Below are 56,480 nucleotides of genomic sequence, written 5' to 3'. Positions count from 1 at the left end.
CGCGTTGATCTTGGCGCCCTTGTGATCATGCCAGAATTTGTTCGGCTCCGCCCCCAGAATGGCAACACCGCAATCGTCGCTGGCGTCATGATCGGTCACGGGGCTGCTGAACTGCACATCCAGATCCTTGGCCCCGGCGATGATCTGATCGCGCCAATCGGTGTGAATTTCACCTGAGAGATATATGCTCAACGTCACGAAATGTCCTTTCCTGCGCCAGCAACGGGCAGGCGCGGCCACGCCGTCGAATCCGCCTCACTGCTAAGGTCGCTCATTGATGGATGCCATTGAACCGGACAGAAAACCCGGTCGGCAAGCAGGCGGAGTATTCACCAGCCGAGGACCTTCGTCCAGCGCCGGGATTAACGACGCCTTGCCACCAAGTAGCGACCGGGGGTGGACGCCGGATAATTTCCGGTCTCAACGATCTCGAACCCTGCCTGTTCAACCGCGCCCTCCAGATCTGCCACGCTGAGGAAACGCACGTTGCTCGGGGCCTGTCCAACCAGCCGCATAAGCGGGATCACGGTCAGGAACATCCAATATTTGAAGCTGCCCCGTGCCTCACCCAGACAGGGCGTCTTGGAGATGAATAACTTGCCACTGGGCAGGCGCTCTGCAACCGACGAAAGCGCAGCGTCCAAATCCGGCACCAGATGCAACAGGTTGAAGGCCATCACGGCGTCAAACGGTCCAGCGGGCAACCCATCATCGGCGCATTGCTCAAACCGAATATTATCGGCTCCCGCCTCGGCAGCCCTGTCGCGGCCAATATCAAGCATGGCATCCGACAGATCGGTTGCGGTGATCCTTCCAACTGCATCTGACAGTGCGATTGCCGTCGACCCGGTCCCACAGCCGATTTCCAACGCATGATCCGCCGCCGTGAGATAGGATCTGGTCCGCTCCAATGTGTATTGATAGGCGGCTTCGTCCCTGATCTTTGATTTGGCGTATCTTGGGGCTATCCGGTTCCAGAAGCGCGCGTCGGCTGTCATCAGTCTTCTCCTTGAATGAGAGTGGTTTACCCATACAGGAACCAGCAATAAATTGCTGAAATTCGCAAGGGTGCTATACATTTCCGCATGGATGATCCGGACTGGAACCACATTCGCGCCTTTTTGGCGACTGCTGAGACAGGCTCTTTGTCTGCAGGGGCGCGCAAACTGGGCCTGACCCAACCAACCCTGTCGCGACAGGTTGCAGCGCTTGAGGCAGACCTCGGAGTTCTGCTGTTCGAACGATTGGGGCGCGGTCTCGCGCTAACCTCGGCCGGACATGACCTGCTGAGCCACAGCCGCAAAATGGGAGAAGCCGCTGAGGCACTGTCGCTCGCCGCCACTGGGCAGGCGCAAGCTATTGAGGGCACGGTCCGAATAACCGCAAGCGACGTGATGTCGGCCTATGTGCTGCCACCGGTTCTCCACCAGCTGAGACAACGCGCGCCACGGCTGACGATTGATGTGGTGGCTGCAAATGACATTCGCGATCTGATGCGGCGCGAGGCGGATATCGCCATCCGCCACGTGCGCCCGGATCAGCCCGAGCTGATTGCCCGTCTGGTCAGAGAGTCACACGCCCATTTCTACGCTGCCACCAATTATCTGGAGCGCCGGGGCCGCCCGCAATCAGCCGAAGAGATGTCGCATCATGATTTTGTGGGTTTCGCCGATCTCGAGCGGTCGATTGAGTTCATGGCCCCACTCGGCATCCACCTGACAGCGCAGAACTTTCGGGTCAGTTCCACCAGCGGTCTTGCCTCCTGGGAGTTGGTCAAACAGGGGTTTGGCATCTGTCCGATGATGACAGCTGTCGCAGATCCGACCCCCGGGATCGAACGTCTGTTGCCCGGTCTGGCACCAATCACCTTCCCGATCTGGCTGACCACCCATCGGGAACTGCACACCAGCCGGAAAATCCGGCTGGTCTTCGATCTGCTCGCTGACTTCCTCGGCCATATATAAAAACGCGCCCGAAACCGGGCGCGTTTTCCAAGTCATACGGTCGGATCGGACCAATTGCCCTCAGTCGCAATTATCCGCGCAATGTACCGCCGGTCGCCTTTGTGACCTTGGCCACGATTTTGGCGCTGACCGCTTCGATGTCCTTTTCGGTCAGGGTCTTGTCGGTCGGTTGCAACCGCACGGTGATGGCCAGCGATTTGCTGCCCTCACCCAGACTGCCACCGATGAATTCGTCGAACACACGCACATCGTCAATCAGGACCTTATCCGCGCCAGCCGCTGCGTTGACCAAGGTCAGCGCCTCGACATCATCCGTCACGACAAAGGCAAAGTCACGCTCAACCGCCTGCAGATCGCTTTGGACCAATGCACCCCGGTTGGCGCCGGATTTGCGCGGCATCGGCACCTCATCGGGCCAGATGGTAAAGGCCACGGCGGACCCTTTGATGCCCATTTCGCTCAGCACCTTGGGGTGCAATTCACCAAAGACACCCAGCACCTTCTTCGGGCCGAGACAGATCTTGCCGTGCCGTCCCGGATGCCACCAGGACTGTGCCCCGCGCAGGATCTGAACCTTGGCAGGGGCGCCGATCGCCGCCAGAACCGCCTCAATATCAGCCTTGGCATCAAAGGTGTCGACCGCGCGGCTGGCACCGTGCACATCCTTGGGACCGGTCCGTCCAACCAGCAGGCCAGAAATCAGGTTATGCTGCTCACCCGGCTCGCCGCCGTGGAACGCAGGACCTGCCTCGAACAATGCCAGATCCATGAAGCCCCGCGCCTGATTGCGCGCCGCAGCCTGCAAAAGACCCGGGAGCAGCGCAGGACGCATATGCGACATCTCCGACGAAATCGGATTGGCCAGCATGGTGGCATCATCGCCACCGCCGAACAGCGCCGCAGAGGCCTTGTCGGTGAACGTGTAGCTCACCACCTCATTGTAGCCGAGGCTGGCACAGGTCCGACGTGCAATCTGCTGGCGGCGTTGTTGCGGTGTCATCACCGGCGCTGGCACACCATCGGTCAGCCGCGGCAAAGGCTTGCCTTCCAGCTTTGTCAGAGAGGCAATCCGCGCCACTTCCTCAACCAGATCGGCCTCCCCCATCACATCGGGACGCCAGCTGGGAACATGGGCCATATTGCCTTCCAAGCGGAAGCCGAGCCGCGTCAATGTCTGGCGTTGTTCGGATTCCGGGATATCCATGCCGACCAGCGACTGAACCCGCTCCGGATCCAACTTATAGGCCCGCGCATGGTCTGGCACGGCGCCGGCGGTCACCACATTCGACGGCTCACCACCGCAGAGATCAAGGATCATCCGGGTGGCATGATCCAGCCCATCACGCGTGTATTCAGGGTCAACGCCCCGTTCAAACCGGTAGCGCGCGTCAGAGTTGATCTTGAGCGCACGGCCCGTAGTCGCGATCTGAACATGGTCCCAGAAAGCACTCTCCAGAAATACATCTGTGGTGTCCTCGGTGCAGCCCGTCGCAGCCCCGCCCATGATACCGGCAATGCTTTCTGCGCCATTGTCATCAGAAATTACCATCTGACCCTCGGAGAGGGTGTAATCCTTCTCATCCAGCGCCGTCAGCGTCTCGTCACCAGCGGCGCGGTGAACCCGCAGATTGCCAGCTACTTTTGCTGCATCGAACACATGCAGTGGACGGTTCTGATCGAAGGTGAAATAGTTGGTGATATCCACCAAGGTCGAGATCGGGCGCAGGCCGATGGCGCTCAGCCGGTCCTGCAGCCACTGCGGGCTTGGGCCGTTCTTGACACCGCGGATCAGGCGGCCGGTGAACAGCGGGCATCCGTCCAATGTATCCTCGGCGATCGCCACCTTGATCGGGCTGTCATAACCGCCCTCAACCGGCTCAATCGTGAGCGGTTTCAGCGTGCCCAGACCGCGCGCGGCCAGATCGCGGGCGATGCCGCGCACACCCAATGCATCCGGGCGGTTCGGAGTGATGGCAATTTCGATAACCGGATCGACCTTGGCCGGGGCATTCTGTGCCAACCAGTCAACAAACCGATCCCCAACCTCTCCCGACGGCAGTTCGATAATACCGTCATGCTCATCCGACAGCTCCAGCTCCCGCTCGGAGGCCATCATGCCAAAGCTCTCGACACCGCGGATCTTGCCAACACCAATGGTGATATCCAGGCCCGGGATATACATGCCGGGTTTACACACCACCACGGTGATGCCCTCACGTGCGTTGGGCGCGCCGCAGATGATCTGCATCTCGCCTTCGTCAGTGTCGACCTTACACACCCGCAGCTTGTCCGCATCGGGGTGTTTCTCAGCATGTTTCACATAGCCCAGGGTAAAGTCCTTGAGCCGGTCGGCGGGGTTGGACACGCCCTCCACCTCAAGACCAAGATCGGTCAGGGTTTCTGTGATCTCCTCGACCGATGCGTCGGTCTCGAGGTGGTCTTTCAGCCAAGAAAGAGTGAATTTCATCGGTCCGGTTTCCTATGGCAAGCCATGCATGTTGCAGCAGGCAATGACAAAGATTGCCCCCATGTGCAAGCCTTGGCGCGGCTCAGGGCCTAAGGATAGCTGGGGGTGAGACCCAAAAGCTCATCCAGCTGCCGCCCGATCCAACCGTGTGGAATGAAATGCCCGCCCGGATGCAGATCAAGCGTGACATCGTGCCCCGCGCAGCTCCAGCTGGTGCGAGAGAAGGTCAGAAAGCTGCGCGCCTGCCAGTCCTTCTGCGGCGCGCCCGCGCCCTCGCAACCAAATGCCCGCCGCCACAGAGCCACCGGATAGGTCACATCCTCCCCCGGCCCCATCGGAAAATCCATAACCTGGTCGGCAAGACCATGTACATGACGCACCTCCTCAGGGGCCTGCGGACAGGTCTCAGTCTGATCGATGCTCCCCGCGACCGCCAAAAGCGCCGCCACATCCGCGCCGCTCTGGCAGACATAGCGCCAGGCCATTGCGGATCCGTAGGAGTAACCGGACACATAGACCTTCTTCTGATCGACAGGATAGCGCTTGTTCACATCGGCCAGCACCGCATCAGCAAAAGGCACATCTTCGGTGCTTGCAGCCCAGAAGTTCCAGCTCTTGCCGCGACCGTTGGGTGTCACCAGCAGGACTCCGCGCCGCTTTGCCGAGGCCCCCACCCTGTCAGAGCGTTGCGCATGTTTGCCCGTCCGGGACCATCCGTGAAAATGCAGCAAAACCGGTAGAGGCGAGACGCCGTCCCAGCCCTCCGGCTCCAGAACGTGATAAGACCGTTCGCCCAACGCACAGGCCACGTCTGCGCCGCAAGGGGCAGCATTGCCCTTCCATGGCCCCATCGCGAGGGCAGAGGTGGCAGTCAGGACGGCAGCAAGGGGCAGAACAAATCGCATCATTTCCCCGACACTAACCAACGTTAGCGCCTTGTCACGTCACATATTTGTGGGGCGGGAAGAGAGCGGGAACGTTCGCAGTCGTGCTCGCTCCCTTAGCAGGCGCGGCTGCTCCCACTTTTATTGTAGGCCCCCTTCTTTCTACCGAAAGACCGTAGGTCCTGCCCTGCCTGAGGACCGGGAGATGTACCCAAAAACGCACAACGCCCACCTACGATAGGTGGGCGATGCGCGATCTAAATTGTTTAAAACTTAGCGGCTCAAACCACCGTGTAGCGTCGGCACGTCCAGGCATTGGAACCCATAGTGGCGCAACCAGCGCAGGTCGCTGTCGAAGAAGGCGCGCAGATCCGGGATGCCGTATTTCAGCATCGCAATCCGGTCGATGCCCATGCCAAAGGCAAAGCCCTGATAGACATCGGGGTCAATCCCGCCGGCCGCAATCACCTTGGGGTGCACCATGCCGGAGCCGAGGATCTCAAGCCAGTCATCGCCCTCCCCGATCTTCAGCGTGCCATCTTTCCAGGAGCAGCGAATATCAACCTCTGCCGACGGCTCTGTGAAGGGGAAATGTGAGGCCCGGAACCGCAGGTCGACGCTGTCCACCTCGAAGTAGGATTTTACGAACTCTTCCAGCACCCACTTCAGGTTGGCCATCGAGATGTCCTTATCGAGGGCGAGGCCTTCGACCTGATGAAACATCGGCGTGTGGGTCTGGTCATAGTCGGCACGGTACACACCACCCGGACAGATGATGCGCAGCGGCGCGCCCATCTTCTCCATCGACCGGATCTGCACTGGCGACGTGTGCGTGCGCAGCACATGCGGCGGGCGGTTGTCGCCTTCCGCGCGGTGCATGTAGAAGGTGTCCATCTCGGCGCGGGCCGGATGATGGCCGGGAATGTTCAGCGCATCGAAATTGTACCAGTCGGTGTCAATGCGCGGACCTTCGGCAACGGAAAACCCCAGCTCGGCAAATATCGCTGTCAGCTCTTCGCTGGCCTGGCTGATCGGATGCAGCGTGCCGTTGCGGGTCGGGCGGGTCGGCAGCGTGACATCCAGCCATTCGGTCCGCAGACGCGCGTCCAGTGCGGCATCCGCAAGCCCTGCTTTTTTCGCAGACAGTGCCGCGTTAATCTCGTCCTTCAGCGCGTTGAGAGCCGGCCCTGCGACCTGCCGCTCTTCGGGCGTCATCTTGCCCAGCTCGCGCATCTTAAGGCTCACTTCGCCTTTTTTGCCAACAGCTGCGACCCGGATGGCCTCCAGCGCGTTCTCATCGGCAGCATCGGCGATCTGCCCGAGATATTTTGCTTTAAGATCGTCCATGACGGTCCCCTGAATAATGCTGCCGCTCTGCTATCACAGCAGAGGCTGAAAGCAAGCATTTGCACCGGCTCGCAGCCAATCTGAACGCAATCGCGGCAATCCGGTAGTCCCCCACGCGCACCCGACGCCTGCCGCGACGCCACAGACCGGACGAATAAGGGCAAATAGGGGCGCGACATGCAAAACGGGCCGCTCTTTTCAGAACGGCCCGCTTGAAATGATCCTGTGCCTGAACTTAGGCAGCCAGGGCGCTCTGTGCTTGCTTCACGATCGCACCGAAAGCTTCGGGTTCGTGGACAGCCAGATCGGCCAGCACTTTGCGGTCCACTTCGATACCGGCCAGGGTCAGGCCGTTGATGAAGCGGGAGTATGTCAGAGCCTCGTCGTGGCTACGCACAGCTGCGTTGATCCGCTGGATCCACAGTGCGCGGAAATTCCGCTTGCGGTTCTTACGGTCGCGAGTTGCGTATTGGTTTGCCTTGTCAACGGCCTGACGCGCTACCTTAAAGGTATTCTTGCGGCGGCCATAATAGCCTTTTGCGGCCTTGATGACTTTCTTGTGACGGGCGTGAGTTGTGGTACCACCTTTAACGCGGGACATATCTCAGATCTCCTCTTAGCGGTCGTAGGGCATGAAGCCCTTGACGATCTTTGCGTCGGGTGCCGACAGGGTAGTGGTGCCGCGGGCGTCGCGGATGAACTTGCGGGTCCGCTTGATCATGCCGTGGCGCTTGCCGGCCTGACCTGCGAGGACCTTGCCGGTCGCGGTCACTTTGAAGCGCTTTTTAGCGCTCGATTTTGTCTTCATTTTGGGCATTTCCGTCTCCTTCAATGCGGGTTCGGTCTATGCGCGACTCGGCATGCCACTCTGGGCCGGCCACGCGAACAGGGGTGCCGTTTACGCAAGCCGGGCCATAAGGGCAAGCGGATTCTTCATCTGAAACACCAAGATTTCATATTCAGGCCTGACGGGACCCGCTGCGACAATCACCCCGCCGCGACGGTCAGGTAAATCTGCCAATCACCCGGAAAATTGCCTTGGGGATATCATCAATCTGATAGCCCCCGGATTTGGTGCTGAACGCATATAGGAGCAGACCAACCGCCAGGACAAGAAAAACCGCCGACACCCTGGGGGTGCGGCGGTCGCTTGCGGCAGACAAAAGAGCGGGGATTGCCAAAAAGGTGAGCAAGAGCCCAAGCACCAGTGCCAGATCCGTATCCATGCTGCGCGTCCTCATCCAGGTAAGACGCGTTTAGGTTACTCCGGGTCGGTGCTGTAGATCAAACGTTCATCACAGGGCGCCACGCGCAGGATGTTGGTGGTGCCCGGAACATTGAACGGCACACCGGCGGTGACAACGATCTGATCCGTCTCGCCTGCGAACCCACCAGACCGCGCGGCGCGGGCGGCGCCAACAACAGCGCCTTTAAACCGGTCTTGATCTGTGGTCACAACACAGTTGCATCCCCAGCTCAGCGCCAGGCGGCGGGCGGTGCGCGCCAATGGTGTAAGCGCAATGATCGGCACACCAGGACGTTCCCGCGCGGTCAACAGCGCAGTCGTGCCACTCTGGGTGTAACAGCAGATGGCCTTGATCTCGGTCTTCTCCGCAATCTCGCGCGCCGCAGCCACGATGGCATCGGCAACGGTATCGCCCTTGGCAGAACGTGATGCCGCAATGATCTGTACATAGGTCGGATCGACCTCCACCTCTGTCGCGACGTTGTCCATCGTTTGCACAGCCTCGATCGGATACTGGCCCGCCGCTGATTCAGCAGAGAGCATGATGGCGTCTGCGCCTTCATAGATCGCGGTGGCCACGTCGGAGACCTCTGCACGGGTCGGCATCGGGCTTTCGATCATGCTTTCCAGCATCTGGGTGGCCACGATCACAGGTTTTGCGGCCGCACGGCAGCGGCGCACCAGACGTTTCTGGATCGGCGGCACAGCAGAGACAGGCAACTCAACACCCAGATCACCACGTGCAACCATAATCCCGTCGGAGGCATCCAGAATTTCGTCGAAGTTGTCGACGGCGGCTGGTTTTTCGATTTTCGACAGCACCGCCGCGCGGCCATCAGCCAGCCCACGGGCCTCGTAAACATCCTTCGCGCGCTGCACAAAGGAGAGCGCCAGCCAGTCCACGCCCAACCCGCAGACAAATTCCAGATCGCCGCGATCCTTCTCCGAGAGCGCCGCCAGCGGCAGCACCACATCGGGGACGTTCACGCCCTTACGATTTGAGATGGTTCCGCCGGTAGTCACAGTGCAATTGGCGAAATCATTGCCGCAGGTCTCAACCTTGAGGCGGATCTTTCCATCGTTGACCAGAAGATGAGCACCGGCCTGCAGCGCCTCGAAGATTTCAGGATGCGGCAGGCAGACCCGGTTTACGTCACCTTCGGCCTCGTCCAGGTCCAGACGGAAGGACGCGCCCTCAACCAGTTCTTCTGAACCGTTGGCAAACACACCTACCCGCAGCTTCGGCCCCTGAAGGTCGGCGAGAATGGCGATGGAGCTGTCCAGATCGGCCTCAACCTTGCGGATGATCGCATGTTTTGCCGCGATTTCCTCGTGGCTGCCATGGGACATGTTCAGGCGAAACACATCTGCGCCCGCTTCATGCAGCGCGCGAATGGTCTCATAGGTTTCGGATGCCGGCCCAAGGGTGGCAACAATCTTTACATTGCGCGATCTTCTCATGGGGTCATCCTCTTCATCGGCTGGAACGGTGTTATCGCAAACATTTCTGCGGCGCTTATCGCCTAAATCCCATTTTGCCGCAACTCCCCTAACGCTTCATCACCAAATGACGACGGACAGATGACATATGGCGCGTAGTTTTCGAGCCCCCAACGGCCCGCCGATTGATCTATTCTCCTGCCCGCCCTGTCATCAGTTGCCCAGTCCAGGCGCAGCTGTTAGTCAATCGGGTGTTTTCACAGATGGAGCCCGACATGGACAAGCAAACCCAGATCGAACTCGAAGCCGCCGCTTTTCGCAGGTTGCGACAGCATCTGATGGAAGATCGCACCGACGTTCAGAACATCGACATGATGAACCTCGCCGGTTTCTGCCGTAACTGCCTGTCGCGCTGGTATCAGGAAGCGGCCAATGAGCGCGGCATCGAGATGGGCAAATCAGAAGCCCGCGAAATCTTCTACGGCATGACCATGGATGAGTGGAAGACGACCTATCAGACCGACGCCTCTGCAGAAAAACAAGCCACCTTCAAAACCGCATTTGAAGAAAACGTCGGCAAAGAAAGCTCATAACCGGTCAGCCTACCCTCAAAGATCAGACCTGACGCCCAGACAGTGGCCCCAATCGGGGCTTCAGCGTTCTCGCAGGCGCAAAACCCGCTTGCTCAGATCACCCCGATCTCGGCAAGCGCCTGTGACAGTTCGGGCGGCAATGGCTTTTCCGCCGTTCGCCCCTTTGGCAGGTCCGGTGGCGTATCCTCGGGCTTCAGGTAGCGCCATCCCTGAAACGGACGACGCAGCGCCACCTGGGTCCGGTGAATTTCCGGCTCCAAAACAATGGCACAGCGCCGGACACCGTCGCCACCGATCACCTCATCCAATCGCAAAATCCGTTGGCGGCATTGGATTTGCCCCTTGATCACCCAGTAGATCGACCCGCCATTGAGGATCTCCGCCTCACGCTTGGGCCACATCCGCGTGACATGGCGCGGCAACCCCTCAGGCAGCTGCTTGCGGTACTCCGCCTGCCAGGCCGCCAGCCCGTCAACGGTTTCAGTCCCAACAGAAAGTTTCACAAGATTGATATAGTTATCCACAAGATGCCCACAGAGTCGTCCAGAGTATGAACCCTATATTGTAGGTCGGACTGGCAGATCGACAAGGTGTTGTGGTATGATAAGGATAAATTTACGCCTCAATGTGATTTCAGCGTTGAGGACCGCAGCGCGGCTGGTGTAGGCAGGCCGCCACCTTAGCCACGACCGACCATAGGGATTCGCCATATGAGCCGTTTTGCCGCCCCGATTGCCGAACAGATCTGGGACATGAAGTACCGTTTCAAACAGGCCGATGGCACCCCCATCGACCAGACAGTTGAGGACAGCTGGCGCCGCATCGCACGCGATCTGGCGCGGGCGGAGAGCGACCCCAAGACCTGGGAAGACAAATTCTATAGTGCGCTTGAGGATTTCCAGTATCTACCCGCTGGCCGCATCACCGCAGGTGCCGGCACCGCGCGGCAGGTAACCCTGTTCAACTGCTTCGTCATGGGCACAGTGCCGGACAGCATGTCGGGGATTTTCGACATGCTGAAAGAGGCCGCGCTGACCATGCAGCAGGGTGGTGGCATTGGTTATGATTTCTCCACCATCCGCCCGCGCGGCGCAGATGTAAAAGGCGTCGCGGCAGACGCCTCCGGGCCGCTGTCCTTCATGGACGTCTGGGACGCAATGTGCCGCACCATCATGTCCGCAGGCTCCCGCCGCGGTGCGATGATGGCGACCATGCGTTGCGATCACCCCGATATCGAAGCCTTCATTACTGCCAAATCCGACCCGGCCCGCCTGCGCATGTTCAACATGTCGGTTCTGGTCACCGATCCTTTCATGGAAGCGGTCAAGGCTGATGGCTCATGGGAATTGATCTTTGACGGCAAGATCTACCAGACCGTGCAAGCGCGCGATCTGTGGAACAAGATCATGCAGGCCACCTATGATTATGCCGAACCGGGCGTGATCTTTATCGACCGCATCAACAAGGCCAACAACCTGTCCTACGTGGAACAGATCGCGGCCACCAATCCCTGTGGTGAACAGCCCCTGCCCCCCTATGGCGCCTGCCTGCTTGGCTCCATCAACCTGGCGCGTCTGGTCAAAAACCCGTTCGAGAAGGAGTCCGAACTGGACCCCGAGGGGCTGAAGAACCTGGTCGCAACTGCCGTGCGGATGATGGACAATGTCGTCGACGTCTCCAAATTCCCGCTGGACGCACAGGCACAGGAAGCCCAGAACAAGCGCCGCATCGGCCTTGGCGTGACGGGTCTGGCGGACGCCCTGTTGATGCTTGGCCTGCGCTATGGCTCAGACGAAGCCGCGCGTCAGACCGAAGACTGGCTGCACGCGATCGCCCGCGCGGCCTATCTGGCGTCGGTGGATCTTGCCAAGGAAAAAGGCGCCTTCCCGCTGTTCGATGCGGACGCCTACCTGGCATCGGGCACCATGATGGACATGGATGAGGACGTGCGCGACGCCATCCGCGAGCATGGCATCCGCAACGCACTGCTGACCTCCATCGCCCCCACCGGCACCATCTCGCTTTACGCGGGCAATGTCTCCTCCGGTATCGAACCGGTCTTTGCCTATGCCTACACGCGTAAGGTTCTGCAAAAAGACGGCAGCCGCACCGAGGAAGAGGTCGTCGACTACGCCGTGCAGATGTGGCGCGACAAATTCGGCGACAAAGAGCTGCCCGACTATTTCGTCAACGCCCAGACGCTCTCCCCGTCGGAGCATGTCAAAATGCAGGCTGCGGCGCAGAAATGGATCGACTCATCGATTTCCAAGACCATCAACTGCCCCGAAGACATCTCCTTCGACAGTTTCAAGGATGTCTACATGCAGGCCTGGGATCTGGGCTGCAAAGGCTGCACCACCTACCGCCCGAATGACGTGACCGGCTCTGTGCTCTCCGTGAGTGAAAGCGCAGACACGGCACCAGGTGAAACCGCCGATGCCCCCCATGAGGCCGATATCAGCGAGTCCGGTGCGGCAGAAGTGGTCTATATGTCCGAGCCGCTGGATCGTCCGCAATCGCTGGAAGGTCACACCTACAAGCTGAAGTGGCCGGACAGCGAGCACGCGATCTACCTCACCATCAACGACATCATCATCAACGGCCACCGCCGCCCGTTTGAGGTGTTCATCAACTCCAAAAACATGGAGCACTACGCCTGGACGCTGGCCCTGACCCGGATGATCTCAGCCGTGTTCCGCCGTGGCGGTGATGTGTCCTTTGTCGTGGAAGAGCTGAAAGCGGTCTTTGATCCCCGCGGCGGGGCCTGGGTGCAGGGAAAATACATCCCCTCCATTCTCGCAGCGATCGGCGGCGTGATCGAAACACATATGGTTGCCACCGGTTTTCTCGAAGGCGAAGGGATGGGTCTGAAATCAGATCCAAAAGCGGAGGTTGTCTCCCTCAACGCCCCCCGCGGCAAACCCTGCCCGAGCTGTGGCCAATATGACCTGCAAATGGTCGAAGGCTGCATGACCTGCCGCAGCTGCGGCCACTCCAAATGTGGCTGAGTAAGCGGTTTCTGATGTCGTTCTGCGTGTGAATGTACCGACAGCCGATGTTTGCAATTTTTTCGGGGTTCTCAGACATTTTGTGCAAGCAAAGTGTGCACATTGGGGTCTCGGTCGGGGAATGGGCTTGATTGGTGGGTTTTTGGCTCACCTCTCACCGAAACGGCGACATAGACCTCTCTGAGGCGTCGCTCAATCCGCGGTGTAGATCCGTCCTTGAACCAAGGAACTGAACAAGGGCCGCAGCACTCCTGCGGCCCTTCTCGATGGTGCAGTCGGATCTCGCCAGGGAAGCAAGTTGGTGGCGCTAGGCTGTCCAACACTCACCGCCGTCTGGTGCCGTCGCCTGATGAGTTCCGGTGCTGTAAAGCGGAACCGCTAAATCTTACAGGCGGGAACGGAGCAGCAGAGAGCCAGTCGCTGGTTTTCTGAGCATGACAAAACATACCTTTGAGGCATTCGATTAGAATTTCAACTTTGCGGCCGTTGTCCGATCCTCCTACCCAGTAGGGCTCGCTCTCTTCAGTGTGATGCAGGACCGGGGCTCCACTGAGTTCATTCAACAAAGCCCGGAGGTGGCGGAGGACATCCTGCCCATCGTCGAGCTGTTTAGCTTGGAAGATGTCTTCCATTGTCGTCTCACTGATCTTTTCGACCGCGAAACGAAGTAAAACCGGCAAAGTCTCTTGCACGGTCGGTAGCGCATCGCGGAGTCGCCGCTGGCTTGCGATTGCCTCGACCGCTGACTTCTCGATCCCGGCGTCGATACGGGAACAAGTTCAAGGCCATGTAGGACAGCGATAAATTCGAAGCCTGAATAGGTCAGCGTATCGGTCGCGTCACCTGCATCGCCAAGCATATTAAAGATAAGATCGACAAGACCGTCGGCGGCAGTTTGTAGAACGCCGAGTGTTGGCTGCCCTCCGAGAGCGCGGGCGAATATGTCGCGACCAGCTTCGCCGATAATTGGGCCTCTTTTATCAGGCACTCTGTAAGTATTTGTTGCAGTTGCGAGGGCCACACCAGCCTGTTCCGCAGAGATCCGATGGGTCGACAGCTTAGTACCCGGAGCCAGTTACCATTCGATAGGAAGCATGTCGGCCAAACGCACGTAGTCGGGTGTCTTCATTATCACACTGTATCTAGTACAATTGAAAAATTGTCATGTTCATTTCGTCATGGCATTTCGATCTCAAGTCAATCTGCGAGGTCCACCCATGTCCAAAGTGATCCCGGTTTCTATTCTCGCCCTTGGTCTGTTTGCGGTGACATTTGCCGTGAATCTTCAGGCCCCGCTCTACGATTCCTATGCGACGGAAAGTGAGGTGGGCGCGACAGCTGTAACGGTTGCATTTGCAGCCTATGTCGGGGGTCTTATGCCAACGCTCTTGCTGCTCGGCGGCCTATCAGACCGGATCGGGCGGCGGTTTCCGATTGCCTTGGCACTGATCCTTGGCACCGTTGCGACAGCGCTTCTCGTACAAGCCCCAAGCTGGATCAGTCTGGTGATCGCACGTTTCATGCTCGGGATCGGCACCGGCGTCGCAACAACATCCGGAACCGCCTATATGACTGAAATCCTGGGCGCAGATCGCGCTAGGAACGCGGCTGTCATTGTGACCTCGGCTACGTCTCTTGGTTTTGGCGGCGGCGCTCTGGCAACCGGTATCAGTCTCGGCCTGCAAGGTCATACTCTCTTACCAGTCAGCTACATTGCGCTTTTCGTAGCGGCCCCGGTCCTGGCATTGATTGCCCTGACCCTGCCTCGTGTCGACAAGCCGAGGCCGGTTTCGCTTGTGCGTCTGCCGGTGTTCCCTACGGGAACGTGGGTCTTCGGGGCCGCGATGGCCCTGGCATGGTCCACCACTGGCATGACCATCGCTGTCGTTCCACTGGAACTGGCTGAAAACAATCTCGGAGGATGGACCGGTCTCGTCATTTTTCTGGCTATCTTCGTGGGGTTCTTGTGCCAGCCGATCGCCCGGCGTATGTCCAACGCGCGCGCCCTCGCTCTAGGTTTCATTCTGATCCCGCTTGGTTTTCTGGTTCTTCTTGCCGGTGTCTGGCTAAAGGTACTGGCATTTGTTCTTCTTGGCACCTGCATCACCAGCGCAGCGAGCTACGGTTTCACCTATCTCGCCTCATTGGCAGAGGTTTCCTTGCGTGCGCCAGATGATCGGGCGCGCGCAACGGCCGGGCTATTTATCTACGCCTACTTCGGCTTCTCACTTCCCGTAATCGCCAGCGGAGCACTTGCGGATATGCTCGGCCTTCAATCTGCGATGGTGGTATTTGCGATAGCGCAGGTCACTGTTACAGGGATCATCGTCCTGGTATGGAGCCAGCGTTCAGCCCCGTCAGGGGCTGCAATAAACGCCGGTTGAAAGCGCGATGGCGGACCAATTTACCGACATCGCCACTGACCCACAGCACTTTACCAGAAGAGATCACAACTTCAGGCGATCTTGCTCCGGAAACTCCCATGGGTCATCCAAGGTCACAAGACCATAGCGGTCTCCGTCATGCCCTGTTGCGGGGCTAAAAGTCGTTCGCTTTCTTAATAGGTGATGTTGGCACAAGAGCAGTTTGCCTCAGTGCGCGCTGCATCTTCCTGAGCTGTCGTTCTTCCTGTTCCGGCGTCGGTTTCTCGAACACAGCCACGTCAAACCCGACACCCCGCGCGATACTGCGCAGAGTTTGGACCTTCGTGAATGCCACCCACTCTCTACTTTCTGAATTGTACGGACAGTTAACCCGGCCGCATCTGCTAGGTTCTCCTGCGTTGAACCAATCATCCTACGCAAGAACCGGCATTGGCAGGCCATATATGCGGTATCTCGTTCCATAGTTTCCATCAAAACACTCCATTTTTCTGATGGAAGGACAATCTCAAAAACAACCGCGCGCGTCCCCGAACACAACCCCGAACGCTGTATGAGCTGCCACTTAGACGAATACCCGAAACATGTCTGACCAACGCGCGTCTGAACTCAGAACGGTGGCGGCCGCATTCTGACGGGGCTCGACTTTACGATCGCCGTGTTCGTTGTTGCCATCCGCCCGAAGGTTTCAAGAAGTGGATCCAGTTCTCCAATGTCTTTCAGCAGTATGCGGGCAACAAACCCGTCCTCACCCGTAACCTTGTCGCATTGCACGATCCGATCCGTATTCTGAATCTGTTGCTCCAGCACATGGCGCTTTCCCGGTAACGGTCGAAACCGCACAACAGCCTCAAGAGTATACCCCAAGGCAGCCGACGAAATATCAATCGAGAACACTTGCACAATACCTCTGTCCTGCAATCGCCGGACACGATCACGGATTGTTGGGGACGAGACCCCCACATCAGCGGCGAGGTCTTTCCAGCTAATCCGCGCATCACTCACCAAAGCTGTGAGAATGGCGCGATCAAGGTCATCTAGAGTATTTTCCATACCAATGCAAATACCCCAAAACCCCTCACTTTCCACGATTAAAATCAACTAAGTACTTTTATTTCAGCAAGCACATCTCTGCATTCACGCTCTATTTTTGCATATCAACGACCTCAAAATGTGAGAGAGACAATGAACTGGGCACTTTGGGTTTCCTTTGCAACTATCTCGGCCGTGAACATCGTCACACCAGGTCCGGCGAACCTGAATACCGTGCGGCGCGCGATACAGTTGGGCATCTACCAGGTTGCACCCACGATTCTTGGCAATGCTTTGGGCCTTGCCGTAGGTGGTGCTATCTGTGCAGCAGGCATAACGTCCTTTGTGATGGCGTCAGACTTGCTCTGGTCCTTTTTTCAGTGGGCGGGAGTAGCGTATCTGGCCTGGCTTGGCGCCAGACTATTGATTAGGACAGAAACCCTATCTCTACACTCTCAGACCGACGCAGCAGTTCCAGCTTGCACTCTATTTTTTGAGGCATTTCTACTGGCAGCCACCAATCCCAAAGCATTGCTATTTTATATGGCGCTGTTCCCTCAGATTCTGGAACCGGAGCGGGGAATGGCGTCACAAGCGAGTATTCTCATCCTGACCTATTGTGGCCTGTCCATCCTGTCGCTCACCACCTATTCGGCACTCGCACATGCTTTCAGGAGCCGGTTCATGACACCGGCGCGATATAACAGGTTCCGACAAGGCTCTGGCGTCCTTCTAATCGGGTTTGCGGCCAAACTGTTAATGAACATGCGATAGCGCAATGAAGCTTGTCTTACTTATCCTGCTCGGCTGTCTTTGGAGCGTGCGCCTCGCCGCCATGAAATCAGCCGGGCAATCGGGGCTTCCACCACTTTTGGTTGCCCCAGTTTCGATCCTTGGAATAGCCTTTTTCTATTCGGCTATAGCAACGGCATCCCGCAAATGGCCTCCACTTAGACCAGAGGCAGCAGGGTTCTACGTTCTCAGCGGATTCCTCGGATTTGTACTGCCATTTTTATTGGAGGTTTTTGTCGCACCAAAACTCCCCTTGTTCATCTTCGTCGTGATCATTTCCACAATGCCCATTTTCACAACCATCCTCGCCGTTCTTACTGGTGTGGAATCCGTGAACTTGAAGGGGGTAGCCGCTGTATTGTTGGGCTTTGGTGCTGCGATTATGATCGTTTGGGACACAGCAGAATTGTCGACTGATCCAGTTTCCTGGGATTGGTTTCTGGCTGCCTTCGCAGTCCCCACCCTCTATGCTGTCAATACGGTATTTGTTGCATCTCGTTGGCCGAAACGGGTCGACGCGATAAGCGTGGCGCATGGGCAAGCACTTGTCGTTGCGCTGGTCACATTGGCAGGAAGTATAATTTCCGGAAGTATCTTTGAGTGGCATCTTGTCACCGGCAACATTCCCGCTATCGGCTTGATCGGCGTTGGTGAAGGGCTTGCGCTACTGGTCTATCTGAATCTGACGCGAGACTATGGACCATCGCTGGTGTCCTTGGCAAACTTCATCTCACTCTTCTTTGCTGCGATAATTGGAGCCGTATTCTTCGATGATGGTCTCACCTGGCTTTCGGCTCTGGCGGGGGTTTTGCTTGTTACGGCACTGACCTTACGCAATCAGGAGAATCGAGGCGGAACCTGATCCGCTGCATTCAATCAGCCGACAGTCCCCGCATCACAATCATAGCGCCTGCAACTGTGCCGACGACGATAGGTTCAACGAGATCATGAAAAGACCGCCCGTGACGAAGCTGCTGAATTGGCTGAAAGCAGATATTAGCTAGCCCGTCGGCGCGAATAACTGCCCAGCATCGCTGTAAAGCCGATATTCAAGCAGGGCGTAGCATCGGTCAAAGCGGGCCCCCTTTCGCTGTTCGCTACAGTCTGTATTAATGACTGCCATCGCGTGCTGAGTGGTCTGGAAAAGAAGCCCGGCGAGTTATTGGTGCGTCTTTGCATCAGTCTGCGAACGTATGAAAGTCGTTGTCATGGCCAATGCTGCATCTTTGTCTTTACCAACTTGTTTCAAACAGGCTGAACCACTGAGCGACAATCTGAGGTTCATAGCTGTAGATGTCGAGACTGCCGGGTACGATATTGCGAGCATCTGTCAAATTGGCCTCGCTTGTGTTGGATTTGACAACTCAATCGCAACTTATAGTGCCTATATTGATCCCGGCACTCCCTTTGCTAAAGGCAATACGCGACTGCATGGGATTGATGCTTCAACTGTCAAAAGCGCCCCCAAATTTGCAGAAGTATTGCCAAGCCTACGTCCGGTTCTTGAGGCATACCCGCTTATTCAACACAGCCGATACGATGAGAAAGCCTTTGACGCGGCGTGTCGGCTTGCGGGATTTCAAGTGTTGAAGTCAACATGGTCAGACAGCGTTGCGATCGCTCGCCAAGCTTGGCCGGAATTACGCGGCCATGGCGGGCATGGTCTGGCCAATCTCAAAAAGGTGTTAGGGCTTCAATTCGAGCACCATGATGCTGAAGAGGATGCACGTGCTGCGGCTGAAGTTACATTGAAAGCAGAGGCATCAATGGGGCGAAAAATCAGGATGCTGAGTAGTTCACAGCAGTTGACCTTTGACTTTCAGTAATGCGGGAGGGCGACTTCACGGGTCGCAAGACAGTAAAATAGGCATTAGCGTAAGCTAAAGGCTCCATTTTCAAAAAACCGCACTCGGGTTCAACCTACATGCTATGTGTATTTTCAATCACCAAAGAGTAATCCTTGAAGATGGGCTTTGGCTAAAAATTTGATTTACATAATATGAGCAATTTTAAAATGGGAAAACTATGGTTCATTTTACTTCTATGAGGTCAGCAATAGCGCAAATCTTCGAAGGCCAATTACCCTTCTGACACGAGTTGATGACCACCGGTCGCGCTACGGCTTGTGGTTTCTTTTAAAACAATGACTTAAGTTAAAACTGCCGTTTGCCTACTGAAGCGACTGGTTCGCATGAACAAGGACCCGATGTTAAGCCAGTCTAATGGCCGTAGTTGCGCAACGCCTGACCGGCACCTTTGGGGCACCCGGCTCTAAAAGCGAGAGCCTTAACGATCGACGTGGTACAAAGAACAAGGGATTTCTGCTATCCGACGGCCTATTTATAGGCGAGTGCAAGGGTTTCCGTCGTAGCCAGGGATTGGCAGGTTAGCACCTCGCCCCTTGCAATATCCCCGTCTTCAAGTGCCTCACGTGCACGCATATGGACCCTGCCTTGTGTGAGCTTGGCACAGCACGCACCGCAGACACCTGACTGACAAGAGAATGGCGGCTTGAGCCCCGCCCCCTTGATAGCATCGAGCAGTGTTTGCCCCTTTGAGATATTGACTTGGTGGACCAAGCCACCCAGGGTTACGCTTGCTTTTGCGGCTATGCCTATGGTGCTTGTGTCGTGATCATCAATACCGCCATAGCTTTCCATGTGAATGCGGCTGACAGGGACATCGAGCGACATAAGCGCCTCTCTCACTCCATTATTCATCTCCCCAGGGCCGCAGACATAATACTGTGTATCCTGCGCATAGGGTGGGTTCTCGGCGATCATTGCTTCAATGGCCGCTTTGTTCACAATGCCCTTGCGCCAATACTGCACATTTGACCACCAGCCCGGCTTAGAAAAGACATGGTGAACGGACATACGCTCAGAATTTGCCTCCCAAAGGCGATTCAGCTCATCCTCGAGCAAAATGCTCTTTTCATTGCGATTGCCATATACCACATGCGCGAAGGAGCCAGACTCTTCAGCCATAACCGAACTCAACATCGAATACAGTGGGGTAAAACCAGATCCAGCGCCAAAAAAATAATGCGTGCGCCGCGATGTTGCGCTGGGGTCGAGGTGAAATCTGCCGAAAGGAGGCATTACGTCGATAATGTCTCCTGCTGAAACGGTGTCGTTGATGTGATTACTGACCACGCCGCCCTTGACCCGTTTGACAGTGATCCGCAAAGGATCTCCGGTGAAAGGTGAGGAGGATATCGAATAGCTTCGACGTTGCTCCTGGCCATCCACCGTGACGCGCAACGAGAGATGTTGCCCGGGTCTCCAACCGAATACTCTACGCAGAGGCGATGGCACATCAAACATCACTGTTTTGGCCATACCATCAATCTCTTCGCGTGTCTCGAGAACGGTCAGCGGATGAAAACTGCGCGCAGTCATTTGTCTCTTCCCAACCATTCAAGGACGACTTTCTGATGTTCGACAATAGGGGTTTCACCAGTGGCAACAGGACCGGTCTCAAAATAGGGAGACTTCAGTGACTTTTGCTGTTGCTCACAGGCATAGACGTCCTCGCCGGTGAAGTCTCCCGCAACCATCGGGTCATCGTCGTTCATTGCGTCATGGCTCTCATATTTGCCGCTGAGCCCAAATTTCGTCCAGAAGTTCGATGATCTCATTGACTGCTTGGTGAACTCCCAGCCAGAACTGTTGGAGACACGCCCACGGTTGATAACGCGGGTCAGCTCAGGCTCCAGTGGTTCGATAATGAAGATGTTCCAGCCATCCTCCGAACCCGCAAGCCCGATACCGGGAAACAGCATCGGCACCCAAGCACCATTGGCACCTTCAGGAATGACACGAGGCGCAATCAGTTTGCTTTCCTGATTTTCCAGGAATTCTTCAACCGGTGGTTCCCAAAACATATAGTGCGGACCCTCCCAGTGATACTTGGCCGCCTTGTGATCATACATCTGTAGCGTGTTCGAATGCAGGTGGCTCAAGTGATAGACATCAATTTAGTTCTCAACGACGGCCTTCCAGTTCGCTTTGATCTCGTAGCTACTCTTTAGCTCGCCATATTCAATCAGTTCTTCCGGCACGTGCGGGCCAATGTGCGGTTCAACCGGACCAAACCAGTCAGCAATGGAAGGCGCATTCGGATCAGGATGCACAAAGATCATCGACTTCCAGATGTCGACCTTGGCTGGTTTCAGTCCAAGGCAGGATTCATCGATCTGTCCGAATTCCTCCTGTTCTTCAGGGACTGAAATCAGGTTGCCTTCTAGATCGTAGGTCCAGTCGTGATAGGGGCAGGTAAGTGCCTTTTGTGTTTTACCTACAGCACGGATGAGTTGCGTACCGCGATGGCGGCAAATGTTGTGAAACGCCCGCAGGCGACGGTCACGCCCCATGACAATAAAGATGTTGTTCAACCCGGCTTGCACGGTGATGTATTGACCCGGCTTACTAACGTCTTCCATGAACCCCGCGTAACGCCAGGTTTTTGAGAAGATGTCGCGCATTTCACGATGGAACCAATGCTGCGATGTATAGGCTTCTACGGGCAGCAGATGAAGCATGTTGGACATGTAGGCACCTCCTCAGGGCATGTGTCAGGATTGAACCGGAAAGAGATCAAGCGCCACGAGCATCAGTCCCAATACGATCCAGGCAATCTGGGTCAACCAGAACAGCACGGGTTCCTCGTCCCGGTTCACATCCGAAAGTAAAAAGGCGCGGCCCGAATAGAAATTTTGAATTGTCCAATAGACGAACAATAGCCCCCATGGGGATTGGTAGCCCATGACCGTTGAGACCATCAGGATTACAAAGGTGATATAGTTCAGAAGGCGCATACGGGTCATGAATAGTCCTCTAACTCTCGGACCAGCTTCACAGCGAGACCGCGTGCGGTCTCAGACCAGGTCGCAGGCATCTCCAATGGGCGTAATGACGACACGTTGTAGTAGAGCGCAATAACACCGTGGGCGCACGCGTCCACCGCACCCGCCCCGGCCTGTGGATAAGCACCTCTAAGAGCGCCAGCCACGGCGGCCTCAAAATTAAGCACTGAGGCCCGACAAGCATCGCGCAATTCGACTTCCTCACTAGCTTTTGCCGTTAGCGCCGCAAGAGCAAGGACCATGTCCGGTGACGTTCCACAGGTATCGTCAAAAAGTAATTCGACCAATGCTGTGCCGGGATCGGCTTTTGGCAGTGCCTCTACCAGCGCGTCGGTTTGACTATCGAAGCTGTCCAATACATAGGCCTGCAAGGCCAGGGTCATTTCGCTACGATTACCGAGATGGTAACGGACTAAGGGGCGAGTCAGACCAGCCTCGGTTGCGACTTGGGCGAGAGATGCGCCTTCTAGACCATAACGCGCCACGCAACGCACCAATGCCTGCATAACTTGCTCATAGCGCTCATCGCGGTTCGACGGACGGCCCATCACTAGGCGCCACCTGTCTCTACACTGGAAGGAAAGATCGCGCGCCCAGAGGGGTTAGCCGAATAAGTTTTGTCTGTACTCATCGCAGTTAATTTCCTGTCACTTTTGACAATCTATGAAGCAATGAACTTAACTTGTCAATACTGACAAGTTAAGTCACGTAACGGCCATCCACACACCAATCCCTGCGCCCCATTACAGTGAGACGAAATCGATCCTCTTATAGTTGACTGGTTAACTGCCCCAAGTGGCTGCTTCCTAGGCGTCCGGGCTGTCGCAACACCTACTGCTGTGAAGCTGTCTTGTGGCCTAGGATCCAACGGGTTTTCTAGTCACTTACGGAAGCCAAGAGGCCTGCGTACATAGCTCTACGGATGATCTGGTGACGATGACCCCAGGTGGCAGACTTATCTTTTACCCTTGAACAGCTGCCAGAATTCGAGCGCAAATTGGCAGAAGAAGAGACAAGGTCGCCTCGCAAACAGCAAGAGGTAGGAGATGGCCACGGATCTTCGGTAAACACGTTCGTTGTACAACAAGGTTGTGAACAACAGAGAAATTGCATCGGCGAGATCTGGTATTCAGCTCCCTCATTCACGTGGAGAACACTTAAGATCGCTTGCGGTGTGGTCGGCAAACCGCATATCATCAACGGAACGTCGAGTGGCACTATTATTGCCAGGCATCAGCTTAGCTAGAACCGTCGCTGAATGTGCCACCCTCTCAACCAACAGGCGGCGTTCGACAGGTCTTGGATCAGCTCGGGACTGACCGCCTATACCTCCACCACCCCGCTTAGTCGCTGGGTGATCTTATTAGTCGCTGGGTGATCTTAGAACATTCAGCCGGCCTGACTCCTGACTTGGTGGCCTTCGCCAGCCGTAAACGTAGTGAACGCAGGCTCGCTCAAGCACCCTTACTCACACTGCACGAACGGGCCATTGAGGGGTTGACCCTAATGGCCCGTTGATATCCATATCCTAGGCCGCTGCGGTTGCTTCGATTTCGAACAGCAGCCCTGGTATCGCCAGTCTGCTCACCCCTAGAAGCGTCATTGGCGGGGCATTTTGATGTATGCCAAAACGCATCCCCATGACATCAAAATTCTTCAGAGCCTCGTCTACATCCGTCGCGTAGACGCCAAGACGGATGATATTGCTGAGATCCATCCCCGCCTTCTCCAGCACCGCCTCAAGGTTGTCCAATGCCAAACCAATCTGGGCGCGCATGTCGTCGAGGTGCTGCGGATTGCCTTCGCCATCTACAGCCGTCTGGCCCGCGCAGATGACTTGCCGTGTTACGCCTTCGACCACTTCAGCTTGGTTATAGCCCAACTTCAGGGACCAATCCCATGGGTTCACAGCTGTACGTTCCATCTTTCGAATCTCCTCTCATGTTGCTGGAAACTTTGTAGGCTAAAATGGTGCCAAAATTTGTCACCAATTGTGGTAGGGTCGCAGTATGAGATTTCGACTCAGACATGATGCCATCGTCCGCACCCTTCGACGCAACGGCGCTACAACCGTTGACGAACTTGCTGATGAAGTGGGAGCGTCACGCCGCACGGTGTTACGCGACATCAGCGTTCTGCGCGATGAAGGTTATGTCATTCAGTCCGATGTTGGGCGCGGCGGTGGCTTGAGGCTTGATCCGCAATCCATGCAAACCACCGCTCGACTTTCCGTTCCTGAAGTCTTTGCGCTCCTGATAAGCGTTTCCGCAATGCGTGCAGCAGGCAATTTGCCGTTCTCTGACTTAGCCGATGTCGGCCTCGCCAAAATCGAAAAGGCACTGCCATCTGACAAGGTCAGAGATCTGCGCGCTTTTTTGGACTGCCTCCACATTGGTCAGCTGTCGCCGCTGCAGGATGTCTCGGACATTGGCAAAATGGATCCTGATCTCTTGGCAGCCTTCGAAACCGGGTTCCTTCAGCGACAGTCCCTGCGCTTCCACTATAGCGACGCGAAGGGCCGCAAGACCTTACGCGAGGTAGAGCCGCAGGCCATGCTCATCCTTCAGCCACTATGGTATCTGGTGGCTTGGGATCCGATGCGTGAGGATTTTCGGCACTTTCGCATGGACCGGATCAGCCATCCGGTTGCTGTAGAAGGCACGACTTTCCGTCGCCGCCGCGTACCATTTGAAGATGACATCTGCCCATTCAACGAGCTCACCCGCTGAGGATCTTCGAAACGGCTATCAGTACCAGCAGCGACATCGGTGTTTCTGATCGAGTGCCGTGCAGATGGCGAAGAACGGTTCTGTATTGACGAGCGCTGACGCTGCTTGCCAATAGCTATCAGGAGCCTCTGCCTCCCACGTTCGACAGAACGCTTCAAACTTTCGGTTCAGATTGCAATGGGTACTCCTCACCCCCCCCTCAAACCTTGGGCCACCCAAATCTTATTGAGGTGCTCGTCTTATTGAGGTGCTCGCACTGCGCAAACCGATCTTAAGGCCAGCCTGCACTCACTGATGAACTGAAGGCTGCTAAACATACTCGTCGGCTTGAGGAGCCGATGCCGCACCTAGAAGCGAACCGCACGGCGCAAATCGCTAAAGCCGAGCGCACAAACACCTGCCCTAGTGTCAGCCTGGCCGCCAGCTTGTCATAGTACAAAATTTCAGGTTCAGTACGAGCGGCCCAGTCTTTGGCCTCTTGCTTTGGCGGCCATACCTTTGACTTTCGGACACCATTGCGGGCAACCTCGGTCCGATATTCCGATTGCAGCTTACGAGTAGACCCCGTGCATAACGCGCCGTGCGGAAGATAGGCGTAAACGACTACACATTCCAGAACCTTACGGGCAGTCACGCAGTCCTTTGAAACCCGCAACTAACTTGTTTTGTAGGAATAATTATTCAAACGCGTTCGATCCGGCTTGAATGTTGGTGCGGTCGAGAAGACTCGAACTTCCACGGGTGTTACCCCACAGCGACCTCAACGCTGCGCGTCTACCAATTCCGCCACGACCGCACTGTCTTGACTTGGTGTAGCGGCGTATAGACGAGCATGGCGCAGTTGTGAAGATGCAAAATGATCATTTTGCAGGGTTTTCTATTGCCTCCAAAATGTAACGGGGGCGAATGTGTATCCCGCCCCCGACACGCGCGGTCCTAGCGCTAAAAAAACTCAGTCAGTTGAGAAGCTTGGCAGGGCAGCGGCGGCGCTGGAGGCCGGAACCGGCTGCGCCAGCCCACCGGTCAGCCCGGCTGACGCTGCCTTGATCAGCGCCAGACGTTCCGGCTGACCTGGAGCGAAAACAGGGTCGACCCCCGCCTCCAGGGCTGCAATGGCTGTCTGGTACCAGCCCTGTGCCTGTTCCGGTGATTTTGCCACACCGAAGCCCTGAGCCAGATGGTGACCGACCAACTCAGCGTAGGGACGTTGCCCGACACCCACCATGATCAAGGCCGCGCCGAGCGCCACCTCCATGTTGTCCCGGCGATACCCGGAGAATAGGCAGATACCCGCTGTATTGGAGAGCTGTTCGATCGACATATTCGACTGCAAGACGAATTTCTGCAGATCGGAGACCAGCGCGTCGCTGCCTGTGCTCCCCAGCTTGGCCAGATAGGGCTGCACCACCGGACCAAAGGCGTCGCATTGACTGTCGACTTGCGCCTGGCTCAAATCCTGCACCTTGGCAACGAGCGCTTCGCCGGAGTTGATCGCGTAAGAGCGTGTCAGGCAGAACTGCTCACCCAGCGCCAATTCGGGATCGCGCAGATTGGACACGGTCATGTAGCCGCCGTTGGAGCTGGTGAGCAGGCTGACTTTGCTGCAATGGCTGGTCAGCGAGGCCGTATTGGCCGCTGGTGCCGGTTGCTGGAACAGCTGAAGTGCCGCGAGACCACCACCGGCAGGAGCAGGAGCAGGAGCCACGGCTTGCGGTGCGGAGGCGAGCACCGTGCCGCCCACGCCACCACCTGGTGCAGGCGCAGGTGCTGGTGCAGGCGTCGGCGCCGCTGCTTGGACAGTGCCGGACCCTGGTTCATCACTCATCCGGCACACGCCCTGATGACAGGAGAAATTCGCGGTGGTGACCCCGCGCGCCATGAAGTCATTGCGCTGATACCCCTGCGGGGTTGAGGCGAACACCATGACAGAACAATGCGACGCCCCGCACCAGAAGGAACTGCCAGACACCGAAGTGTCGATCATATAGTCGTTCTTGCCGTCCCCATTCAGATCTGCCAACTGCATAAATCCGGATCGCTGCAGCAATTGCTCGGCGCTGGGATCAGCGCTGGCAGCGATTTCATCCACCGCCTCGCTAACCTCGAAGGGCAACCCCCCATAGCTGCCATAGCCGCCAGCGTTGGCACTGCGAGTGCCGGTGGCCTCATCTCGCCAGATGCGCAGAAGACCGCGCACACCATTCGGCCCCTGCATGGCCTTGATTACCTGCGGACCACCGATTTGCGCCCGACTGTAAGACGACACCAGAAAATCGCGTTCATACTGGGTCAACTGGCCCGTCGCAGGGAATCCCATATGTCCCTGATATTGGGCCACAGCGGCGCGGGATTTCCGCCCCATCACACCGTCAGGAGAGCCCGCCGGGAAGCCGAAATAATTGAGTGCAGTCTGCGTTTCACGGTTCTGCGCGCGCGCGGGCGAATAGGTGCGCTTACGTGTAACAGGTTGTTTGCGCGCTCGGTTTTTATGGGCCTCATTGACAATGACGCCACCAATGATGCTGCCGACCAGCGCCGCACCAAGATTATCCGCGACTGCGGGTGCTGCCCCTGAGGTTGCCAGAACTGATGCGACTAATGTGGTTTTAACTGATTTTGAGAACATATTACGCGCCCCCCTATTGATGAAAACATGCAATCAAGGTAGCGCACCACCCGCAGCGCAGGCCAGAAAATTCGGCGCACAGCCCTATACTGGTTACCAAAGTCGTAACAAAGGACACCTTCGATGGTTGAATGGATCACCACCTCAGGTCTGACCGGCTATGACGAAGCCGTCACCTTTATGGAAGACCGCGCCGCCGGGATCGCCGCTGGAACTCAGGAGGAATGCATCTGGCTGGTCGAGCACCCTCCGCTTTACACTGCAGGCACCTCAGCTCAGCCCGAAGATCTGACAGACCCTGATCGCTTTCCTGTCTATCCGAGCAAGCGCGGCGGGCAATATACCTATCACGGGCCGGGGCAGCGCGTGGTCTATGTCATGCTGGATGTCGCCAAGCGTGGCCGGGATGTGCGGTGCTTCGTGCGCCAGCTGGAACGCTGGGTGATCCTGGCGCTTGATCGCTTCAATGTGACCGGTCATATCCGCGATGGTCGGGTTGGTGTCTGGGTTGAACGTGATGACAAGCCGCTGCGGCCTAATGGTGAGAAGACCGAGGACAAAATCGCTGCTATCGGCATCCGCCTGCGCAAATGGGTCAGCTTCCACGGCATCTCGATCAACGTCGAACCGGATCTCAGCCATTTTGACGGTATTGTGCCCTGTGGCATCACAGAGTTTGGCGTTACCAGCCTGGTGGATCTGGGCCTGCCAGTGACCATGACCGACGTCGATGTTGCGCTGAAACAATGTTTCGATGTGGCATTCGCGACCACTGATACCTGCTCCAAGAGCTAAAGCAGCTTTCTGGGCCGCCAAGCTTTGAACACTCATAAGGTGATGCGCTGACGCAGCTCCTCGATCGCTGCAAATACCAGCTCAGGCTGTGTATAGAGAAGCATGGTCCCTGCCCGTTTGCAGACTCGAATCTGCAAGTCTTTGCTGCCGGGACCCAACGCTGCCTGCAATCGTCCCGCAGGAGTTACCGTATCCTCACCACCATGCAGATAGATGGTCGGCGCCGCCTTGGTACAGTGACGGGTGTCGCGTGGGCGCGCCACCAACCGCAGATCGGTCTCATATCCGCCGCGACCATGTTGCATCATCATCCTGTGGCTCTGCTCCAACACAGCGCTCAGCCGTGGGTCCGCCAGCAATCTCCGGTCAGCACTATCTTTTGCAATCTGCCGTGAAACCAGAACCTGGGATCCTTTTTGGCGTACCGACCGGGACCAGCTGCGCACGACCAGCGGCAGAACGGCACTGGCATGAACCGCACTCAGCGCCATGGCACGCTGATGTCCACGCAACGCGCCCGCCTGCCCCATACTCGGCAGGGGCAGCGTCGCGCCCACCCCAACAACTCCGCCCAGACGATCCCGCAGGCGGCGCCCCGCGGCGGCCGCAAACATGCACCCACTGCGATGTCCCAGAAGGATTGGCCGCTCCAGCCCCTCAGTATCAATCAATGCTTCTAGCTGCGTTACGAATAGATCGACAGGATCAGCCTGCCACGGCAATCGATCAGAGGCCCCATATCCGCAGCGCAATGGCGCAAGGACCCGTAAACCGCGTGCACGCAGCTCCGGTTGCAGTCGTTGCAACCCCGCGATACCGTCAAATATCCCGTGAACAAACACCACTGCCTGTCCACGGGCTGCACCAAAACACAGATAATGCGAGCTCAGTCCACAAGACAGGGAGAGGCGTTTCTGCGGCGGTGAAACACTGGCCGCCGCAATTTCATAGTCTTCTACTGTCTGAGAGATCAGATAAGCCAGAAATCGTAACATGTCCGGGCAATTCGGAGCGGCCGTTTTGGTCAGCATACCTGCCAGAACAGCCAACTCAGGACTACGCTGCCCACCCGTTCCGGTCCGCAGGTCAACCCAATCGTCACCGGTCAACAGGCGCCGCAACAGCAACATGTCTTCTCGACTGAAACCAAAGCGCTCTGCCACCAAAGTCGCAGCCGGTTCGGACCAGGCGGATTGCACCTGCTCCACCAAATATGCAGGAGCGGCCACATCATCCGCCTCAACAGGTCGAGAAGGCAGGTCCGCCGCCCCCGCTCCCATCCGACCAGAAACTGCAAAGCCCTCGCTCGCCTCAGCTACCGCTGTTCGTCCACTAAGGGATTGACACATCAGCAACTGCCCCCCCGTCGCCCGCACAAATACAAGTGAGGGGCGGCGCGCGCTGACTTCAAATAGGTCCTGCCACTTACGCAGGTCAACATCCGCGATTTGCAATTTCTGTGAAATCAGCGGATCGGTCACACGACCACTTTTGGGCCACCGCCCACCAGAAGCCAGAACTTCGGATTCGCATGACACCAGAGTCCAGTTGCGACCATTGCAAGGCAATACGGTCTGCAGCTCAGGCCAAAATCCATGATTCTGCGCCGCAGCAAGTCGACTTCTGAGATAAATCGCCCTATCGAAATGACGCCCAATCAGCATCGGGCCTGAGGCCCCCCCCTCTGAAGAGGGAACCGAGCAGAGATGAATATCGCTTTCGGATGTTGCCGGGCCGCTCCAAATCCCCGTGGCAGCATTAAACCTGCTGGCCTGGCCAGCGCCAGGAACTGCCCGGGCCGCCAATTCTGAAACACCATCATAGCTTGCCCGGTTCAATCGGTCACGCCAAGCCTCAGCATTGGCCGCGCCCAGAACCGAGGCGTACACTGCGGCCGCCACCGTTTCGTCTGACAGGCCGTTTGAAGCGCCACTACCCTCTGCCGTCCTACCCACGGCCCCTCCTCAGCAACATACACAGGCAAAAACGCCCGTCACTTTGCAATCCCGCGGCAATCAAATGCACGCGGTGCGAGCCCAATCAGCCCTTACACTTACGAGGGCAGTCACCCTGCCCAGGTTCTGTCTATTTTCTCCATCGGCCTGATACTCCGACAGTGACGAGAATGGTCACGCCGCATTATTGAACGCCACCGACTTCAGGCCGCACCAGTTATGCGCCGCGCCACTCCCCTGACGCGGCCAACCCAAGTTTTTTCAAGGACTGCGTGAAAATTTCGGCGACCCTAGGATAAACGGGTCACACATATCAATCCTTTTTTCGCCTCAGGGTAGAATAAGTCACCCAAGACAGACGCAGGTCGCGCAATAACACCCACAGTCGCAAGACCGCCCGCAATCGCCTTTTCCCTTAGATAGATGCCAACGCAGCCCGCATTTTCTCGGCATGGGCTGAGAGGACGCCCGGTTCAGCCATCTGCCCCGGCGGGCGCAGAGCGTCGCCACTTCGGCGCGGAAGGATGTGAAAATGGAGATGGAAAACCTCCTGTCCGCCTTCAGCCTCATTGAACTGCTGTACCGTGACCCCTTGCGCATCGAACGCGCGCATCGCGACGTGGCTCATCTTCTGCGCCGTGGCCATCACGGCGGCCAGCTGCTCAGCCGAGGCATCCAGAAGATTGCGGCACGGCGTCTTGGGGATGACCAGCATATGACCGTCAGATCGCGGCATGATATCCATGAAGACGAAGGTCGCCTCATCCTCATACACTTTGTAGGAGGGAAGCTCTCCGCGCAGAATTTTCGCGAAGATATTGTTTGGATCGTATTGCGCCACTATCTGCACTCCGTGAGGTCGTCGGACAGACTTTCGCGCCACCGGCGATCGGGGTCAAGCATGCCACGGCATCTTGATTGACAAAACAGTATCGCTTTGCGGTATTGGCGATGAATGCCGCGGGCGCCAAAACGAAGTCCCGCCCTCGACCGTGACACCCGCCGGGAGTCCGCGCAGCCCAAAACGGGACTGCCCGCGACAATTATTCTTGATCCATATCAAACTCCGCCATTGAAGGCCTGTTGCGGGCGAACTAAAACGCAAGATGAGTCTAGGCCCACCTATACGGTTTTTTGGGCCTATCGTTATGCAACAGGAGGCACCTTAATGGCAGATGCAGCCATTCATGGTCACGGCCACGAAGACGAGCGCGGTTTCTTTACCCGCTGGTTCATGAGCACGAACCATAAGGATATCGGCATTCTCTACCTGATCGTTTCGGCGATCGTTGGTTTCATCTCCGTCGCGTTCACCGTTTACATGCGGCTTGAACTGATGGATCCCGGCGTTCAGTACATGTGCCTTGAAGGCGCACGTCTTTTTGCAGATGCGTCTGCGGAATGTACCCCCAACGGGCACCTCTGGAACGTTCTGATCACTGGCCACGGCATCCTGATGATGTTCTTCGTGGTTATTCCTGCCCTGTTCGGCGGGTTCGGCAACTACTTCATGCCGCTGCAGATCGGCGCGCCGGACATGGCGTTCCCGCGGATGAACAACCTGTCGTTCTGGATGTATGTCGCAGGCACCTCGCTGGCGGTTGCGTCGGTTCTGGCACCCGGCGGCAATGATCAGGCTGGTTCCGGTGTTGGCTGGGTGCTCTACCCGCCGCTGTCCACCAACGAAGGCGGCTTCTCCATGGACCTGGCGATCTTCGCCGTTCACGTCTCTGGTGCGTCTTCGATTCTGGGTGCGATCAACATGATCACCACCTTCTTGAACATGCGCGCGCCGGGCATGACCCTGTTCAAGGTGCCGCTGTTCAGCTGGTCGATCTTCGTCACCTCCTGGCTGATCCTCTTGTCCCTGCCGGTTCTGGCGGGCGCGATCACCATGCTGCTGATGGACCGCAACTTCGGCTTCACCTTCTTTGATCCTGCCGGCGGCGGCGACCCGATCCTGTATCAGCACATCCTGTGGTTCTTTGGCCACCCGGAAGTGTACATCGTGATCCTGCCGGGCTTTGGCATCATCTCTCACGTGATCGCGACCTTCGCGCGCAAGCCTGTCTTTGGCTACCTGCCGATGGTCTGGGCGATCATTGCGATTGGTGTTCTGGGCTTCGTCGTATGGGCACACCACATGTACACCGTTGGCATGTCGCTGAACCAACAGGCCTACTTCATGCTGGCCACAATGGTCATCGCGGTTCCCACGGGCGTGAAGGTGTTCTCCTGGATCGCCACCATGTGGGGCGGCTCCATTGAATTCAAAGCACCGATGATGTTTGCCTTCGGCTTCCTGTTCCTGTTCACCGTTGGTGGTGTAACCGGTGTGGTTCTGTCGCAGGCCTCTGTGGACCGTGCGTATCACGACACCTACTATGTGGTTGCACACTTCCACTACGTGATGAGCTTGGGCGCAGTGTTCGCGATCTTCTCCGGCATCTATTTCTACTTCGGCAAGATGACCGGCCGCCAGTACAACGAGCTGGGCGCCCAGATCCACTTCTGGATGTTCTTCATCGGTGCGAACCTGACCTTCTTCCCGCAGCACTTCCTGGGCCGTCAGGGCATGCCGCGCCGCTACATCGACTATCCGGAAGGGTTCGCCTACTGGAACAAGATCTCGTCCTATGGCGCGTTCCTCTCCTTTGCCTCCTTCCTGCTGTTCTTCGGTGTTGTGATCTACTCGCTGCTGCGTGGCGCTCGTATCACCCAGAACAACTACTGGAACGAATATGCCGACACGCTGGAGTGGACCCTGCCCTCTCCACCGCCGGAGCACACCTTCGAAATCCTGCCCAAGCAGGAAGACTGGGATCGCTCCCATTCGCACTAAGGTGCAGATGAGTTGAAACACAGACAGGCCCCGAAGCACCCGCTTCGGGGCCTTCTTCTTTGTATCAGCACGCCTTGGCACATCTGTGAATTTGTCTGCCGCCAGAGTGCTGGACAGCCCTCACCGAGACGCTAAATTCACGCCATGCCCTACCAATGGATCACCACCCGGACCGACAGTTATCAGGAGCTGCATCTTTGGCCGCATCAATCGCTGCCACCGGAGGGGTATGTGCGTTTTCTCGGCGTACTCGCCGCGCTGATCACCATTCCAATGATCCCGCTTTTGGGCAGCGCTGCACTCTGGGGGGTACTGCCCTTTGTGACGGCCACGCTCTTTGCCGTCAAATGGGCGCTGGACCGCAGCCGCCGCGACCGCCACGTGCTGGAGGTGCTGACGCTGGACCCCAGCGAAGCGCATCTGGAGCGCATAAATCCAACAGGCGCGCGCCAGAATTGGAGTTGCAATCGTTATTGGACAGAGGTCGAGCTGCACACCGATGATGGCCCGGTGCCCAACTATGTCACCCTGCGCGGCAGCGGGCGCGAGGTCGAGATTGGTGCCTTCCTGTCAGAGGATGAGCGCAAGGCGCTCTATGACGAACTACAGACCGCCTTTCGCAAGCCATGACGCCCCCCTTGACGTACTGCCCTTTGACATAGACGCCCAGCCCGGCTATGGCTGCCTTATGACCAATGCGAGCCTGATCTTTTCGACCGTCTATTATCCGCTGTTTCCATAACGGCGGACGCATTCTCATTTCTTTGATGTTTACCCCGCCGCGATCCGGCGGTCTGAGACATCATCTCCCATCCTTTCCATCGGCATCGCGGCACAGACCGGAGCCCGATTTCGATGCCCCAACCTCCTCTATTCTCCCGTGTTGGCCTCATTGGCTTTGGCGCATTTGGGCAGTTAATCGCCCGTCAGCTGTCACCCCTGGTGCCAATCTGCGTCTATGATCCGGTACAGACCGATGAGAGGCCACGCCACCCATCTCTCCGGTTTGGCTCACTTGCGGAAACCGCCGCCCGCCCCCTGGTGATCCTGGCCGTACCTGTCAGCGCGATGGAGCCGCTGTGTCACGCGCTCGCGCCGCTGGTTCGGCCCGGCACATGGGTGCTGGATGTCGGATCAGTGAAAATGGCGCCGGCCGATGTGATGCAACGGATCTTGCCGCCAGAGGTCAATCTGCTTGGCACCCATCCACTCTTTGGTCCCGAAAGCACCCGGCAGGGACTCGCGGGTCAGAAAATCGCCCTTTGCCCCCTGCGCGGCGGTCGCCCATTACGCTTGGCAGCAATGTTGCGGCATATCTTTCGGCTTGAGGTGATCTGGACCACACCCGAAGCGCATGACCGTGAATTGGCGACGGTACAGGGGCTCACCCATCTGATCGCTCAGGCCCTCAATCAGGTCGCGCCGGAGACACTTCGGATGACCACCACCAGTTTCGAGCTGATGCAGCAGGCCAGCCGCATGGTGACCGGGGATGCCCCCGGCGTGCTGGAGGCGATCCTGCGCGACAATCCGTTTGCAGCAGACATACAGGACAGCTTCCTGAAGCAAGCCGCCGATCTGTGCCGAAACCCCGTTATGCCGCGCACACAAAAAAGCCCGCCAAACGCGGCGGGCTTCTGATCTCTGCAACGTTATCCGCCCGTCAGAGGCAGGTCAGCAATCGCCCCCTTGGCACAGCTGATCCTTGACCAGCGGGCCAACCTTGCCGAAATCCATCTGGCCGGTGTATTTGCCCTTCAGCGCGCCCATCACCTTACCCATATCCCGGATCGACTGGGCGCCAGTATCGGCAACGGCGGTCTTTACCGCTTCGGCGACTTCTTCGTCGCTCAGCTGCTTGGGCAGGAATTCTTCGATGATGGCAATCTCACCTAGCTCGCGCTCTGCCAGATCCAGCCGCCCACCCTCTTCATAGGCGCGCGCACTCTCCTTGCGCTGCTTGGTCATCTTACCAAGAATGGCGAGGATTTCAGCATCACCGATCCCCCCCGCTTCGCCATCCACCCGCTCGGCAATTTCGCGGTCCTTGATCGCGGCATTGATCAGACGCAGGGTTGCCAGTCGGGCTGCTGCGCGGTCCTTCATGGCCTGTTTCAGGGCCATATTGACCCGAGTTCGCGTATCCATTTATCTGTCCATTCCCACGGAGTCGGAAACCGGATCTTTACCTAAAGTGGTAGGGCAATTCAAGTTGCGGCCCTTCGAATGACGTTGGGGCACTCCCCAGCGGCCATCAAAGGCCTTAGCCAAGCAAGAAGACCAGCTGTACAGGGTCAGAACACGGCCGTAACACGCCTAGGCAGGCTTGACGCCTTGCGGCCCTCCCCTTAAAAGCCCATGAATTTTGCCCAGATTGGAGAGTCGCGCCATGGCCGATACCGTCACGCCCAAACCCACAGCATGTTTGGCGCTCGCAGATGGCACCATCTTTTACGGAAACGGCTTCGGAGCATATGGCGAAACAGTTGCAGAACTGTGCTTCAACACCGCCATGACCGGCTATCAGGAAATCATGACCGACCCCTCCTATGCGGGGCAGATCGTGACCTTCACCTTCCCCCATATCGGCAACACCGGCGTCACCCCGGAAGATGACGAAACCGCCGACCCGGTCGCCGCGGGCATGGTTGTGAAATGGGATCCGACCCTGGCCTCCAACTGGCGCGCCACCGAAGAGCTGAAGGACTGGCTGACCCGGACCAATCGCATTGCCATCGGCGGCGTTGATACCCGTCGTCTGACCCGTGCAATCCGCCAGCTCGGCGCGCCGCATGTGGCGCTGGCCCATGATCCTGACGGCAACTTCGACATCGAAGCCCTGGTCGCCAAGGCCCGCGAATGGTCCGGTCTGGAAGGTCTGGATCTGGCCAAGGACGTAACCTGCACCCAAAGCTACCGTTGGGACGAGATGCGGTGGGCCTGGCCTGAGGGCTACACCCGGCAGGAAGATCCCAAGCACAAAGTCGTCGCCATAGACTATGGCGCGAAACGCAACATTCTGCGGTGCCTCGCGTCTGCGGGCTGCGACGTCACCGTGCTGCCTGCCTCCGCCACCGCTGAAGACGTGCTGGCGCATAGCCCTGATGGCGTCTTCCTGTCCAACGGTCCGGGCGATCCAGCCGCCACCGGCGAATATGCCGTGCCAATGATCAAGGAAATCCTCGACACAACCGATCTGCCGATGTTCGGGATCTGCCTCGGCCATCAGATGCTGGCGCTGGCGCTCGGCGGTAAGACCGTTAAAATGAACCACGGCCACCACGGAGCCAACCACCCGGTGAAAGAGAACGCCACCGGCAAAGTCGAAATCACCTCGATGAACCATGGCTTCGCCGTAGATGGTCAGAGCCTGCCCGACGGCGTTGAGGAGACCCATGTCTCATTGTTTGACGGGTCCAACTGCGGCATTCGCATCTCGGATCGTCCGGTCTACTCCGTCCAGCATCACCCGGAGGCCAGCCCCGGCCCGCAAGACAGCTTCTATCTGTTTGAGCGTTTCGCCGAGGCAATGGCAGCGCGTAAATCCGCGTAAATCGGCACGGCTTTAGATAAGCCTGCGCAAAAAGCACCGATCCATGGCGAGCTTTTGCCATGGATAACAGGGATTTGGGCAATCGCCCTGCCAAGAAATCCCTTGTTCGAATCCATAACCGCATAAACTGTATGGTTATGGCTGAACACAACCTAAGACTGATTGAAGCTGCGCGACCCCTGATCCGGCGAGAACGCCAGACGTCGTTTGAGCGGCGTCTCGTTGAACATCACGCCGTCAGCAAGGACCACCTGATGCGGGCGCTGGTTCTGCGCCAGCATCAGCGTGTTCCGATTGATCACATCCTTGTATCGGAAGGATGGGCCAGTCGGGAGCAGGTTCTGGATGCGCTGTCGTCCGAGCATGGAATGCAACGGGTTGATCTGGGTGGTCACCGCCCCCAGGCGCGTCTGCTCGCGCGCAAACCCGCCCGGTTCTGGCTGCGTCGCTGTGCGCTGCCATATATGCAACTGGGGCAGACACTTGTGGTGGCGATTGCGCATCCGGCCGGTCTGGCTGAGCTACAGCGCGATCTTGCGGGTAGTTTTGGCGATATCCGACCCGTCATCGCCAGCGAGGCCCAGATCACCGAATTGCTGAGCGCTCATTTTCGCGACGATCTCGCCCGCGATGCCAGCGCCTGCGTGCCGCTGGCCTACAGCTGCCGCACCCTTGGCCAGCCGAACTGGCTCGGTCTGCCGCTCATCATCGGACTGGCGGCCCTCGCGCTTGTCACCATCATTCCGCGGGCGATTTTCACCCTGCTCTGCGGCCTAGCTCTTGGGACGCTACTGCTGTTTGTGCTGCTGAAATGCGCTGGTTTTCTGTCCCACCTTCAGGATCGACGCAGGCAGCGCCTGCATCAAAGGACCCGATCACAGCCCAAAACACCGCTCCTCTCCGTTCAGGCACTGGGGAGGGCGACGACGCAGCGACGCCTGCCGCGGATCTCCGTTCTGGTGCCCCTCTACAAGGAGGCGGAGATTGGTCGCGCCTTATTGCGACGCCTGTGTAAACTCACCTATCCGCGAAGTTTGCTGGAGATTCTGCTGGTACTGGAAGAGGATGACGAGGTTACACGCAATGCCATCCGCTGCGCCGATCTGCCGGATTGGTTCCGGGTGATCGAGGTACCCGCCCACGGCGGTCTCACCACCAAACCGCGGGCCATGAACTACGCCTTGAACTATTGCCGGGGTGAGATTATCGGCGTTTGGGACGCCGAGGATGCACCAGACCCTGACCAATTGGAGCAGGTTGCGCACGCCTTTGCACAAGGCGACAATGATCTGGCCTGCCTGCAGGGCGCGCTAGATTACTACAACCCCGGTCAGAACTGGATATCGCGCTGCTTCACGCTTGAATACGCCAGCTGGTTCCGCATCGTACTGCCGGGCATCGCGCGCCTCGGTCTGGTAGTGCCCTTGGGCGGCACCACACTTTTCATTCGCCGCGACATACTTGAGCAACTGGGCGGTTGGGACGCCCATAACGTGACCGAGGATGCTGATCTTGGCGTCCGACTCTGCCGTCTTGGCTATCGCACGGAGATGCTCCCCACCACCACCTATGAGGAGGCAAACTGCCGCCCCTGGCCATGGGTCAAGCAACGATCACGCTGGCTGAAGGGCTTCATGGTCACCTATCTGGTCCATATGCGCCGCCCCGCTGTCCTGGCGCGGCAACTGGGCTGGCGGCAATTTCTTGGCTTGCAGGCCTTCTTCCTCGGCACGGTCGGTCAGTTCCTGCTGGCCCCCTGCCTCTGGACCTTCTGGCTGATCACCCTGGGATTCGACCATCCCAGCACGCCACTGCTGCCTGCCGGGGCGCCCTACCTCGCTGCTGCCGTATTGGTGTTCTTTGAATTGCTGGGCATCACGATCGGGATCACCGCCGCCTTCGCCAGCGGACGGCGCTGGCTGGCGCTTTGGGCGCCCAGCATGATCCTGTATTTCCCGATGGGTGTGATCGCCGTTTACAAGGCGCTTTATGAGCTGATCTTCAAACCGTTTTTCTGGGATAAGACCGCGCATGGGCAGTCACGGAAATCCCGCAAAACACCGCTCCCCCGAACATAGAGTGAGGGCAGCGTGCACCCTACCCCTTGCTGCGATCGCCAGCGTCCTGTTTCAACCGTGTCATGAAGGCCACCGAAATATGATCCTTCAGCGCCCGGCCAGCAGCCTCTTCGTCGCGCCGCTCAATGGCGTTCACAATGCTCTTATGCTCCGCCTGCGCGATCCGGCCCCGCCCCTCCGCAGCGAGTGATGTGGTTGCCATCAGCGCCATGGTGCGATGCACGAGGTTCAGCTGCTGCACCAGATACCGATTGTGGGAGGCCAGATGGATCTGCTCATGAAAGCGACGGTTCGCCTTGGCCAGCTCCGTCGGATTGTCGACAAAGGCATCATCCGAGGCGACCATCTCCTGCAGCACCCGGATCTCTTCTTCGGTGGCATGCCGCGCCGCAAGGCTGGCGGCCAGCCCTTCCAGCTCACGCCGCACCACATAAAGTTCCGCCATCTGGTTATGGTCCAGCGAGGCAACAATCAGCGACCGCCCGTCACGTTCCAGCAGCGACTGCGTCTCCAATCGCTGCAAGGCCTCGCGGATCGGGGTGCGTGACACACCAAACCTGTCCGCAAGGTCGCTTTCGACCAGACGGTCACCGGGGCGATAGACCCCGACATCAATGGCTTCAAGGATCAGCGCATAAGCGTCGGTCTGGCTGGTACTGCGAGGAAGGCTCATGTCGATCCTTGGATTGTTGCTCCCCGATGTCTACAGGCCTCGCCGCCGTGCAATCAACCCCGCCCCGGCCAAGCGGTTAAGATCGCGCGGTGTATTCCGGTCAAGGATCGCGTTTCAGCCACATCTTTTCCATCGACTATTCCATCGGCGATGCTTGCAATCGCATAGGCCGCGGCCTAGGTCCCCCGCCATGGTATCGCAATCTTTCTCTCACGTCCGCCACTGGGTGTTCGACCTCGACAACACCCTCTATCATCCATCTGCCCGGCTGTTTGACCAGATTGAGGTCAAGATGACGGATTATGTCATGACTGCCCTTGGCGTTGACCAGCAAATAGCCAACAAGCTGCGCGACGACTATTGGCGCGAGCATGGCACCACCCTTGCGGGGTTGATGGCACATCATGATCTGGATCCAGATCCGTTCCTGCTGGAGGTCCACGATATCAATTTCGATCAGCTGGAGCCGGACGCTCTGCTGGCTGAGCGGATCAAGACCCTGCCCGGCAAACGGATCATCTATACCAATGGCACCGCGCCCTATGCCGAGCAGGTGCTGGCCGCGCGAGGGCTTGAGGGCTGTTTTGACGAAATCTACGGCGTTGAACACGCCAACTATCGTCCCAAGCCGGAGCGCCAGGCTTTTGACATCATCTTTGCCAAGGCCGGCATCGACACAGCAAAGGCCGCGATGTTTGAGGACGATCCGCGCAACCTGCAGGCCCCGCATGATCTGGGCATGCGGACCGTCCATGTCGCGCCCGAGGCAACACCCGGCGTGCATATCGACCATCATACTGATGACCTGACCGGGTTTCTCGGCCTGCTCTGAGCACCGGTGCCACCACACGCAGCCCCGGCTGCGCATCCTGTCGCACCCCTGTGGCGCGCCGCCGCACCGCTCTTTTGCCGGGGCTGATAAGGTATATATGGCTGGCATCTTTGATGCGCGTCCGTGGCGTCCCGCTGCCACGGTCCGCGCGGATTGCTCAGACTGAGGATGCCGCCCAATGAACGACATGACTTTTGACCGCGCCCAGCAGCAAACGGCCCCAACGGTGTCCGCCCCCGCTGCTCCATCCCCTGTGACGCACTCTGACAGCCGCGATCAGGCCAATGCGACAAAGGCCCTGCTGGCCATTCTGCTCTATGTGCTGCTCTGGGGGCTGGCCGTCGCCATCTGGGGCCTGCCGGCGCTGTTCCTGCCTGCGGTCGCCAAAACAGCGATCATGTTCGTGATCCTGGTAAGCATCACTCGCGGCTAGATCTGCGCAGACGCAGTCGACGGCGTCGCCAAAAAGGACAGTATGTCGCTTGTCATTCCGATCATCACCGGCCTATCTCAGAAGCAGAGACGAAAGGCAGGTTCCATGGCTGACAGTTGCGACATTCTGATTTCCGGTGGCGGTATCGCTGGGCTGACCGCTGCGGCGACACTGGGGGCTGCCGGGTTCAAGGTGATCTGCGTCGACCCGACGCCGCCCGTGACGCTGCGCGACGATGCCGGGGCCGATCTGCGCACCACCGCGATCCTGCAACCAGCCAAGGCACTGCTGCAAGAGGCGGGGATCTGGACACGGCTCGACAGCCACGCCGCCCCGCTGGAGATTATGCGGATCATTGATGCAGGCGGTGCTGAGCCCGTGGCCCGCGTCACCAAGGATTTCAAATCTGCCGACATCTCTGATCAACCGTTTGGCTGGAACCTGCCCAACTGGCTCCTGCGCCGCGAACTTCTGGCGCGTCTTGATGACCTCGATACCGTGGATTTCCGCCCCGGTCTTGGCACCAGTAACCTGTTCACGCGCACAAACGCCGCACAGATCACCCTGAGTGACGGCAGTTGCGTCACCGCCCGCCTGGTGCTGGCCTGTGATGGGCGCGACAGCCCGATGCGACGCGCGGCCGGGATTCCCGTACGAACAACCCGTTACGGGCAGAAAGCGCTGGCGTTTGCCGTTACACACGCGCAGCCACATCAGAACGTCTCGACCGAAATCCACCGCTCCGGCGGGCCGTTCACACTGGTGCCGCTGCCGGATCACAACGGCCAGCCCTCGTCCGCCATTGTCTGGATGGAACGCGGCCCACGGGCGCAGGCGCTGCAGCGCATGGATGTGGACGCTTTCGAGGCTGAAATGAACCGGCGCAGCTGCGGCGTCCTGGGACAGCTGCGGCTTGCCTCCCGCCGCAGCATCTGGCCCATCATCAGCCAATCAGCCGCCCGCATGAATGGCGAACGCCTGGCCCTGATGGCAGAAGCCGCCCATGTGGTGCCGCCCATCGGGGCGCAGGGTCTGAACATGTCGCTGGGCGATCTGCGCGTGCTGCTGGATTTGGCGCAGGCCCGTCCCGAAGGGCTGGGTGATGCTGCCATGCTCGACAGCTACCACAAGGCCCGCCACAGCGATATTCTGATGCGGGTGAAGGGGATCGACCTGTTGAACCGGACCTCCATGCTGACCCCGCGTCCGCTGCGTGATCTGCGCGCCTTTGGGCTCAATGCGCTCTACTCCATGGCACCGGTGCGCAAAACGCTCATGCAGATGGGGCTGGGTGTCAAATAGGATGCAGGTTCTTCGGCGTGTGATCACAGGACATTGGCAGCTGATGTGCCTATCGCTGGTGATCGTGCTGCTCTGGTCCACGCCAGCTGTGCTGCCACTGCGTATCCTGACCGTCTTCCTGCATGAAACATCTCATGCCATTGTCACCCTTGCCACCGGCGGTGAGGTTCTCAATCTCACCATGACCCCTATGAGGGCGGCAGCGTGACCGCGCGGGGTGGCAACCGCTTTCTGATGCTGTCAGCCGGGTATACCGGTTCGCTGCTCATTGGGGCTGCGTTGTTTGTCATCGCCCTGCGCACCGATTGGGATCGGAGAATCCTCGCCCTGTTTGGGGCACTCACGCTGCTTATTGCGGCCATCTATATCCGTGATCTCTTCGCGCTGGTCTTCACCCTGACGACAGGCGTGTTGATGTTGGCCACCGCGCGCTATCTCAGCCTTGCCGTCAATGACCTGGTCCTGCGGGTTATCGGCATCAGCAGCATGATCTATGCGCCGCTTGATGCCTGGGACGATACAATCGCGCGCTCTTACCTGCGCTCCGACGCCCGTATGATGGCGGAGGAAATTGGCGGGACGACCGTCATTTGGGGTGGTCTCTGGCTGGTGATCAGCCTCGCAGTGATCGGCCTGACGCTTCGATACGGGCTTGGTCGATCCAGCAATATCTCCCTGCCCCGCAGCCTCTAGGCTAGCCCAGCGGACCGGGCCTGCGTTCCTCGCTCAGCAGGACGTTTGCATCGACGCTGCCCACGCCGGGCAGGGTCATCACCCGCCGCCGCAGCACCCGCTCAAAATCGGCAATATCGCGGGCAGTGACCCGCAGGCGGTAATCATACATGCCCAGAATATGCTCCACCGTCTGCACCTCGGGAATGGCGGACACCGCGCGTTCGAAATCTTCCAGCGACACGCGCCCCTTGGTGGCCAGCTTGATGCCCAGAAAAACCGTCACACCAAACCCCAGCTTGCCTGCATCCAGTTCCAGTTTGCGCCCGGTGATGATGCCGGCCTCCTGCAAACGGCGAATGCGCCGCCACGTGGCTGGCTGGCTGAGCCCCAGCTCGCGCCCCAAAGCCCCCGCAGACTGCGTCGCATCCTGCCCAAGCGCGCGCAACAGCGCGTGATCAATCTCATCCAGCGCCATCATATCGGCAGCGCCTCGTCCGATTTGATCCGCGCCACATGCATCAGTGCCTCGATATCGGTGATATGCGGCAGGGTCAGGATCGCGGCGCGGTAAATCTGCTGGTAATGCGGCATGTCCCGCGCAATCACCGAAAGCCGCACATCCACCTGCCCCAAAAAGGTCTGGATCTCCAGCACCTCAGGAATCTCGCGTGCGGCGGGGATAAACTCGTCAAAGGCCCGTGAATTGGTCTTGTCCAGCGTGATCCGCAGGGAGACTTCGACCTCATAGCCCAAGGCACGCCAGTCAATCACTGCACGCTGCCCCAGCAGGATCCCATTCTCGCGCAGCTTCTCCAGCCGCCGGGACAGCCGCGACGCCGTAAGGCCGAGGCGGTCCCCCAAATCGGGCAGCGATTGTTCCGGGTCCGCCTGCAGGTGGCGAAGTATGCGTCGGTCGAGGTCATCAAGCATGAATCTTATGATATGTCACTCTTTGGCGAATAGCTATTGCACATTTTGAGTTATTTTCACTCGCATCAGGGCTACCTCGCCTGCCAACACGCCTTATGATGCCCTCAAACACGAAACAAAAGGACGATGATCATGCGTGTATACTATGACCGCGACTGCGACGTTAACCTGATCAAAGACAAGAAAGTGGCCATTCTGGGCTACGGCTCCCAAGGTCACGCCCACGCGCTGAACCTGCGCGACAGCGGTGCAAAAAACCTCGTCGTTGCTCTGCGCGAAGGCTCCCCCTCCGCCAAGAAAGCCGAAGGCGAAGGCCTGCAGGTCATGGGTATCGCCGAAGCGGCAGCTTGGTGTGACGTGATCATGTTCACCATGCCCGACGAACTGCAGGCAGAGACCTACAAGAAATACGTCCACGACAACATCAAGCCGGGTGCGGCCATCGCATTCGCCCACGGCCTGAACGTCCACTTCGGCCTGATTGAGCCGAAAGAAGGCGTCGACGTCATCATGATGGCCCCCAAAGGCCCCGGCCACACCGTGCGTGGCGAATACACCAAAGGCGGCGGCGTGCCCTGCCTCGTGGCTGTTGACACCGACGCCACCGGCAAGGCGCTGGAAATCGGTCTGTCCTACTGCTCCGCCATCGGCGGTGGCCGCTCCGGCGTCATCGAAACCAATTTCCGTGAAGAATGCGAAACCGACCTCTTCGGTGAGCAGGCCGTTCTCTGCGGCGGCCTGGTTGAGCTGATCCGCTGCGGTTTCGAGACACTGGTCGAAGCCGGCTATGCCCCGGAAATGGCCTATTTCGAGTGCCTGCACGAAGTGAAGCTGATCGTTGACCTGATCTATGAAGGCGGCATCGCCAACATGGACTACTCGATCTCCAACACTGCCGAGTACGGCCAGTACGTCACCGGTCCGCGCATCCTGAAGTATGACGAAACCAAAGCCCGCATGAAAGCGGTTCTGGACGACATCCAGCAGGGTAAATTCGTGCGCGACTTCATGCTGGAAAACCAGGTTGGTCAGCCCACCCTGAAAGCCTCCCGCCGTGCCAATGACGAGCACCTGATCGAAGAGACCGGCGCCAAGCTGCGCGGCATGATGCCCTGGATCTCGGCCGGCAAGATGGTCGACAAAGAAAAGAACTAAGGCGCCCGCGGAACCCTCCGCAGCCTTTTCCTCTGCTGGGCGCTCCGATTTGGGGCGCCCTTTTTATTCAGAAAATCATTTTCCAATCCTGCCGCCCGGCCGATAGGCCCGGCAGCGCCCGACCCTCCCCACGGGAGGGCGCTTCGCCCCTCCCAGGGTCAGGCGCCGCCCTCCCCGACTTGTCAGCAGCAGCGCAGTTTTCCGGCAAACCGGCAAGCTGCCAGTGATTGAGGTTTTGTGATGAGCGACTCCCCCGGCACTACCAATTGGGCCAAGCTTCTGTTTCTTGGCGTGATCTGGGGCGCCTCCTTCATGGCGGTGTCGCTGGCACTGCGCGGCTTCCCGCCCATGACCATCGCCGCGCTCAGAATCCTGATCGGCGCGCTGTGTCTGCTCGCTGTCATCAGGGCCATGGGCATCGCCCTGCCCTCGCTGCGCACGTCTGATGGCCGGATTATCTGGGCCTGCGCTTTCGGCATGGGGTTCTTCAGCAACGCCCTACCCTTCACCCTGCTCAGCTGGGGGCAAACTTACGTGGCCAGCGGCTTTGCCGGGGTGTGCATGGCTGTGGTGCCATTGTTTGTGCTGCCGCTGGCGCATCTTCTGGTGCCCGGCGAATATATGACCCTGCGTCGTACCATCAGCTTCCTGATCGGCTTTGCCGGCGTGGTGGTGCTGATTGGCCTTGATGCCTTTCGCTCTGCTGGCACAGATTTTGAATCCCTTGCCCGGCTGGCCTGCCTCGGCGCGTCGCTGTGCTACGCCATCGGCTCGATCATCACCCGGCTCTGTCCGCAGGTGAACATGCTGTCCCTCTCCGCTGCGGCTCTCCTGTGCGGTGCTGCAATGATGACCCCCGCCGCGCTCTGGGCCGAAGGTGTGCCAGAGCTGCCCGCCATGCAGCCGCTCGCCGCCGTGATCTACCTCGGCCTGCTGCCCACCGCCCTTGCTCAGGTGCTGCTGGTTCAGGTCGCCCGCAGCGCAGGTCCGGCCTTCCTCTCAACTGTGAACTACCAGGTGCCGGTCTGGTCGGTGATCTTCGGCGCGGCCCTCTTGGGTGAAACCCTACCGCCGCAACTCTTTGCCGCCTTGGCGCTGATCCTCGGAGGTCTTCTTCTCAGCCGCAACCGCCGTGCGCGCGGCCTGCCCGTGAAACCACTTCGATAGATAACAAAGCAATTGCCATTGACCCCACCTGCCCGGCGGGGTCTTGTCGCGCGGTGAACCGGCGGAGGACCCCATGCCCAACATCGCACCGCGCTATTGGCTGATGATCGCCGTCCTCGGCTTTGTCTGGGGCGGGACATTCCTGCTGATCAAGCTTGCGCTGGAAGGCACAACCCCATTTTGGCTGGCCGCCAGCCGTATCTGTTTTGCCGCCCTGTTGCTGACCGCGATCTGGGGTGTGCGCGGCTTCAAACTGTTCAAATCCGAAGCAAACTGGCCCTCGCTGACCCTCATCGGCATCCTCAGCACCGCCTTGCCCTTCATGCTCATCTCATGGGGGCAACAGCATGTCTCCTCTGGCTTCACTGGCGTCAGCATGGCCGCCATTCCGCTGATGGTGCTGCCGCTGGCGCATGTCTTCATCCCGGGTGAGCAAATGACCCTGCGCCGCGTGATCGGGTTTGCCATCGGCTTTGCCGGGGTGGCGGTCCTGCTGGGCAGTACTGCGTTTGAAAGCAGCGGCGCAGCACTTGAAGGCTATGGTCGCGCCGCCTGTCTTACGGCGGCCGCCTGCTACTCGGTCAGCTCCATCCTGACACGTCGGCTGCCGCCGGTGGATCCATTGGGGCTGGCGGCCATCCTGCTGCTCATCGGGTCCGCGCTCATTATCCCCGTCGCCTGGCTGGCTGAGGGGCCGCCGGTGATCCCTGACACCCGCACGCTGTTTATCGCAGCAGTCCTCGGCCTGATCCCAACCGCCGCCGCAAACCTCTTGCGCGTGATCGTGGTCCGCGAGGCGGGACCCACCTTCATGACACTGACGAATTATCAGGTGCCCGTCTGGGCCGTGGTGCTGGGCGCAGTCTTTCTGGGCGAAGAGTTGCCGCCCGCGATGCTGATCGCGCTGCTGCTGATCCTCAGCGGCCTGTGCATCAGCCAGTTTGGCGCCCTGACACGGCTATTCGGGCGCACAGGAAAATAGTCCACGAAATAGAAAACGCCCGCCAGCTGACATGTCAGCTGGCGGGCCATTCCTGTGTTTCATATCGCAATCCAGAGACCGCTTTAGGTCGCGACCGCTGCCTCAACCGCAGCAACCACACTATCCACCGTTGCCGTCAGCGTCTCGGCATCTTCGCACTCAGCCATGACCCTAACCAGCGGTTCAGTGCCTGATTTACGGATCAACAGACGCCCCTGTCCGGCCAGTGTTTCCTCTGCAACCTTGATCGCCGCCTGGACCTGATCGCTCTCCAGTGGCGTCTGGCCGGCAGCAAAGCGGACGTTTTTCAACAGCTGCGGCACCGGTGTAAATTGCTGCGCAAGCTGAGAGGCCGGTTTATCAGCGCGCACCATCTCCGCCAGGAAATGCAGCCCGGCCATCAACCCGTCACCGGTGGTGGCATAATCCGTCATCACGATATGGCCGGATTGCTCACCGCCAAGGTTGAACCCGCCCTCACGCATCCGCTCCACCACATAGCGGTCGCCGACTGCCGTGCGCTGAAGGTCGATGCCCCGCGCCGCAAGATGTCGCTCCAGCCCAAGGTTCGACATGACGGTCGACACCAGCGCATTCCCCGCCAGCACACCGTCCTCAGCCCAGCGTGTTGCCAACAGCGCCATCAACTGATCGCCGTCGGCCACCTTGCCGGTCTCATCGATCAGGATCACCCGGTCCGCATCACCATCCAGACAGATGCCAACATGGGCACCATGGGCCACTACGGTCTCCGCCGCCGTGCCCGGATGGGTCGATCCGCAATCGCGGTTGATATTGGTGCCATCCGGTGAAACCCCCACCGGGATCACCTCCGCGCCTAGCTCCCACAGGATCTCTGGCGCGGCCCGGTGCGCCGCCCCATTGGCGCAATCAATCACGACCTTCAGCCCATCAAGACGGATATCACGCGGCAGGGAGCTCTTGACCCTCTCACCATACCGAAACCGCGCATCATCAATCCGTTTGGCGCGCCCGATGTTCTGTGCCTGCGCAGGCTCAACACCCGCTTCAATCAGGGCTTCCAGCTCCATCTCGACGGTGTCGGACAGTTTGAACCCATCGGGGCCGAAAAACTTGATGCCATTGTCCGCCGCCGGATTGTGGCTGGCAGAAATCATCACGCCCAGATCAGCCCGCATCGACCGTGTCATCAGGCCAACGGCCGGGGTCGGCACCGGGCCAAGCAACAGCACATTCATCCCGGTCGAGGTCAGCCCTGCCGTCAACGCGCTTTCGAACATATAACCGGACAGGCGGGTATCCTTGCCAATCACGACCCGGTGCACACCGGAGGCATCGCGCCGGAAATACCGGCCCACGGCAGCGCCGATGCGCAGCGCCATATCTGCAGTCATCGGGTGGATATTGGCAGTGCCGCGCACGCCATCAGTGCCAAAGAATTTGCGCATATCAGCCCTTTCGGTCGGGGTCTTATCGGACGGCCTGCCACAGGCGAACCGCCTGCGCCGTCTCAGCAACATCATGCACCCGCAGGAATTGCACGCCTTGGGCCAGGGCTGCAAGCCCTACCGCGATGGAGCCAGGCGCACGGGCGGCGGCATCCGGCTCATGACCCAGTTTACCGATGAACCCCTTGCGAGAGACGCCCAGCAGGATCGGGCAGCCAAGGCTGTGAAACAGACTAAGGTTCCGCAACAGGGTCAGATTGTGCTCCAGCGTTTTGCCAAAGCCGATGCCGGGATCGATCACGATCTGCTCACGTACAACGCCGATATCCTCCAGCCGGTCAATCTGCGCCTTGAGGAAATCGTAAACGTCGAGCAACACGTTATCATAGGCGGGACTGTCCTGCATCGTCGCGGGATCGCCCTGCGCATGCATGATACAGGCGGGCACCCCGGCCTGCGCCGTCAATGGCGCCAGCGCCGGATCAAAGGTAAAGCCGGACACATCATTGGTGAGGCTCGCGCCAGCCTCCAGCGCCTCTGCCAGCACCACGGCCTTGCGGGTATCGATGGAAATCGGAACCTGCGACCCGGCACGGATCGCGGCAATCACCGGCGCGGTGCGGCGGATTTCCTCCTCCTCAGGCACCAGCTCGGCGCCGGGGCGGGTGGATTCGCCGCCAACATCGATAATACTGGCCCCATTCGCCACCATCTGAAGCGCAGCCGCGCAGGCCGTGCCGACCTCATCATGCTGGCCGCCGTCGGAAAAACTGTCTGGCGTTACATTCAGAATGCCCATGATCTGTGGCTGGGTCATATCCAGCCCGGCAATCGTCGCCCGCCGTGCCGTCAGCCGATGCCGCACATCCTCGGGCAGCAGACCCGCAGGCATCAGCCGTGGCGGTGCGCCGCGGTCCAGCACTTCGACTTGGGTAAACCAAAGAGCGCCACTGATCAGCGACAATGCTCCCTCGGGGCGGTTTTCCCCGTGCTGAACCAGCGGTCGGTAATAACTCACAGTTGGGTCTGCTCCACATCCACAGCGCGCAGTGGCACCCCCGGATTGTCAGGCAGTGCAGCGCCAATCACGATCATTTCGCCAGCCTCGAATGTGGCGGCGAACCACGCAGCCAACGCCACCGCTTCCGAAGGCGCAGCCGAAGGGCCATCTACCGCATCCAAAACGATTTTTGACGGTGCCCAGACGCAAATCTGCCCGTTTTTCATGGCCCAGTCCAGCTCTGTCCGCGTGGAAACCACAACGCAGCGGTCATCCTTTGCGGCCAGACGCCAGGCGTTCTGTTCAATGGCCAGCAGATCAATCCGCCGCTGGGTCCATTTGTGACCCGTTTGCGGTGTTGCCAGCTCATGCGCGCCGACACAGAGGATCAGCGGACGCTGGCGGCACTGCATCTGGTCAATCCAACCACTCAACCCGTCGCTGTCGATGGCGCTGTTGGACAGATACATCAGCCGTGGGTGCGGGCGCTCTTCGCTGTCCACCTCGCTGGCAACCTGATCGCGCGCGCGCACAATCTCGACGCCCAGCGCGCCGGGGCCGCGATCCAGCTTTTCGATCCGCACAAAGGCGCGCACCGCCTGCGGTTCCAGAAGGATCCGCTCCGCAACCCGCTCCGCCAGGGTCTCCAGCAGGTTCAACCGCTCTTCCGACAATTCATGCGCGATCGCCTCAGTCACACGATCATAGGACAGGATGCGGTCGACATCATCGTCCAGATCCGCAGGCAGCGGCGCAATTTCGACAACCACGTTGAAGCAGATCCGCTGGGTCGTGCCGCGCTCCGCCTGAAAGGCGCCGATCTCGACCTCTACCGTATGATCTCGAAGCGAAATCCGGTCCAACGGTCCACGCGAAGCCGTGGCCTCCGACCGTTCCGAAGGGTGCGCAAATGCGAGACGAATTTCTGACGACATGACGAACGGGCCCCTGAACTGGCTATCTGGCGGTGAGGTTCCAGCATAAACATGCGGCGCCCGCATAACAGGCCTTCATGCGCCATACCAGTGGCCGAAAGCGGCGCTGCCGAGGTTTCCACCTCGGCAGTCAAGCCGCAAAACACGCCTTAGTTGTTCAGCGCGGTCCGGAACCGGTCATCCCGGTAGAACAGATGAACGCCGATCCGCGCGGTCTTGGTGAAGCTTTTGCTCCAGCGCGGGCGCACAGCCGTGGTGTGATAATAGGTGGCGCCATCGGTGATCCCGGTGGTTGCCCCGTCCATTACCAGACGCGCCACTTTTGAGACCCGCTCAAACGCCGTCTTTTCGCGGATCACTTCCTTGTGGCCATCACAGGTGTAGGTAAACTGGCACTGGTATTTGCGACCTGTGCCCTGATTGATCACCGCGCAGAGACTATTGGGAAACTGCGAGGATTTGACTCGGTTCATGATCACTTCGGCAACGGCAAACTGCCCTTTCACAGTCTCGCCCCGCGCCTCAAAATAGAGCGCCTCAGCAAGACAGGCGAAATTATCGCCCCCTTTGGCGGCAGGAATGGTGTCCAACCAGGCCTTGGTGAATTTAACTTCGGTCGGCTTGGCCTTTTTGCCAGAGCGGTTGAAGTTGAAAAAATTGTTCAAACGCCCTGTTGGCACGGCGTTCAGGGTGGATTGCTCACGTTTGAACAGCGCGTCCAAACCGGAATCCGCATATACATCTTTGGCTGCTGCCAAGGCGGCAGCAAACACGGCAGCTACTGTCAGAATCTTCATCAGGGTATCCCCACTAGAAAGGTCGCGCACGGCCATCCCAACGTCACGCGATCGCACCTCCTAGTGGAAATCCCTGCAAACGTCCAGCGACGGGACAGCGCACCCCGCTGACCGCTGGGTAGGCGTCAATCCGCCCGCATATCCTGCGGCTGAGAAAGCCCCTTGTTTTCCTTAGGATTTTAAGGATTCGCGTGGAGATTTTCCGGTTTGGCTGGAAATCGCCAATTGCGCTGCAGCAAGCCGCGCCACAGGCACCCGGAACGGGGAACAGGAGACGTAATCGAACCCTGCTTCGCGGCAAAACGCAATCGATTCGGGGTTGCCGCCATGCTCCCCACAGATCGACAGCGTGATATCCGGGTTTTCCGCCCGCCCCCGCTGCACCCCCAGTTTCAGCAGCTCGCCCACACCATCGGTGTCCAGCACGTGAAACGGATCCTCAGGGAAGACCCCCTGATTGACATAGGCCGACATGAACCGCCCGGCGTCATCGCGCGACATGCCGTAGGTCATCTGTGTCAGATCGTTGGTTCCGAAGCTCAAAAACGCGGTATGCGGTGAAATTTCACCGGCCCGCAGCGCCGCCCGTGGGGTCTCCACCATCACGCCAAGACGATAGGTAAAATCCTCACCCCGTTCGGCCTTCACTGCCAACGCCACCGCATCAATGCGCGCCTTCACCAGCTCAACCTCGCGCTTGGCAGAAACCAGCGGGATCATGATCTCCGGCACCACCGGATCACCTTCCTTGGAGGCATCAAGCGTTGCCTCAAAGATGGCGCGCGCCTGCATGTCGTAAATCTCCGGCACCGTCACCCCCAGCCGTACGCCGCGCAGGCCCAACATGGGGTTGTATTCTTCCATCTCTTCAACCCGCCGGGTCACATCGCTCACCGGGATGCCCAGCGCCTCAGACAGTTCACGCTGCCCGGATTTGGAGGTCGGCAGGAATTCATGCAAGGGCGGATCAAACAGCCGGATACAGACCGGCAACCCTTCCATGATGCGAAACAGCGCAAAGAAATCCTCCCGCTGCATCGGCAACAGCCGCGCCAGCACCGCCGCGCGGCCCTCCGAGGTCTCGGCAAAGATCATCTCGCGCATCACCGTCAACCGACCGGGATCAAAGAACATATGCTCAGTGCGGCACAGGCCGATCCCCTGCGCATTGAACTTGCGCGCGGTTTCGGCATCTTCCGGCGTATCCGCATTGGCGCGGATGCCAATGTCGCGCACCTCATCTGCCCAGGTCAGCAATGTCTGGAACGCCCCATCTTCCGCCGCCTCCAGCATCTCTGGCTGCCCGGCCAGAACCTCGCCGCTGCTGCCATCAATCGTGATGGTATCGCCACGCGTCAATACACGCCCGTCCGTCGCAACCAACTGTTTGCGTTTGCTGTGAAATTTGAGGTTGGAGGCACCCACGATACAGGGCAGCCCCAGCCCCCGGCCAATCACCGCCGCATGGCTGGTGATGCCGCCCCGTTCCGTCAGCACCCCAATCGCGGCATGCATGCCGCGCACATCCTCGGGGGAGGTTTCGCGCCGCACCAGAATGCACGGCTCGCCCCGCGCCGCACTGGCCTGCGCCTCCGCCGCCGTAAACACCAGCCGCCCGGTGGCCGCACCGGGGCTAGCGGCAATGCCATGGCCAATCACGTCACGAGTCGCATCCGGAGCCACCTGCCGGTGCAGCAGCTCGGTCAAAATATGGGCATCCACCCGCATGATCGCTTCCGCACGCGGGATGATACCATCCTCCGCCAGCGCCACCGCGATCCGCACCGCCGCCTGCGCCGACCGGGTGACGCGCACCCCGTCAAGGATATGCACCGCGCCGCTGACGACCACAAATTCCACCTGCATTTCCTCACGCAGGCGCTGCCGCATCAGCCGCGCATGGGATTTAAGATCAGCAAAGGCTTCCGGCGCAGAGTCCTCCAGCGAGGGCCCGCGCGGATCCCGCTCCAGAAACAGCGCCTCGGCCCCAGCCCCCAGCGCATCGCGCCCTTGGCTCTGGCTCAGGTAGCGCCCGGTGATCTGCGGCTGGCCGGTCTTGGTATTGACCAGCTGCAACACGCCCGAGCCGCATTCGCCCTGACCAAACCCCGGCACCATTTCCTGCACCACCAGCCCCAGCCCCGCATCCGCAGGCGCGCCCTTGGCCTGTCGCAACAACCGCGCCGAGGTGCCCTCCCAGGCCCGCGCCATGGAGCGCAGCACCGCCGCCAGTTGCTCCGCCGGGTCCTGCGGAAACGGCTCATCGGTCTCCGCCTCATAGGCATGCAGCACCTCGCTCAACGCATCCGGCCCGCCGTCCTCGACATCGTCAAACACATCCGGATCCAGCCGCGCCACATGCACCGCATAAGACTGCACAAACCGCAGATAGAGCGCCGCCGCGCCGTCACGCCCCAGACTGTCACAGAGATCGACATAGCGCGCGTCATTCATGCCAATGTTCAGGATCGCGCCGGGTCCGCCCCAATCCGGGTCCTGTGACGAGGGCCGCACACAAAGCAGCGCATCCGCTGGAAACGCCTCAACAATCGCCGCCATATCGGGCATATCGCCCTGGGCAATGCCATGCACCGCCTGAAACGACAACGCCACGGTCCGCGGCACCGGAAGATCCAGCCGCACCAGGCGCTGCAGGCATTTCGCCCGCCCGCCATGGGTGGAATTGGCAATAGGCGCCACCGGGGTGATCAACACCGAATCCGGTGCCTCATTCTGTGGCGTCTGGGCCATGTCCTGATCATCTTTCTGCACTGCGGCGCCTTTCCTTTGCCATGCAGCATAGCCGCGTCCCCCGTTCCCGCAAGGAAAAGCACGGCCGCCACGCAGCAACCCCACGAAAAAGCAGAAAACCCGGCGCGCCCCTCAGGTCGCGCCGGGTTTTAAGACTGTCATTCATGCGACGGGTGCAGCCGCGCGGCCTGTTGCGGCGCCTTTAACCTTCGATGCGGCTGAGGTCGGCAACCTGCCCGCAGACTTTGCGGATCTGGCTGAGGAGGTTCAGACGATTGCGGCGCACCACCTCATTGTCCGAATTCACTTGCACCGCCTCAAAAAACGCATCCACCGGTGCGCGCAGCGCCGCCATGCTGCCCATGGCAGCCGCGAAATCTTCGGCTTCGATGGCCGAAGAGATCGCCCCCTCGCTGGTCGCCAGCGCATCAAACAGGGCAATCTCGCTGTCGTCCTCGGCGAATTTCTTATCCGCACCATAGGAATATTCGACGCCATCCTTCTCCTCGGCCTGCGCCAGAATATTGTTGGCCCGCTTGAAGCCCTGCAACAGGTTGGGGCCATCCTCGGAGGCCATGAAATCCTCCAGCGCCCGCGCCCGTTTCACCAGCAGCGTCAGATCGTCATTGCCCTCCATCGCGATACAGGCGTCGATCACATCATGGCGGATACCCTGATCGCGCAGGAAGACCTTCAGGCGGTCGTGGAAGAAGGAAAGGAGGTCGGAAACAATAGAAAATGCTCTTTTAAACGACGTGTCTGCCAACTTGTCGACAGCCTCTGGATCAAGAGGTTGTGCGGATTTCTTCGCGGCATCAATTGCGTCTTTGCTCCCTACTTTTAGCGCGGCATTAGCAAGCTCCTCAAGGGCATTTGTCCGGGCGCTTCCTGTCTGAGAACCGTCACGGCGTGCAAATGACTGCAGAGCTGGACCGTAAAGCCCCATCCGCACATCATTCTCCAGCACCAGCCGGATCACCCCCAGCGCGGCGCGGCGCAGGGCGAACGGGTCTTTTGACCCGGTCGGCTTTTCATCAATCGCCCAGAACCCAGTCAGCGTGTCCAGCTTGTCCGCCAATGCAACCGCAACAGACACCGGCTCTGTCGGCACATCATCAGACGGGCCAAGCGGCGAATAATGCGCCTCACAGGCATTGGCCACCTCTTGCGGCAGGCCAGCCGCCTCTGCGTAATAGCGGCCCATCAGGCCCTGCAGCTCCGGGAATTCATAGACCATTTCCGAGCTGAGATCCGCCTTCGCCACCCGCGCCGCCTGCTCTGCCAGATCGGCATCCGCGCCAACCACCGGCGCGATCTCCCGCGCCAGTGCAGCGATGCGGTCAATCCGCGCCGCCTGTGTGCCCAGTTTGTTGTGGAAGGTGACATTGCCCAGCTTCGCAACCCAAGGCTCAAACCCGTGTTCGGTCACCGTGCGCAGATCGTTCTCCCAGAAGAACTTCGCATCGGCCAGACGCGCCGACAGCACCTTTTGATTGCCCGCCAGAATGGTTGCGCCATTGTCTGCGGTCTCGCGGTTGGCAACGGTGATGAATTTCTCGATCCGCCCGGTCTTGGGATTGCGCACGGAGAAGAACTTCTGGTGCTCTTTCATCGAGGTCTGCAGGACCTCCGGCGGCAGGGCCAGAAATTCATCGTCAATGGCGCCCATCAGCACCACCGGCCATTCCACCAGACCAGCGACCTCCGCCAGTAGCCCCTTGTCCTCGACCACCTCCAGACCGCTGGCAAAGGCCTGATTGGTGGCCTCCTGCCAGATCGCCGCTTCCCGCTCCGCCGGATCCAGCACCACATGGGCGCGCTTCAGCTTGGCAGCATAGTCATCAAACCCGGTGACGGTGATCTGATCGGGCGCCATGAAACGGTGGCCGTAGGTGGTGTTTCCCGATGCAATGCCGTCGATATCCAGCGGCACCACCTCAGCGCCGTCTTCCTTCGACAGAATGCAGAGGATCGACTGCAGCGGGCGCACCCAGCGTAAAGTTCCGGTGCCCCAGCGCATCGATTTGGACCAGGGGAAATTGCGGATGGTGTCTTCCAGCACCTCGGCAATGATCTCTGCCGCCGGGCGGCCCGGCTTTTCGATCAGCGCGAAATAGACCGCACCCTTGGGGGTGTCGCGCTCCTCCAGCTGGTCACGGGTCAGACCCGCCCCGCGCAGGAAACCTTCGATGGCTTTGTCCGGTGCGCCCACTTTCGGCCCTTTGCGCTCTTCGCGCACGGTTGGGGAATGCTCCAGCAGACCTTCCATGGCCAGCGTCAGACGACGCGGCGTCGACAGCGCATGAGCGCCGGCATAGGTCAGACCCGCCTCAACCAGACCATCGGTCATACGCTTTTTCAGATCCTCCGCCGCACGCGCCTGCATACGGGCCGGGATTTCCTCGGAAAACAGTTCAATCAGAAGATCAGGCATCAGATGTCCTTACGGATGGCCGCGCATCCGGGCGCAGCAATAAGAAGAGAAAGGGCAGACAGGGCGCAGGTGGTCATCAGTTCCCCTCGCCAGCCTCGGGCCGGGGCGGGCATTCCTCACCCACAACGGTGCCGTCATAGGCTTTCTGGCCGCAGTCATTCAGCTCGTGCCAGACATAGCCGCGCCCGGCGTCGGTCACCGCCACGATCCGGTCCACGCCGTAGGAGATGTTCTTGACCGACAGGAAGCTCTCGGCGCGCCCCTCTGCCAGAGCTGCACCAATGGCTTCGGCATCGAAGCAGTCAAACCAACCCGGCGCATTGCGCGGCTCTTTTTGATCCGACAGCACAAACAGCTGCGCCAGCTCTTCGGGCTTCAGATCGGT

53 protein-coding genes, 1 tRNA gene and 2 pseudogenes (2 of these 56 only partly in view) are annotated in these 56,480 nt (G+C 58.9%); 22 read left to right on the top strand and 34 right to left on the bottom strand.

What is annotated here, in order from left to right; genetic code table 11:
• Together phaeop14_RS03125 and phaeop14_RS03120 are read right to left on the bottom strand one after the other, a co-directional pair.
• Positions 1 to 198 carry the start of a YtoQ family protein gene (locus phaeop14_RS03125; protein WP_096788724.1) on the bottom strand. Its footprint begins 252 nt before the window's first position, so only the first 198 of its 450 coding nucleotides appear in the window; it begins with the start codon at positions 196 to 198; its stop codon lies beyond the left edge, outside the window.
• A 164-nt stretch (positions 199 to 362) separates the two neighbouring features.
• Positions 363 to 998, bottom strand: a complete 636-nt coding sequence (locus phaeop14_RS03120; protein WP_040181547.1) for a class I SAM-dependent methyltransferase — start codon at positions 996 to 998, stop codon at positions 363 to 365.
• An 87-nt stretch (positions 999 to 1,085) separates the two neighbouring features.
• Here phaeop14_RS03120 and phaeop14_RS03115 point away from each other — a divergent pair, with 87 nt between their 5' ends.
• Complete coding sequence (locus phaeop14_RS03115) at positions 1,086 to 1,964, top strand: LysR family transcriptional regulator (RefSeq protein ID WP_096788723.1); 879 nt, start codon at positions 1,086 to 1,088, stop codon at positions 1,962 to 1,964.
• 70 nt (positions 1,965 to 2,034) lie between these two features.
• On the opposite strand, the gene pheT is transcribed toward phaeop14_RS03115, so the two are convergent.
• From pheT to pyk, 7 genes are all read right to left on the bottom strand, one after another.
• Positions 2,035 to 4,431 (bottom strand): phenylalanine--tRNA ligase subunit beta, encoded by a 2,397-nt coding sequence (gene pheT, locus phaeop14_RS03110; protein ID WP_096788722.1) that lies wholly within the window; start codon positions 4,429 to 4,431, stop codon positions 2,035 to 2,037.
• A gap of 89 nt (positions 4,432 to 4,520) precedes the next feature.
• The gene (locus tag phaeop14_RS03105; protein WP_040181553.1) at positions 4,521 to 5,339 is read right to left on the bottom strand and encodes a CE1 family esterase; all 819 of its coding nucleotides are present in this window, start codon (positions 5,337 to 5,339) and stop codon (positions 4,521 to 4,523) included.
• Between the two features lie 249 nt (positions 5,340 to 5,588).
• Positions 5,589 to 6,662: a phenylalanine--tRNA ligase subunit alpha gene (gene pheS / locus phaeop14_RS03100; protein ID WP_040181555.1), complete on the bottom strand. Its 1,074-nt coding sequence runs from the start codon at positions 6,660 to 6,662 to the stop codon at positions 5,589 to 5,591.
• Positions 6,663 to 6,897: 235 nt separating this feature from the next.
• Complete coding sequence (gene rplT / locus phaeop14_RS03095; RefSeq protein ID WP_014873789.1) at positions 6,898 to 7,263, bottom strand: 50S ribosomal protein L20; 366 nt, start codon at positions 7,261 to 7,263, stop codon at positions 6,898 to 6,900.
• A 15-nt stretch (positions 7,264 to 7,278) separates the two neighbouring features.
• The gene (gene rpmI, locus phaeop14_RS03090; RefSeq protein ID WP_014873788.1) at positions 7,279 to 7,479 is read right to left on the bottom strand and encodes a 50S ribosomal protein L35; all 201 of its coding nucleotides are present in this window, start codon (positions 7,477 to 7,479) and stop codon (positions 7,279 to 7,281) included.
• A 187-nt stretch (positions 7,480 to 7,666) separates the two neighbouring features.
• Positions 7,667 to 7,888, bottom strand: a complete 222-nt coding sequence (locus phaeop14_RS03085) for a hypothetical protein (RefSeq protein WP_096788721.1) — start codon at positions 7,886 to 7,888, stop codon at positions 7,667 to 7,669.
• A 35-nt stretch (positions 7,889 to 7,923) separates the two neighbouring features.
• On the bottom strand, positions 7,924 to 9,369 hold the full coding sequence (pyk, locus tag phaeop14_RS03080) for a pyruvate kinase (protein ID WP_040181558.1): 1,446 nt from the start codon (positions 9,367 to 9,369) through the stop codon (positions 7,924 to 7,926).
• A gap of 254 nt (positions 9,370 to 9,623) precedes the next feature.
• On the opposite strand from pyk, the gene phaeop14_RS03075 reads away from it, so the two are divergent.
• Positions 9,624 to 9,941 (top strand): DUF1244 domain-containing protein, encoded by a 318-nt coding sequence (locus phaeop14_RS03075; RefSeq protein ID WP_040181660.1) that lies wholly within the window; start codon positions 9,624 to 9,626, stop codon positions 9,939 to 9,941.
• A gap of 92 nt (positions 9,942 to 10,033) precedes the next feature.
• Here phaeop14_RS03075 and phaeop14_RS03070 read toward each other — a convergent pair whose 3' ends face one another.
• The gene (locus phaeop14_RS03070) at positions 10,034 to 10,465 is read right to left on the bottom strand and encodes a DUF1489 family protein (protein ID WP_040172343.1); all 432 of its coding nucleotides are present in this window, start codon (positions 10,463 to 10,465) and stop codon (positions 10,034 to 10,036) included.
• A 186-nt stretch (positions 10,466 to 10,651) separates the two neighbouring features.
• On the opposite strand from phaeop14_RS03070, the gene phaeop14_RS03065 reads away from it, so the two are divergent.
• A complete protein-coding gene (locus tag phaeop14_RS03065; RefSeq protein ID WP_040172341.1) occupies positions 10,652 to 12,949 on the top strand; it encodes an adenosylcobalamin-dependent ribonucleoside-diphosphate reductase in 2,298 nt (765 codons plus the stop codon).
• 323 nt (positions 12,950 to 13,272) lie between these two features.
• On the opposite strand, the gene phaeop14_RS19810 is transcribed toward phaeop14_RS03065, so the two are convergent.
• Positions 13,273 to 13,581 (bottom strand): hypothetical protein, encoded by a 309-nt coding sequence (locus tag phaeop14_RS19810; RefSeq protein WP_145957391.1) that lies wholly within the window; start codon positions 13,579 to 13,581, stop codon positions 13,273 to 13,275.
• A gap of 585 nt (positions 13,582 to 14,166) precedes the next feature.
• Between phaeop14_RS19810 and phaeop14_RS03060 the strand changes: the two genes are divergently transcribed.
• The gene (locus phaeop14_RS03060; RefSeq protein WP_096788720.1) at positions 14,167 to 15,333 is read left to right on the top strand and encodes an MFS transporter; all 1,167 of its coding nucleotides are present in this window, start codon (positions 14,167 to 14,169) and stop codon (positions 15,331 to 15,333) included.
• Between the two features lie 606 nt (positions 15,334 to 15,939).
• Here the strand turns inward: phaeop14_RS03060 and phaeop14_RS03050 are convergent.
• Positions 15,940 to 16,431, bottom strand: coding sequence for an Lrp/AsnC family transcriptional regulator (locus phaeop14_RS03050; protein ID WP_244905802.1), 492 nt, complete (start codon positions 16,429 to 16,431; stop codon positions 15,940 to 15,942).
• A gap of 84 nt (positions 16,432 to 16,515) precedes the next feature.
• Here phaeop14_RS03050 and phaeop14_RS03045 point away from each other — a divergent pair, with 84 nt between their 5' ends.
• From phaeop14_RS03045 to phaeop14_RS03035, 3 genes are all read left to right on the top strand, one after another.
• Positions 16,516 to 17,136 (top strand): LysE family translocator, encoded by a 621-nt coding sequence (locus phaeop14_RS03045; RefSeq protein ID WP_096788718.1) that lies wholly within the window; start codon positions 16,516 to 16,518, stop codon positions 17,134 to 17,136.
• A gap of 4 nt (positions 17,137 to 17,140) precedes the next feature.
• Positions 17,141 to 18,016 carry a DMT family transporter gene (locus phaeop14_RS03040; RefSeq protein ID WP_096788717.1) on the top strand — a complete coding sequence of 292 codons (876 nt, stop codon included), beginning with the start codon at positions 17,141 to 17,143 and terminating at the stop codon, positions 18,014 to 18,016.
• 346 nt (positions 18,017 to 18,362) lie between these two features.
• Positions 18,363 to 18,980: an exonuclease domain-containing protein gene (locus phaeop14_RS03035; RefSeq protein ID WP_096790213.1), complete on the top strand. Its 618-nt coding sequence runs from the start codon at positions 18,363 to 18,365 to the stop codon at positions 18,978 to 18,980.
• 510 nt (positions 18,981 to 19,490) lie between these two features.
• Here the strand turns inward: phaeop14_RS03035 and phaeop14_RS03030 are convergent.
• The 6 genes from phaeop14_RS03030 to phaeop14_RS03010 all read right to left on the bottom strand — a co-directional run bounded on the left by phaeop14_RS03030 (position 19,491) and on the right by phaeop14_RS03010 (position 23,945).
• On the bottom strand, positions 19,491 to 20,555 hold the full coding sequence (locus phaeop14_RS03030) for a ferredoxin--NADP reductase (protein ID WP_158524505.1): 1,065 nt from the start codon (positions 20,553 to 20,555) through the stop codon (positions 19,491 to 19,493).
• Entirely contained in the window at positions 20,552 to 21,088 is a 537-nt protein-coding gene (locus phaeop14_RS19805; RefSeq protein WP_217521299.1) for an SRPBCC family protein, read from the bottom strand. Before phaeop14_RS19805 ends, phaeop14_RS03030 begins: the two co-directional genes overlap by 4 nt.
• Positions 21,089 to 21,133: 45 nt before the next feature.
• A complete protein-coding gene (locus tag phaeop14_RS19800) occupies positions 21,134 to 21,706 on the bottom strand; it encodes an aromatic ring-hydroxylating oxygenase subunit alpha (RefSeq protein ID WP_217521297.1) in 573 nt (190 codons plus the stop codon).
• Between the two features lie 24 nt (positions 21,707 to 21,730).
• A complete protein-coding gene (locus phaeop14_RS03020; RefSeq protein ID WP_096788715.1) occupies positions 21,731 to 21,982 on the bottom strand; it encodes a hypothetical protein in 252 nt (83 codons plus the stop codon).
• On the bottom strand, positions 21,979 to 22,572 hold the full coding sequence (locus phaeop14_RS03015) for a TetR/AcrR family transcriptional regulator (RefSeq protein ID WP_145957390.1): 594 nt from the start codon (positions 22,570 to 22,572) through the stop codon (positions 21,979 to 21,981). The genes phaeop14_RS03020 and phaeop14_RS03015 overlap by 4 nt, the downstream gene beginning before the upstream one ends.
• Positions 22,573 to 23,549: 977 nt before the next feature.
• Positions 23,550 to 23,945, bottom strand: a complete 396-nt coding sequence (locus tag phaeop14_RS03010) for a RidA family protein (protein WP_040172325.1) — start codon at positions 23,943 to 23,945, stop codon at positions 23,550 to 23,552.
• Positions 23,946 to 24,030: 85 nt separating this feature from the next.
• Here phaeop14_RS03010 and phaeop14_RS03005 point away from each other — a divergent pair, with 85 nt between their 5' ends.
• A complete protein-coding gene (locus phaeop14_RS03005; protein WP_096788714.1) occupies positions 24,031 to 24,750 on the top strand; it encodes a helix-turn-helix transcriptional regulator in 720 nt (239 codons plus the stop codon).
• 709 nt (positions 24,751 to 25,459) lie between these two features.
• Here the strand turns inward: phaeop14_RS03005 and phaeop14_RS02995 are convergent.
• Together phaeop14_RS02995 and phaeop14_RS02990 are read right to left on the bottom strand one after the other, a co-directional pair.
• Positions 25,460 to 25,546, bottom strand: a tRNA-Leu gene (locus tag phaeop14_RS02995).
• A 156-nt stretch (positions 25,547 to 25,702) separates the two neighbouring features.
• Positions 25,703 to 27,376, bottom strand: a complete 1,674-nt coding sequence (locus phaeop14_RS02990) for a peptidoglycan-binding domain-containing protein (protein WP_096788713.1) — start codon at positions 27,374 to 27,376, stop codon at positions 25,703 to 25,705.
• 123 nt (positions 27,377 to 27,499) lie between these two features.
• Here phaeop14_RS02990 and lipB point away from each other — a divergent pair, with 123 nt between their 5' ends.
• Positions 27,500 to 28,171 (top strand): lipoyl(octanoyl) transferase LipB, encoded by a 672-nt coding sequence (gene lipB / locus phaeop14_RS02985; protein WP_040172237.1) that lies wholly within the window; start codon positions 27,500 to 27,502, stop codon positions 28,169 to 28,171.
• A 32-nt stretch (positions 28,172 to 28,203) separates the two neighbouring features.
• Here lipB and phaeop14_RS19840 read toward each other — a convergent pair whose 3' ends face one another.
• Positions 28,204 to 29,400 carry an alpha/beta fold hydrolase gene (locus phaeop14_RS19840; RefSeq protein ID WP_242407069.1) on the bottom strand — a complete coding sequence of 399 codons (1,197 nt, stop codon included), beginning with the start codon at positions 29,398 to 29,400 and terminating at the stop codon, positions 28,204 to 28,206.
• Positions 29,401 to 30,541: 1,141 nt separating this feature from the next.
• On the bottom strand, positions 30,542 to 30,967 hold the full coding sequence (locus phaeop14_RS02975; protein WP_040181579.1) for an HIT family protein: 426 nt from the start codon (positions 30,965 to 30,967) through the stop codon (positions 30,542 to 30,544).
• Between the two features lie 327 nt (positions 30,968 to 31,294).
• Between phaeop14_RS02975 and ctaD the strand changes: the two genes are divergently transcribed.
• From ctaD to phaeop14_RS02960, 3 genes are all read left to right on the top strand, one after another.
• Positions 31,295 to 32,968, top strand: a complete 1,674-nt coding sequence (gene ctaD, locus phaeop14_RS02970) for a cytochrome c oxidase subunit I (RefSeq protein WP_014873767.1) — start codon at positions 31,295 to 31,297, stop codon at positions 32,966 to 32,968.
• 144 nt (positions 32,969 to 33,112) lie between these two features.
• Positions 33,113 to 33,598, top strand: a complete 486-nt coding sequence (locus phaeop14_RS02965; protein ID WP_096788711.1) for a DUF2244 domain-containing protein — start codon at positions 33,113 to 33,115, stop codon at positions 33,596 to 33,598.
• A 225-nt stretch (positions 33,599 to 33,823) separates the two neighbouring features.
• Positions 33,824 to 34,609 (top strand): prephenate dehydrogenase, encoded by a 786-nt coding sequence (locus phaeop14_RS02960; RefSeq protein WP_096788710.1) that lies wholly within the window; start codon positions 33,824 to 33,826, stop codon positions 34,607 to 34,609.
• Between the two features lie 33 nt (positions 34,610 to 34,642).
• Here the strand turns inward: phaeop14_RS02960 and phaeop14_RS02955 are convergent, their stop codons facing one another.
• Positions 34,643 to 35,116 carry a GatB/YqeY domain-containing protein gene (locus phaeop14_RS02955; RefSeq protein WP_040172223.1) on the bottom strand — a complete coding sequence of 158 codons (474 nt, stop codon included), beginning with the start codon at positions 35,114 to 35,116 and terminating at the stop codon, positions 34,643 to 34,645.
• A gap of 241 nt (positions 35,117 to 35,357) precedes the next feature.
• On the opposite strand from phaeop14_RS02955, the gene carA reads away from it, so the two are divergent.
• Positions 35,358 to 36,521, top strand: coding sequence for a glutamine-hydrolyzing carbamoyl-phosphate synthase small subunit (carA, locus tag phaeop14_RS02950; protein WP_040172220.1), 1,164 nt, complete (start codon positions 35,358 to 35,360; stop codon positions 36,519 to 36,521).
• 137 nt (positions 36,522 to 36,658) lie between these two features.
• On the top strand, positions 36,659 to 38,599 hold the full coding sequence (locus phaeop14_RS02945; RefSeq protein WP_244905801.1) for a glycosyltransferase: 1,941 nt from the start codon (positions 36,659 to 36,661) through the stop codon (positions 38,597 to 38,599).
• 19 nt (positions 38,600 to 38,618) lie between these two features.
• Here the strand turns inward: phaeop14_RS02945 and phaeop14_RS02940 are convergent, their stop codons facing one another.
• The gene (locus phaeop14_RS02940; protein ID WP_040172217.1) at positions 38,619 to 39,272 is read right to left on the bottom strand and encodes a GntR family transcriptional regulator; all 654 of its coding nucleotides are present in this window, start codon (positions 39,270 to 39,272) and stop codon (positions 38,619 to 38,621) included.
• A 190-nt stretch (positions 39,273 to 39,462) separates the two neighbouring features.
• Here phaeop14_RS02940 and phaeop14_RS02935 point away from each other — a divergent pair, with 190 nt between their 5' ends.
• The 5 genes from phaeop14_RS02935 (at position 39,463) to phaeop14_RS02920 (ending at position 42,532) form a co-directional block, all read left to right on the top strand.
• A complete protein-coding gene (locus phaeop14_RS02935) occupies positions 39,463 to 40,104 on the top strand; it encodes a pyrimidine 5'-nucleotidase (RefSeq protein ID WP_096788709.1) in 642 nt (213 codons plus the stop codon).
• A 178-nt stretch (positions 40,105 to 40,282) separates the two neighbouring features.
• Positions 40,283 to 40,537, top strand: coding sequence for a hypothetical protein (locus phaeop14_RS02930; RefSeq protein WP_096788708.1), 255 nt, complete (start codon positions 40,283 to 40,285; stop codon positions 40,535 to 40,537).
• 105 nt (positions 40,538 to 40,642) lie between these two features.
• Complete coding sequence (locus phaeop14_RS02925) at positions 40,643 to 41,839, top strand: UbiH/UbiF family hydroxylase (protein ID WP_096788707.1); 1,197 nt, start codon at positions 40,643 to 40,645, stop codon at positions 41,837 to 41,839.
• A 1-nt stretch (position 41,840) separates the two neighbouring features.
• Positions 41,841 to 42,047 carry a M50 family metallopeptidase gene (locus phaeop14_RS19960; protein ID WP_275541819.1) on the top strand — a complete coding sequence of 69 codons (207 nt, stop codon included), beginning with the start codon at positions 41,841 to 41,843 and terminating at the stop codon, positions 42,045 to 42,047.
• On the top strand, positions 42,044 to 42,532 hold the full coding sequence (locus phaeop14_RS02920; protein ID WP_275541818.1) for a M50 family metallopeptidase: 489 nt from the start codon (positions 42,044 to 42,046) through the stop codon (positions 42,530 to 42,532). The genes phaeop14_RS19960 and phaeop14_RS02920 overlap by 4 nt, the downstream gene beginning before the upstream one ends.
• Position 42,533: 1 nt before the next feature.
• Here the strand turns inward: phaeop14_RS02920 and phaeop14_RS02915 are convergent, their stop codons facing one another.
• Both phaeop14_RS02915 and phaeop14_RS02910 read right to left on the bottom strand, forming a co-directional pair.
• A complete protein-coding gene (locus tag phaeop14_RS02915; protein ID WP_040181596.1) occupies positions 42,534 to 42,992 on the bottom strand; it encodes an Lrp/AsnC family transcriptional regulator in 459 nt (152 codons plus the stop codon).
• A complete protein-coding gene (locus phaeop14_RS02910; protein WP_040172201.1) occupies positions 42,989 to 43,444 on the bottom strand; it encodes an Lrp/AsnC family transcriptional regulator in 456 nt (151 codons plus the stop codon). The genes phaeop14_RS02915 and phaeop14_RS02910 overlap by 4 nt, the downstream gene beginning before the upstream one ends.
• Positions 43,445 to 43,576: 132 nt before the next feature.
• On the opposite strand from phaeop14_RS02910, the gene ilvC reads away from it, so the two are divergent.
• The 3 genes from ilvC to phaeop14_RS02895 all read left to right on the top strand — a co-directional run bounded on the left by ilvC (position 43,577) and on the right by phaeop14_RS02895 (position 46,748).
• The gene (ilvC, locus tag phaeop14_RS02905) at positions 43,577 to 44,599 is read left to right on the top strand and encodes a ketol-acid reductoisomerase (RefSeq protein WP_096790211.1); all 1,023 of its coding nucleotides are present in this window, start codon (positions 43,577 to 43,579) and stop codon (positions 44,597 to 44,599) included.
• Between the two features lie 240 nt (positions 44,600 to 44,839).
• Positions 44,840 to 45,766 (top strand): DMT family transporter, encoded by a 927-nt coding sequence (locus phaeop14_RS02900; RefSeq protein ID WP_040172198.1) that lies wholly within the window; start codon positions 44,840 to 44,842, stop codon positions 45,764 to 45,766.
• 73 nt (positions 45,767 to 45,839) lie between these two features.
• A complete protein-coding gene (locus phaeop14_RS02895) occupies positions 45,840 to 46,748 on the top strand; it encodes a DMT family transporter (protein ID WP_096788706.1) in 909 nt (302 codons plus the stop codon).
• An 83-nt stretch (positions 46,749 to 46,831) separates the two neighbouring features.
• Here the strand turns inward: phaeop14_RS02895 and glmM are convergent, their stop codons facing one another.
• From glmM to phaeop14_RS02860, 8 genes and pseudogenes are all read right to left on the bottom strand, one after another.
• Complete coding sequence (glmM, locus tag phaeop14_RS02890; protein ID WP_096788705.1) at positions 46,832 to 48,178, bottom strand: phosphoglucosamine mutase; 1,347 nt, start codon at positions 48,176 to 48,178, stop codon at positions 46,832 to 46,834.
• A 22-nt stretch (positions 48,179 to 48,200) separates the two neighbouring features.
• Positions 48,201 to 49,196, bottom strand: a complete 996-nt coding sequence (folP, locus tag phaeop14_RS02885; RefSeq protein ID WP_096788704.1) for a dihydropteroate synthase — start codon at positions 49,194 to 49,196, stop codon at positions 48,201 to 48,203.
• A complete protein-coding gene (locus phaeop14_RS02880; RefSeq protein WP_040181954.1) occupies positions 49,193 to 50,113 on the bottom strand; it encodes a dihydroneopterin aldolase in 921 nt (306 codons plus the stop codon). Before phaeop14_RS02880 ends, folP begins: the two co-directional genes overlap by 4 nt.
• Positions 50,114 to 50,262: 149 nt before the next feature.
• On the bottom strand, positions 50,263 to 50,946 hold the full coding sequence (locus phaeop14_RS02875) for a cell wall hydrolase (RefSeq protein WP_040172181.1): 684 nt from the start codon (positions 50,944 to 50,946) through the stop codon (positions 50,263 to 50,265).
• Between the two features lie 135 nt (positions 50,947 to 51,081).
• Complete coding sequence (locus phaeop14_RS02870) at positions 51,082 to 53,661, bottom strand: putative PEP-binding protein (protein WP_096790210.1); 2,580 nt, start codon at positions 53,659 to 53,661, stop codon at positions 51,082 to 51,084.
• Between the two features lie 202 nt (positions 53,662 to 53,863).
• Positions 53,864 to 54,388 (bottom strand): annotated as a pseudogene (locus phaeop14_RS20050) (DALR anticodon-binding domain-containing protein); the annotation flags it as partial.
• A pseudogene (gene glyS / locus phaeop14_RS02865) lies at positions 54,362 to 56,047 on the bottom strand (glycine--tRNA ligase subunit beta); the annotation flags it as partial. The pseudogenes glyS and phaeop14_RS20050, both read right to left, overlap by 27 nt.
• A 124-nt stretch (positions 56,048 to 56,171) precedes the next feature.
• Positions 56,172 to 56,480: the 3' portion of a DUF6446 family protein gene (locus phaeop14_RS02860; protein ID WP_040172174.1), read on the bottom strand. Its footprint extends 225 nt past the window's final position; 309 of the gene's 534 nt are visible here — the last part of the coding sequence; the start codon falls outside the window, past its right edge — the gene reads right to left on this strand; the stop codon is at positions 56,172 to 56,174.

The organism is Phaeobacter piscinae (genome assembly GCF_002407245.1).
GTDB classification, from domain to species: Bacteria; Pseudomonadota; Alphaproteobacteria; order Rhodobacterales; family Rhodobacteraceae; genus Phaeobacter; species Phaeobacter piscinae.
Note: the sequence above shows the minus strand (reverse complement) of the source record. Positions and strands in the feature narration are given on the sequence as shown.

What these genes read in the sequence shown, in the direction of transcription:
- phaeop14_RS03120 (WP_040181547.1), bottom strand. Translation starts at nt 998, where the DNA reads ATGACAGCCGACGCGCGCTTCTGGAACCGGATAGCCCCAAGATACGCC.
- phaeop14_RS03115 (WP_096788723.1), top strand. Translation starts at nt 1,086, where the DNA reads ATGGATGATCCGGACTGGAACCACATTCGCGCCTTTTTGGCGACTGCT.
- pheT (WP_096788722.1), bottom strand. Translation starts at nt 4,431, where the DNA reads ATGAAATTCACTCTTTCTTGGCTGAAAGACCACCTCGAGACCGACGCA.
- phaeop14_RS03105 (WP_040181553.1), bottom strand. Translation starts at nt 5,339, where the DNA reads ATGATGCGATTTGTTCTGCCCCTTGCTGCCGTCCTGACTGCCACCTCT.
- pheS (WP_040181555.1), bottom strand. Translation starts at nt 6,662, where the DNA reads ATGGACGATCTTAAAGCAAAATATCTCGGGCAGATCGCCGATGCTGCC.
- rplT (WP_014873789.1), bottom strand. Translation starts at nt 7,263, where the DNA reads ATGTCCCGCGTTAAAGGTGGTACCACAACTCACGCCCGTCACAAGAAA.
- rpmI (WP_014873788.1), bottom strand. Translation starts at nt 7,479, where the DNA reads ATGCCCAAAATGAAGACAAAATCGAGCGCTAAAAAGCGCTTCAAAGTG.
- phaeop14_RS03085 (WP_096788721.1), bottom strand. Translation starts at nt 7,888, where the DNA reads ATGGATACGGATCTGGCACTGGTGCTTGGGCTCTTGCTCACCTTTTTG.
- pyk (WP_040181558.1), bottom strand. Translation starts at nt 9,369, where the DNA reads ATGAGAAGATCGCGCAATGTAAAGATTGTTGCCACCCTTGGGCCGGCA.
- phaeop14_RS03075 (WP_040181660.1), top strand. Translation starts at nt 9,624, where the DNA reads ATGGACAAGCAAACCCAGATCGAACTCGAAGCCGCCGCTTTTCGCAGG.
- phaeop14_RS03065 (WP_040172341.1), top strand. Translation starts at nt 10,652, where the DNA reads ATGAGCCGTTTTGCCGCCCCGATTGCCGAACAGATCTGGGACATGAAG.
- phaeop14_RS19810 (WP_145957391.1), bottom strand. Translation starts at nt 13,581, where the DNA reads ATGGAAGACATCTTCCAAGCTAAACAGCTCGACGATGGGCAGGATGTC.
- phaeop14_RS03060 (WP_096788720.1), top strand. Translation starts at nt 14,167, where the DNA reads ATGTCCAAAGTGATCCCGGTTTCTATTCTCGCCCTTGGTCTGTTTGCG.
- phaeop14_RS03045 (WP_096788718.1), top strand. Translation starts at nt 16,516, where the DNA reads ATGAACTGGGCACTTTGGGTTTCCTTTGCAACTATCTCGGCCGTGAAC.
- phaeop14_RS03040 (WP_096788717.1), top strand. Translation starts at nt 17,141, where the DNA reads ATGAAGCTTGTCTTACTTATCCTGCTCGGCTGTCTTTGGAGCGTGCGC.
- phaeop14_RS03035 (WP_096790213.1), top strand. Translation starts at nt 18,363, where the DNA reads ATGGCCAATGCTGCATCTTTGTCTTTACCAACTTGTTTCAAACAGGCT.
- phaeop14_RS03030 (WP_158524505.1), bottom strand. Translation starts at nt 20,555, where the DNA reads ATGACTGCGCGCAGTTTTCATCCGCTGACCGTTCTCGAGACACGCGAA.
- phaeop14_RS19805 (WP_217521299.1), bottom strand. Translation starts at nt 21,088, where the DNA reads ATGTATGATCACAAGGCGGCCAAGTATCACTGGGAGGGTCCGCACTAT.
- phaeop14_RS19800 (WP_217521297.1), bottom strand. Translation starts at nt 21,706, where the DNA reads ATGTCCAACATGCTTCATCTGCTGCCCGTAGAAGCCTATACATCGCAG.
- phaeop14_RS03020 (WP_096788715.1), bottom strand. Translation starts at nt 21,982, where the DNA reads ATGACCCGTATGCGCCTTCTGAACTATATCACCTTTGTAATCCTGATG.
- phaeop14_RS03010 (WP_040172325.1), bottom strand. Translation starts at nt 23,945, where the DNA reads ATGGAACGTACAGCTGTGAACCCATGGGATTGGTCCCTGAAGTTGGGC.
- phaeop14_RS03005 (WP_096788714.1), top strand. Translation starts at nt 24,031, where the DNA reads ATGAGATTTCGACTCAGACATGATGCCATCGTCCGCACCCTTCGACGC.
- phaeop14_RS02990 (WP_096788713.1), bottom strand. Translation starts at nt 27,376, where the DNA reads ATGTTCTCAAAATCAGTTAAAACCACATTAGTCGCATCAGTTCTGGCA.
- lipB (WP_040172237.1), top strand. Translation starts at nt 27,500, where the DNA reads ATGGTTGAATGGATCACCACCTCAGGTCTGACCGGCTATGACGAAGCC.
- ctaD (WP_014873767.1), top strand. Translation starts at nt 31,295, where the DNA reads ATGGCAGATGCAGCCATTCATGGTCACGGCCACGAAGACGAGCGCGGT.
- phaeop14_RS02965 (WP_096788711.1), top strand. Translation starts at nt 33,113, where the DNA reads ATGCCCTACCAATGGATCACCACCCGGACCGACAGTTATCAGGAGCTG.
- phaeop14_RS02960 (WP_096788710.1), top strand. Translation starts at nt 33,824, where the DNA reads ATGCCCCAACCTCCTCTATTCTCCCGTGTTGGCCTCATTGGCTTTGGC.
- phaeop14_RS02955 (WP_040172223.1), bottom strand. Translation starts at nt 35,116, where the DNA reads ATGGATACGCGAACTCGGGTCAATATGGCCCTGAAACAGGCCATGAAG.
- carA (WP_040172220.1), top strand. Translation starts at nt 35,358, where the DNA reads ATGGCCGATACCGTCACGCCCAAACCCACAGCATGTTTGGCGCTCGCA.
- phaeop14_RS02945 (WP_244905801.1), top strand. Translation starts at nt 36,659, where the DNA reads ATGGCTGAACACAACCTAAGACTGATTGAAGCTGCGCGACCCCTGATC.
- phaeop14_RS02940 (WP_040172217.1), bottom strand. Translation starts at nt 39,272, where the DNA reads ATGAGCCTTCCTCGCAGTACCAGCCAGACCGACGCTTATGCGCTGATC.
- phaeop14_RS02935 (WP_096788709.1), top strand. Translation starts at nt 39,463, where the DNA reads ATGGTATCGCAATCTTTCTCTCACGTCCGCCACTGGGTGTTCGACCTC.
- phaeop14_RS02930 (WP_096788708.1), top strand. Translation starts at nt 40,283, where the DNA reads ATGAACGACATGACTTTTGACCGCGCCCAGCAGCAAACGGCCCCAACG.
- phaeop14_RS02925 (WP_096788707.1), top strand. Translation starts at nt 40,643, where the DNA reads ATGGCTGACAGTTGCGACATTCTGATTTCCGGTGGCGGTATCGCTGGG.
- phaeop14_RS19960 (WP_275541819.1), top strand. Translation starts at nt 41,841, where the DNA reads ATGCAGGTTCTTCGGCGTGTGATCACAGGACATTGGCAGCTGATGTGC.
- phaeop14_RS02915 (WP_040181596.1), bottom strand. Translation starts at nt 42,992, where the DNA reads ATGATGGCGCTGGATGAGATTGATCACGCGCTGTTGCGCGCGCTTGGG.
- phaeop14_RS02910 (WP_040172201.1), bottom strand. Translation starts at nt 43,444, where the DNA reads ATGCTTGATGACCTCGACCGACGCATACTTCGCCACCTGCAGGCGGAC.
- ilvC (WP_096790211.1), top strand. Translation starts at nt 43,577, where the DNA reads ATGCGTGTATACTATGACCGCGACTGCGACGTTAACCTGATCAAAGAC.
- phaeop14_RS02900 (WP_040172198.1), top strand. Translation starts at nt 44,840, where the DNA reads ATGAGCGACTCCCCCGGCACTACCAATTGGGCCAAGCTTCTGTTTCTT.
- phaeop14_RS02895 (WP_096788706.1), top strand. Translation starts at nt 45,840, where the DNA reads ATGCCCAACATCGCACCGCGCTATTGGCTGATGATCGCCGTCCTCGGC.
- glmM (WP_096788705.1), bottom strand. Translation starts at nt 48,178, where the DNA reads ATGCGCAAATTCTTTGGCACTGATGGCGTGCGCGGCACTGCCAATATC.
- phaeop14_RS02880 (WP_040181954.1), bottom strand. Translation starts at nt 50,113, where the DNA reads ATGTCGTCAGAAATTCGTCTCGCATTTGCGCACCCTTCGGAACGGTCG.
- phaeop14_RS02875 (WP_040172181.1), bottom strand. Translation starts at nt 50,946, where the DNA reads ATGGCCGTGCGCGACCTTTCTAGTGGGGATACCCTGATGAAGATTCTG.
- phaeop14_RS02870 (WP_096790210.1), bottom strand. Translation starts at nt 53,661, where the DNA reads ATGGCCCAGACGCCACAGAATGAGGCACCGGATTCGGTGTTGATCACC.